The organism is Shewanella donghaensis (assembly GCF_007567505.1).
Taxonomy (GTDB): domain Bacteria; phylum Pseudomonadota; class Gammaproteobacteria; order Enterobacterales; family Shewanellaceae; genus Shewanella; species Shewanella donghaensis.
Genome location: NZ_CP041783.1, coordinates 1960831 through 2018501, shown reverse-complemented (window position 1 = coordinate 2018501; position 57671 = coordinate 1960831). Strand labels below are relative to the sequence as shown.

Sequence of the window (57671 nt, the reverse complement as noted above, 5' to 3'; positions counted from 1 at the left end):
AATCAGTTAGTTTAGTCGCCTCGAACCAGTATTAAGCCCACTTCAAGTGGGCTTTTTTGCAGCCGATACAAAATTTACAAAACTAATTTAAGTTAACATCTACAGACATTATTGGGACCTATGTCACCTTGGTATAATTGGTGCTATAGCTAGAGGCGTGATTCTATTAGGAAATCTCCCCGTGACTTTAAAGCTAAGCTAGATAATAACCTAAGTTATAATGATAATGGTTATCAATACTAAGCTTATGATATTAAAGGGAATTTGTTTTTAGGCTCTACATGTACTATTCTATTGGAAATTGATCCAGATCAATCTAGCATCTTAAGGACAAAATCATGAAAGGCCATCCAAAAGTTATTAGTCAGCTTAATCGCGTACTGACATGTGAGCTCACTGCCATTAACCAATATTTCTTGCACGCGCGTATGTTTAAGCATTGGGGTTTAGAAAATCTTAATGAAAAAGAATACAAAAAATCTATTCAAGATATGAAGCATGCTGACAAGTTAATTGAACGCGTTTTATTTTTGGAAGGTTTACCTAACCTTCAGCAACTCGACAAGCTACGTATTGGTGAGCATTGTGAGGAAATGCTGGATTGTGATGAGCAAGCCGTCGTTGAGCAATTAGCTATTTTACGTGATTCAATCAAGCTATGTGAAGCTGAGCGTGACTATGTGACTCGTGATTTATTAGAAGACTTACTCGAAGATGAAGAAGAGCATCTTGATTGGATCGAATCTCAAAAAGAACTGATTAACCAAACCGGTATTCAGAACTACCTTCAATCACAAATTAAAGATTAATAGGAAGCCAAAATGAAAGGTAATCCAGAAGTTATTGCAGCTTTAAATGCATTATTAACCGGTGAGTTGTCAGCAATGGATCAATACTTTGTGCATGCACACATGTACGAAGATTGGGGATTTGATGAGCTTTATACGCGTATCTTACATGAGTCAGATGACGAGAAAGCCCACGCAGCCAAATTAGTACAACGTATTTTATTTTTAGAAGGTACACCTGACGTAGCAAGCCGTGAAGCACTTAACATCGGTAAAGATGTTGAAGAAATGCTGAAAAACGATTTGAACTACGAATATCAGGTAGCTGATCATTTACGTGAAGTCATTGCCTTGTGTGAAGCAAAAGGTGATTTCCAATCCCGTGAAATTTTAGAAGTATTGCTAGATGATACCGAGTCAGATCATATGTACTGGCTAGAAAAACAAATTCGATTAATTGATCGCGTTGGTTTACAGAATTACCTACAGACTAAAATGTAAAAGTCTGTAGTGTGATTATAAAGCCCAGCTCATGCTGGGCTTTTTTGTATCATTTTTAAGCGCTGTCGGCTGCTAGTGATTACTTTTGTAGCATTAACCACAACTTTCATACCACACTGTTTATTTATACAGTGTTAAGTGTACAGTCCATTATTAATTCGCTATTATTGACTTTATTATGTTCTTACTTTGGTCTGGTATAACTACTCACTATGGCAAACACACTTCGTAAAATCATTCACATTGATATGGACTGCTATTTTGCAGCAGTCGAGATGCGTGATTTTCCTGAATTACGGGGCAAACCCATTGCTGTGGGTGGTAGAAGTGACCGTCGAGGGGTGATCAGTACCTGCAGTTACGAAGCGCGGCAATTTGGTGTTCGCTCTGCCATGTCGAGTTATCATGCCTTAAAGCTCTGTCCTGATTTAATTTTAGTCCCAGGACGAATGGATGTTTATAAGTCTGTATCAGTGCAAATTCGTGAGATTTTCCACCGCTATACTGATTTGGTTGAGCCTTTATCACTGGACGAAGCTTACCTTGATGTTACTGATTGCGATGAATGTAAGGGTAGCGCCACTCTGATAGCGGAAGCTATTCGTGCTGAAATTTTCCAAGTGACTGGATTGACCGCTTCAGCAGGCGTTGCACCGATAAAGTTTCTCGCCAAAATCGCCTCCGATTTAAATAAACCTAATGGCCAATATGTGATTACACCCGATGAGATCACAGCATTCGTTAATCCATTGGCATTAAAAAAAATACCTGGGGTGGGTAAAGTCACCTCTGCTAAGTTATCAGCGCTTGGACTTGAAACTTGTGATGATGTTCAGCGGTATCCTAGTGATAAATTGATTGCAGCGTTCGGCAAGTTTGGCCGAGTATTAATTGAGCGTTCACAGGGCATTGACCCTCGGCAAATCAGTCCAAACAGAGTAAGGAAATCAGTGGGCGTTGAAACCACATTGGCGCAGGATATTTATAGCTTAGAGCAATGTAATAATGTTATGCCGCAACTCATTCAAGAGCTGATTACTCGGGTACACCGAAGTGCGAAAGACCGACAAATACATAAACAAGTGGTCAAGCTTAAGTTTAATGATTTTAAGCAAACAACGATTGAACATCGCAGTGATGAAATTTCGATTAACTTGTTTCAGACATTGTTAACTCAAGCATTAGAGCGAGCCAACGAGCGAGGGATTAGGTTAATTGGTGTCAGTGTTGGTTTGGCTGATAATAGTCTGTCTGAAGTGTTACCAGATGATAATAATGAGCAGTTAGATTTACAGTTTTAATTAGAAACTTATATATACAAAAAGGCTGCCTTATCTTATATCAAGAATAGGGCAGCCTTTTTATTAAACTCGCTTAGTACTAGCAAAGTAAAACTTAACTTTGAAGATTAACCTTTTGCTGGAATACGCTCTAATACCGCAAGCAGTAGTTCCCAGTATTGACCAACAGTGGTGATATTAACCTTCTCATCAGGGCTATGTGGGTAACGAATGGTTGGACCAATTGAAACCATATCCATTGTTGGGTAAGGCTCTTTGAATAAACCACACTCAAGACCTGCATGAATGACCATGATGGTTGGGTCTTTCTTGTATATGTCATTGTAAGTATCACGAACAATTGCCATTACTGGTGAACTGTTATCAGGCTTCCAACCAGGGTATGCACCTGATAAGTCGATACTCGCGCCAGAAAGGTTTGCCAATGCCGTTAATTGAGTCTCAATTTGAACACGGCCAGAATCAATCAACGAACGAATAAGACATAGCACTTCAACTGATTCGTTTTCAGTATTGATAACACCCAGATTAAGTGAGGTTTCAGTCACGCCTTCAACTTCATCGCTCATACGAATGACACCGTTAGGGCAGACATGCAATAAATCAACTAAGGTATTTTGCGCCTCTTCATCCATCACTTTTTCTGGCGTATCAATTGCCGCAAGTGTGAGTAACATATCAGGATCTGCAATCGCTAGCTCTTCACGAACGGTAGCTTGATATTCAGCAATCGCTAGTTCAAGCTTGGCTTTATTTTCGCTCGGTAGCATGAAGCTGATATTGGCTTCACGAGGAATCGCGTTACGTAGTGAACCACCAGTAAAGCTGACTAACTCTAGTGCTAGTTCATCTGCGTAACTGAAAAGGAAGCGAGCTAACAATTTGTTGGCATTACCGCGACCTAAGTGGATATTTACGCCTGAGTGGCCGCCTTTTAATCCCGCAAGGGTCAAACTAAAGCTGGCATTACTTTGTTCTGGAGCCTGCCAAGACATAGGGACGCTAAGCTGTGCATCAACACCGCCAGCACAACCCATGTAAATTTCACCTTCTTGTTCTGAATCTGTATTGATCAGAATCTCAGCTTCTAGCATGCCTGCTTCTAAGCCAAATGCGCCAGTCATACCAGCTTCTTCATCAATAGTCAGCAATACTTCCAAAGGGCCATGTTTGATATCATCAGAAGCAAGTACGGCTAATGCTGATGCCATGCCTATACCGTTATCTGAACCTAGCGTAGTGCCATTAGCTTTAACCCAGTCGCCATCGACATAAGCTTCGATAGGGTCTTTTTCAAAATCATGCACTTTGTCGGCATTTTTTTGGGGAACCATATCGATGTGTGCTTGTAATACTACTGTTTTAAGGTGTTCTTTACCTGGGAAAGCAGGTTTTTTGATGATCAGGTTACCGACTTTATCTTCGACGACCTGTAGGTTTTTTGATTTAGCCCATTGCTGAATGTGTTCGCTAAGTGCCTGCTCAAATTTTGATGGATGCGGAATAGCACAAATTTGTTCGAACCATTGCCATAATGGCTGAGGGTATAATGTATTAATAGCTGTCACGAAGACTCCCTGAGTTATTTTTGAGGTGGGAATAGATGTATACAGTTTACCATACTGCAGTTAATAGAGAGTGAATTGCTCATGGTTGAATGTGTGCTCTGAATCAATTTTATGTAAATAAATATTAACTGTCTGGTTAACGTAAATTTATATACTTTCAGGGTGATTAATGTCTATTATTTATCTTCTAACGCCTGAACATCACTGATAAAAACTAAAATAACGATAAGGAAGACGCATGTTCCAAGTGAATGTAATAGATGTACAAAATGACCAAGCTATTTTTGAAGGCAACGGCTGGGATGCTGTGGTTGTGGTGACAACGGATCTAGCCGCAATAGCGCAAGACGAAATTAAACTTCTCGCAAATCATGCGAAACAAATAGATCAGCGCATTGGTAAAACTGCCACCTTATTATTGGCACCTGGTTTATCCGGCGGGCGATTAATTATTGCTCCGGTTGTTAACGCTGAAAACGAATATAGCGATGTCAGTGTCTTTGCAAAAGCGGCAAGGGAAGGGATTGTCATTGCAAAGGCCGCTGGCGCAGTTAAACCATTACTAGTTGTTGATACCAGTAAAGATAAGCGTTATCAGTTTGCTCAACAGGTTGCCGCTTTAGCTTGCGGGCAAGAATTATGGCAATCACTCGAATTACGTGAAGCAACAGATATCTCTCCGGCCTTCAGGGCTATTGGTTTATTAGGTTCAGATAAATGCAGTGAGCTGCTTAATGCAGTTGAAACGGGCAAAGTACTTGCTAGAGATTTATGTGGAACAGAACCTGAAAGAATGGCGGCGCCAGCTTTTGCTGATTATTGTGTCGATGCTTTTGAAGGTAGTGGTTTAGCCGTTAGTGTCGTTGAAGAACGAGAAGAATTAGAAAGAGACTATCCACTATTATGTGCAGTTGGCCGCGCTTCGTTCGAGGTGACAAGACATCAGCCTAGAGTGGTTAAGCTTGAATATGCCGCTAAAGGCACTATTGAGAAAACATTCTTCTTTGCGGGTAAAGGCGTTATTTACGATACCGGTGGTGCTGATATTAAAGTTGCCGGTGGTATGGCTGGCATGAGTCGTGATAAAGGTGGTGCAGCAGCCGTTGCAGGATTAATGAAAACCTTATCTATTTTAAAACCTAAAGGTATCAGAGTCGTCGCGGAGTTGGGATTAGTACGAAACAGTATCGGCAGTGATGCTTTTGTTCCTGATGAAATTATTACTAGTCACGCAGGCGTGCGAGTCAGAATTGGTAATACCGATGCTGAAGGGCGCTTAGTCTTAGCTGATTTATTGTCACATTTACGTATTCAGGCGAAAACAGCCATTAAACCGCAGTTATTTTCAGTGGCGACCTTAACGGGTCATGTGGTGCGATGTTATGGCGGATATACCGCAGTAGTTGAAAACAAAGTTGCCCGTGATGTTGGCGTAGGGGTGAAGTTAGCTGCTATTGCCGATCAATGGGGAGAAGCGATTGAATTGTCGACGTTACGAAAAGATGACTTTGCTAAGGTTGAGAATGTTTCTGGTCAGGGCGAGTTATTATCATCAAATAATGGACCGTCAGCTATTACAGCTAGAGGACATCAATACCCTGCAGCATTCTTGATCAATGCAGCAGGCTTAGATCAGCACGGATCAAACGCGCAGACACCATTACCGTTTGCACATATCGATATTGCAGGAAGTGCCGTTGAAGGTCATCCTTTATACGGTAAACCTACAGCATCTCCATTGGTAACTTTATTACATAACTTGATTAATGGGTAAATGGTAGGTTAAAAAACAATCTAACACTATATGTAGTGGCTTTATCCTTTATTGGGTAAAGCTACTTGTTTTATTAAGTCATAAAAATGTAATAATGTTTCTTTATTAGGCTGATTTTGAAAAAGATCAAATAAATACTTGTAATAAACTTACAGTTTGGTATTATCTATCTCGTTGAAGAGCAACACTGCTTTTCAATTCTAGTTCATCCAGGATGGATACCGTCTCCAAGGAATCGAGTGATAAGTTGTCTCAATGGATTGAGTAAAAGTTAGTTCCAAGGAACCGAGCCCAGCAAGACTAGGTTTATTAACAACTTAATTTGGAGCAATACTATGTCTTACACAGGTTATTACACAATTTACGGACAGAACACTTGGTTAAACCCTGAAGTTTTGTCTAATGGCTTTTATGCCATGTCGTTTAAGGGCTAACCCTCCTTAAACTTTGCTTTACCGTATCAACCCTTTTTTCTGTCGCCCTTGGGCGTCTTTAGACAATCAGTAAATTAGTTCTCTATTGCTAGTTTACTTTTAAGTTTTTCACTTAATTGTGAAGCAGTTTTCCTCTCCCCATACTGGAAAACTTTTTAACTTGTCTGCCTACTCTTTTGAGTAGGCATTTTTTTTGCCTAAAATTCATGAAATAGTTTGTTATCATTACTTTAAATTGTCTTGCTAGCGAATATGAGTGTTTATCGTTGGAATATGGCTAAAAGCCATATATATACCTATAATCCCATTCACTTAAAAGTCATCTTAATTAGCTTTATTGCCTAATGTAGATGAATAAATTTTATTCCATTCCCTTTTTCAAGGATTTAGGTTTCATGTTAGAGAAACTGTTCAAACTCAAAGAAAATCAATCAAGTTTAAAACAAGAAGTTGTCGCAGGTCTCACCACCTTTCTAACTATGGCTTATATCATTTTTGTAAACCCAATGATGTTAGCCGATGCTGGAATGGACCCAGGTGCAGTGTTTGTTGCAACGTGTTTGGCTGCCGCTATTGGGTGTTTAGTCATGGGTTTTGTTGCTAACTATCCGATTGCACTTGCACCAGGTATGGGGCTCAATGCGTTTTTTACTTACACGGTTGTGGGTGAAATGGGTTATAGCTGGGAAACGGCGCTAGGTGCTGTGTTCATGTCCGGTGTTTGTTTCTTAATTTTGTCATTAATTAAAATTAGAGAATGGATAGTTAATAGTATTCCCATGAGCTTACGACTGGGTATTGCTGCGGGTATCGGTTTATTTCTCGCATTTATTGGCCTGAAAAGTGCGGGTATTGTAGTTGCTAGCCCAGCAACATTAGTCACCATGGGTGATATTACTTCATTTTCAGCAGTGATGGCTGCAGTTGGCTTTTTTCTGATAATTGCCATGGTGCAACGTGGGCTTAAAGCTGCTGTTATGTTGAGTATTTTTATTGTCACTGGCATCGCGTTGTTATTTGGTGAAGTGAGCTATAACGGTATTATGTCGATGCCACCTTCTATAGCACCTACCTTCATGAAAATGGATTTATCGGGTGTGCTTGAAATAAGTATGATTTCGGTTATTTTTGCTTTCTTATTTGTTGATTTGTTCGATACATCTGGGACATTAGTTGCAGTGGCTCAGCGCGGTGGATTCTTAGATGAAGAAGGTAAGCTTCCTCGTGTTAAGCGTGCATTAAGTGCAGACAGTTTGGCGACCATTGCAGGGGCTACTTTAGGCACCTCAACTACAACTAGTTATATTGAAAGTACGGCAGGTGTGAGTGCGGGGGGACGAACTGGTTTAACGGCTGTAGTCGTCGGTTTATTGTTTATAGCCGCGTTATTTTTTGCGCCACTTGCTGGTATGGTACCCGCTTATGCTACCAGCGGCGCATTATTTTATGTGGCCATATTAATGATGTCAGGTTTAGTGAATGTTGAGTGGGAGGACTTAACTGAAGCTGCACCGGTTGTGATTGTTTGTTTACTCATGCCTCTGACTTTTTCAATCGCAAATGCTATTGGTTTTGGCTTTATCTCATATGCGGTTATTAAACTGTTAACGGGGCGATTTAAAGATTTAAACCTCGGTATATTATTTATTGCGGCGCTCTTTTTAGCTAAGTTTATTTACGGTTAACCGTAAGAATTATAAGGTTATAATCTGGTGTTTTTTTATTAATGAAGAAAAATAAGAAAACGCTAGGTTTGTTAATTTTGTTAAGGATTGTGCATTGCTCAGTCCTTTTTAATGCGATTTAACAAGTGAATTTAGATTAATTCTGCTTAATTATTGCCATAACTATGACATAACTATGAATTATTCTCTGAATTAGGTATAAAATATTTTTTAAATATTCAGGGTTGATAAAAGTAGTCATGACTTACCAGCGGGTAGTAATAAAATTAGGGACCAGTGTATTGACATCGGGCAGCAATAAACTCGATAAAGCACACATGGTAGAACTGGCAAGGCAAATGTCTCAGTTAGTTCGTTCAGGAATTGAAGTTGTTTTATGTACATCTGGCGCTATCGCCGCAGGTCGTGAGCACCTGCAATATCCAGGACTTCCCGATACAGTTCCCAATAAACAGTTATTAGCCGCAGTTGGTCAAAGTCAGTTAATCCTCGCATGGACAGAAATATTCAGTATTTATGGTTTGCATGTTGGTCAATTATTATTAACCGGTGCCGATTTACATGATCATGAACGTTATTTGAATGCACGAGATACACTTAATGCATTGTTAGATAATAATATTATTCCAATTATTAATGAAAATGACGCTGTCGCCACTAATGAAATCAAAGTGGGTGATAATGATAATTTATCGGCGAGAGCTGCGTTATTATGTGAAGCTGATTTATTAGTCTTATTAACCGATCAAATCGGACTGTTTGATGCCGACCCTCGCAGTAATCCTGATGCAAAGTTAATCTCTTCAGTAGTAAAAATTGATGACAAGTTACGATTACTTGCTGGTGGCGCAGGCTCTGGCCTTGGTACCGGCGGTATGGCGACGAAATTAGAAGCTGCAGATGTAGCTCGTCGTTCAGGTATTGAAGTCGTCATTGCGTCAGGTCACTTCCCTAATGTGGTGTCTAAAATCGTCAATAAAGAATCAATTGGAACCCATTTTAGTGCAATCAAAAATCCGTTGGGAAATCGAAAACAATGGATTTTAGCTGGCCCTGCAACTGAAGGTTGTTTGGTTTTAGATAATGGCGCATGCAGTGCGTTAGCTGAAGATGGTGCCAGTTTATTATCTAAAGGCATTCTGGAAGTTGAAGGCCAATTTGAACGCGGGGCGATATTACTTATTGCCGATGAATCAGGCCATGTTTTTGCCAAGGGGATCAGCCGATATTGTTCTCGCGCATTAGCCATTATCGCTGGTAAGCATTCAAATGAAATAGAAACATTACTTGGCTATGATTACGGTGTAGAAACGATACATCGTGATGACATGGTGGTACTTGATGGTGAACACAACAAAGGAAAACAGCATGTCACACGAGCAATATCTAACATCGCTAGGCAAACAAGCTAAAGCAGCCAGTTTCGTCCTGGCTAACTTATCTAGCCCAAAAAAGACGGCTTTACTTCGTTGTATTAGCGAACAATTAACATTAAATGCCGATGCAATTTTATCAGCAAATGGTAAAGATGTTGCAGCAGCAAAAGATAATGGCTTAACAGATGCCATGATTGACAGACTCTTGCTTGATGCTGATCGCTTAGCAGGCATTATCGCCGATATCGACAATGTCATTAACCTTGCCGATCCGGTTGGAACAGAATCTGCGAGTCAGTTGTTGGATAACGGCTTACGTTTAACGCAACGGAAAGTGCCACTCGGTGTCGTCGGTGTTATATATGAAGCACGTCCTAATGTGACTGTTGATATTGCTGTACTCGCATTGAAAACAGGTAATGCAGTTATTCTTCGCGGTGGCAAAGAAACACTGACTTCGAATAAGGTGTTGAGTGAAGTGATCCGTGGTGCCTTAACATTGCAGGGTTTACCTGAAGATTCAGTGCAGTTGATTGACTCAACAGATCGCGCGCTCGTTGCAGGCTTATTGCGCCTTGACCAATACGTCGACATGATTATTCCCCGCGGTGGCCAAACCTTACAACGTTTATGTGCTGAGACTGCAAGCATTCCAGTTATTTTGGGTGGCATTGGTATTTGTCATTTATATCTTGATAAATCAGCTGATTTATCTCGCAGTGCTGAAGTGATTATTAATGCCAAAGTTCAGCGTCCAACAGTATGTAATGCTCTGGATACCTTATTGGTTCATGAATCTGTTGCTGCAGAATTCTTACCGCAATTATTTAATCAAATGTCTGCTTTAGGTGTGAGTTTTTATACTTGTGATAAAACAAAACAGTTATTTGCAGGAAGTCAGTTTGATATCCATCCCGCAACAGATGAAACCTATAGCACTGAGTGGTTGTCATTAACACTTGGGGTTAAGGTTGTGACTGATATTGATGAAGCAATCAGCCATATTCGTCAGCATTCTAGTGGGCATTCTGAAGCGATTTTATCTGATGATATTAACGCAACGACTCACTTTATGAATCAAGTCGACTCAGCAGCTGTATATGTTAATGCAAGCACTCGCTTTACTGATGGTTCACAATTTGGTTTAGGTGCTGAAGTAGCTGTTAGTACTCAAAAGCTACACGCTCGCGGTCCAATGGCATTGGATGCTTTAACGACTTATAAGTGGTTAGCGACAGGTGACTACACTGCACGTAGCTAAAGTGGTCAATGTCCATTGTTAACCATTTTGGTATGCAGTAGGTTTAATATGAAAAGCACTTCGGTGCTTTTTTGTTTTTAGTGGATGGTGAATGCTATTGATACTTAAAACGTTTTGATTAGGCTGGTACAAACACTGAGCGCTGAATATAGTAAAATTAATTATTGAGTATAAATCAGATGGCTTGGCATCGCAGGGACCGATAAACGTACATAGGTGGTATAACACCAAATAGCGAAACAACTTAACGTCATTATGATGCTCATTATTCTAGTGGCCTGAACATATTCCATAATTAACGGAAAGTATTTTTTCTGGATTCGATTAGTAAAATATACCGCGGGAAAAACAAATATACAGATGTACATGGCAGGAAACTGTGTTGAAGTGTCACCGTATAGATATTCATAAAACATAATAAGCGCGGTGATAGTTAGACTATAAACACGAATTTTTTGTTCAGTCGTATCAGCAAAATTCCATCTAGGCATTCCCATTGCCATACCCCTCCATACTAACCTTTCTCACTATTAAATATTATGATTAACATATTATTAACAATAAATAGGGTCGCTGACAACTAACTTCATCTGCTCATATTAAGTTTACAGTTGTTCGCTAGGTGTATTATTGCTGAATTCTAGCCAATTTCGCTTTTCAAACAGCAAATACTTACACCCTTTGCTCATATATTTGGACTGATTAGCAACCCGCGTTTAGTTCACTAGCTAGAGGGCTGAGATGATTTTTTGCCAAGTATAAAGGGGGCTAATGTCTTTGCAATTTTTGGCAATAATTTTTGAATAATTAATCCGGTTAAAATAAAACACAGTCCTATATAAGTGGCACTAGTTATGTGTTCTTTTAAAATAATAGCAATAAAGCCAACCGACATGACAGGCGTTAAAAATACCAAGGTCGTTATATTAGATGTTTTTTGGGTGGTTTTAAGTGCCATAAGCCACAACACAAACGTCACTCCCATTTCAAATAATCCTACGTACATTCCAGCAGCAATCGCTTGCCAGCTGACAGTATCAATTGGCTGGTCAATAAGCATTGCGATAGTGACAAAAGGCAAACCAATTAAAAAACTCAACAATAAGCTGACAATAGGGTCGCCAGTATCCTTGGTATTAATGACCCAATATAAGCACCAAATAACAGTGCTACTTAAAATGAAAGTTATTCCTTTAGGGCTATCGAAGTTAAATGCCGTTAAATTGCCCCCTGTCGCAATGATATAAACCCCGCTATAGGCAATAAGGGCTGCCACTACATCGACTTTTGTAAGCTTATGCCCTAGTAGTGGCACCGCAAGAATGGGTAACAAAATCGCCCAGGTGTAATTAAGTGATAAAGCTTGCTGAGCCGGAAGCAGATCATAAGCTTCAAATAGCACGAAATAATATAAAAAAGGATTGAGTATGCCTGTCAAAAGGTAAAAGCCTGGACGGGCTTTGAATTGCTCTATGATCAATGAATGCTTGTTATTAAATATCACAATTATTGATAACGCCAGAATTGAGGTAGTTACCGCAACAAATACTAATTGTAGAGGGGTGAAATAACTTAGCGCTATCTTAAAAGCGGTGGCGACAGTTGACCAAAGTAACACGGCAAATAAACCGTATAGATAGGCGAGGGTATTTTTAGACAATGTCGTTCCTATTAATCTCAAGTAAGCGCTAAAATTGGCATTTGATGCGTATTACGCGAGATTGTATACAGTATGCAAATTGACTGCACTTACTTTTTCACTTAAAGATGTTTTTAATACTTAAGATATTTTTAATAATTTTTTTGATCTCCCCTTGTATTTTTGATCGCTGTCCCAATATATGCAGTAAGGCTGATATGAGAGGCAAAAAATTAGGACTTGAAAAATCAAATCCTGACCCCATATCAACAAACATAAACAATTTAAGTTACATTAAAATTATATTTTTCGGAGATCCTCATGGGCAAAATTATTGGTATTGACTTAGGCACAACTAACTCTTGTGTGGCTGTCCTTGATGGCGGTACAGCTCGCGTAATCGAGAATGCTGAAGGCGAACGTACAACTGCATCTATTATCGCTTATACAGATGATGAAACATTAGTAGGTTCACCTGCTAAACGCCAAGCTGTTACAAACCCAACAAATACATTTTTCGCTATTAAGCGTTTAATCGGTCGTCGCTTTAAAGATGACGAAGTTCAACGTGATGTTGACATCATGCCTTTTAAAATCATTGGTACTGACAATGGTGATGCATGGGTTGAAGCTCATGGTAAGAAAATGGCACCACCACAAGTATCTGCTGAAATCTTGAAAAAGATGAAGAAAACAGCTGAAGATTTCTTGGGTGAAGAAGTGACTGAAGCGGTTATTACTGTTCCTGCTTACTTTAATGATTCACAACGTCAAGCAACTAAAGATGCTGGTCGTATTGCTGGTCTTGATGTTAAACGTATCATCAACGAACCAACTGCTGCTGCACTTGCTTACGGTATCGATAAGAAACAAGGCGACAACGTTGTTGCTGTATACGATTTAGGTGGTGGTACTTTCGATATCTCTATCATTGAAATCGATAGCAACGATGGTGACCAAACTTTCGAAGTATTGGCAACTAACGGTGATACTCATTTAGGTGGTGAAGATTTTGATAACCGTCTAATCAACTATTTAGCTGATGAGTTCAAAAAAGATCAAGGTCTAGACTTACGTAAAGACCCGCTAGCAATGCAACGTGTTAAAGAAGCTGCAGAAAAAGCGAAAATTGAACTTTCAAGCACAACACAAACTGAAGTTAACCTTCCTTACATCACTGCTGATGCAACAGGTCCTAAGCATTTAGTGGTTAAAATTACTCGTGCTAAGTTAGAGTCTTTAGTTGACGACTTAATCCAACGTACTTTAGAGCCGCTAAAAGTTGCTCTAGCAGATGCTGATTTATCAGTTTCTGATATTAACGAAGTGATTTTAGTCGGCGGTCAAACGCGTATGCCTAAAGTACAGGCTGCAGTAACTGATTTCTTCGGTAAAGAACCACGTAAAGACGTTAACCCTGATGAAGCAGTAGCCGTTGGCGCAGCAATTCAAGCGGGCGTACTTTCTGGTGATGTTAAAGACGTATTGCTACTAGACGTTACACCACTATCATTTGGTATTGAAACCATGGGTAGCGTAATGACTAAGCTTATCGAGAAGAACACCACTATCCCGACTAAAGCGAGCCAAACGTTCTCAACTGCTGAAGATAACCAAAGTGCAGTAACTATTCATGTACTTCAAGGTGAGCGTAAGCAAGCTACTTACAATAAGTCTCTAGGTCAATTCAACCTTGAAGGGATTGAGCCTGCTCCACGTGGTCAACCGCAAGTTGAAGTATCTTTCGACATCGATGCTGATGGTATTTTGAAAGTATCAGCGACTGATAAGAAAACCGGTAAAGCACAAAACATTACTATTAAAGCTAACTCTGGTCTAAGTGACGAAGAAGTAGAGCAAATGGTACGTGATGCTGAAGCTCATGCTGAAGAAGATGCTAAATTCGAAGAGCTAGTGACTGCGCGTAACCAAGCTGATGGCATGGTTCACGCAACTAAGAAGCAAATCGAAGAAGCGGGCGAAGACTTACCAGCTGAAGATAAAGAGAAAATTGAAGCAGCAATGGCTGAAGTTGATACCGCGAGTAAAGGTAACGACAAAGAAGCTATTGATACAGCGACTCAAGCATTAATGGAAGCATCTGCTAAGTTAATGGAAATCGCTCAAGCGAAAGCACAAGCGCAGCAAGGTGAAGCTCCAGCACAAGATGCTCAAGAAGCTAAGCCTGAAGATGACGTTGTTGATGCTGAGTTTGAAGAAGTAAAAGACGACAAAAAGTAAGCTAAATTAATTAGTTAACTTTCAGGCGGGCGTTGAGAGAAATCTCTAACGCCCGTTCGTACAATACCTGCTTGAGAAAACTGAGATTATGTCAAAGCGAGATTATTACGAAGTTCTAAGTGTCGGACGCGATGCCAGTGAACGAGAAATCAAAAAAGCCTATAAACGTCTAGCGATGAAGTTTCATCCGGATCGTAACCCTGGCGATAAAGAAGCTGAAGTTAACTTTAAAGAAGCTAAAGAAGCTTACGAAATCCTAACTGACGCGAATAAGAAAGCAGCCTATGACCAATTTGGTCATGCTGGTGTTGATCCTAATCGTGGCGGCGGTCAAGGTGGCGGCGGTGATTTCGGTGATATTTTTGGCGACGTGTTTGGTGATATCTTTGGCGGCGGTCGTCGTGGCGGCGGACAACGTCAAGCCGCTCGTGGTAGTGACTTACGTTATAACCTTGAGCTATCACTTGAAGAAGCGGTTCGTGGTCTTACAAAAGAATTACGTATTCCTACGCTAGCATCATGTGATAGTTGTGATGGTAGTGGTGCTAATAAAGGTTCTTCAGCAACCACTTGTGGCACTTGTCATGGCCAAGGCCAAGTACAAATGCGCCAAGGATTCTTTGCTGTTCAACAAGCTTGTCCAACATGTCATGGCCGCGGCAAGATCATTAAAGATCCTTGTAAGAAGTGTCATGGTGAAGGTCGTGTTGAAAAGAGTAAAACCTTATCAGTTAAAATACCTGCTGGTGTTGATACTGGCGATCGCGTTCGCTTATCGGGTGAAGGTGAAGCGGGTGAGTTTGGTGCACCTCCAGGTGATTTATATGTACAAGTCAGTGTTCGGGAACATAATATTTTTGTTCGTGACGGCAACAACTTGTACTGCGAAGTGCCAATTTCATTCAGTAAAGCTGCTTTAGGTGGCGAGATTGAAGTACCAACACTTGATGGTAAAGTGAATTTAAAAATACCTGCAGAAAGCCAAACTGGTCGTATGTTCCGCTTGCGCGGTAAAGGTGTTAAATCTGTTCGCAGTCATGCCGTTGGTGACTTACTCTGTAAGGTAGTCATGGAAACGCCTGTTAAACTTAACGAGAAGCAAAAAGAGCTACTGCGTGAGTTTGAAGCGACATTAACGGGTGAATCAAAGAAGCACAGCCCTAAAGCTGAAGGATTTTTTGATGGCGTAAAAAAGTTTTTTCACGATTTAAATAGCTAAACTTAGTCATTAAAATCTTGTAGAACGAGGAGGCTGATTACTGAAAAGTAATTAGCCTTTTTTATTGGTGCAGTATGTTGAGCAAGTAAAGCTTCAATTAAATAACAATGTAATCTAACTAATCGATCTGCGTTTAAGACAATCGTAATAGTCTAAGGTAGACTGCTTCTATTGCTTATTTGGATAACTATTTGATGTCTTTTTTGAACCTGAACCTCAATAAAACTATATTATCGGTATTACCTGATCACCTAAAAACGGCAACCAAAATTCAAACTTTGGCTATTCCTGCTATTTTGTCCGGTAAAGATGTCTTAGCTCTAGCGCAAACCGGTAGTGGTAAAACATACGCCTTTGGCTTACCTCTGTTGCAATCTATTGACGGTAAAAAAACCTCTGATGTTCAAGCATTAATTATTACCCCGACAAGAGAACTTGCCAAGCAGGTTTTTCAAACCCTAAATGAACTCGCAAAGCCATTAGCGATTAGAATGCAGCTGCTATCTGGTGGGATTGACGTTGATGAACAAATCAATGAATTAACAGCGCAACCTCAAGTGATTGTTGCAACCCCCGCAAGATTGGTTGAGTTTCTTAAACAGGGACATGTCACACTAGCAGCATTAAAGCTATTAGTGCTTGATGAAGCAGACAGATTATTAGATACGGGCTTTTGGGCTGATATAGACAGAATAGCGCAGCAAACTCCGAGCAATAAACAGACGTTATTATTCTCTGCCACATTCGATGACACGATTACGAAACGGGTTGAAAGCATTTTAAAAGCTGACTTGGTAACGGTTGAGGCCGATAAAGGCAATTCGGTTGTTGAAAAGGTTGAAGAGCAGCTTTATTTAGTCAATAAAGGCAGTAAAGCCCAAGCACTGATTACACTAATAAAGCAGCATAATTGGCAGCAAGTGTTGATCTTTACCAATACAAAAGATAGCGCCGATGCGGTCACTAAGAAGCTGGTTAAGGCTGGAGTTAATGCTGCTGCACTGCATGGTGACAAAGAGCAGGTCATTCGCACTAAAACCTTAAGCGAGTTCAAAACTAAGTCGCTAACGGTATTAGTGGCAACCGATGTGTTAGCCCGCGGCATAGATATTGATGCGTTACCGGTGATTATTAATGTGGATTTACCCGCAAGCGCTGCCGTTTATGTTCACCGTATTGGTCGTACGGCAAGAGCCGGTGCTAATGGGTTAGCGTTATCGTTAGTTTGTCATGGCGAATCTGATGACTTACAAGCGATAAGAATGTTAACAGAGCGAGACTTGCCTTTGTTAGCTTTAGAAGGCTTCCCTGTAACGGATAAACCGAGCTCAGGGAGTAGCAGTCGTCCTGCTAAAGATAAACAAGCCAATAGGCGTAGTCAGAAAAAACGCAGTATTAAGGACTTTAAGGGCAAGTCTCCTAGAGCTTAATTGAGAACATAACTTAGAAAATGCCGCAGAAATGGTTAATTACTGATTTACGACAAAGCTTGAATATTTGCTCAATATAAAAATAATAAAAGGATAGTTATTATGAAAAATGTTTTTCTTGGAATGCTTGTGGCTTTACTGATGACAGGTTGTGCAACCCATAAATCCCCTACGGGTCGTAGCCAAATTTTGTTGTTTGATGAGTCTGAAATGTCACAAATGGGACAGCAATCTTTTGAAGCCATGAAAAAGTCAGAAAAAATCAGCAAAGATAAAAAACTAACCGCCTATGTTAATTGCGTGGCTAATCGAATTACAGCAGTGTTACCTGATAAAAAGTTAACATGGGAAGTTGTATTGTTTGATTCCAACCAGGTTAATGCTTTTGCGCTTCCAGGGGGCCATATTGGCGTATATACGGGCTTATTGAAAGTAGCCAGTGACCAAGACCAGTTAGCGACAGTTATCGGCCATGAAGTCGCACATGTACTCGCAAGACATGGCAATGAGCAAGTTACGCGTGCACAAATGACCAATACAGGTATGCAAGTTGCTGATATTGCACTTGGCGCAGGCGGCGTCGCCAATAAAGATATGTACATGGCAGGTTTAGGGTTAGGCGCACAAGTTGGCATTCTATTACCTTTTGGCCGAGATCAAGAAAGTGAGTCAGACGAACTAGGTTTAGAATTAATGGCAAAAGCGGGTTTTAACCCTGCCAAGAGTGTCATTCTTTGGCAAAACATGGCGAAAGCTGGAGGAGAACAAGGGCCTGAAATGTTCTCTACACATCCATCTCATTCTACCCGAATTGCTGATTTAGAAGCCTTGCAAGCTAAAGTTACTCCACTGTATAAAGCTGCTCAAAAGCAGTCACTGCAACAATGCGGCTAATGCTGTTGAAAAATAGTCATATTCAGCTCAGATTAGCGCCCATCACTAACTAAAGTGTGCTAAACTGCCCCGCAAATTTTAACTGATGAATTGAGAGTAAATACGTATGTCAGAGTTCAACACAATGGAACAGCAAGCAAGTTACGGTGTAGGTCGTCAAATGGGTGAGCAACTAGCTGCTAACTCTTTCGAAGGTATCGATATCCCTGCTGTACAAGCTGGTCTTGCTGATGCATTTGCTGGTAAAGAAAGTGCTGTAGCAATGGAAGACTTACAAGTTGCTTTCACTGAAATCAGCCGTCGTTTACAAGCTGCACAAGAAGAAGCTTCTGAAGCAGCTTCTGCTGAAGGCGAAACATTCCTAGCTGAAAATGCTAAGCGTGAAGACGTAACAGTGACTGAATCTGGTCTTCAATACGAAGTTATCACTCAAGGTGAAGGCGACAAGCCAACTCTTGAATCAACTATTCGTGCACATTACCACGGTACATTCATCAATGGTGAAGTATTCGATAGCTCTGTAACTCGCGGCGAGCCAGCTGAATTTCCAGTTTCTGGCGTTATCGCTGGTTGGACTGAAGCGCTTCAGTTAATGCCTGTAGGTACTAAGCTTAAATTATTCGTTCCACAACACTTAGCTTACGGCGAACGTGGTGCTGGTGCTTCTATCCCGCCATTCTCGGCGTTGGTATTTGAAGTCGAATTATTAGAAATTGTCTAATTCAAAACGCCTAAGTTAACTTAGGCGTTTTTGTATCACTGGGAGAAAGTAAATGACTGCAAAAGTAAGAGTCGCCGTTGTTGGTGCCAGTGGCCGTATGGGTCGCACACTGATTGAAGCTGCAAAGCAACATGACGTAATATATTTGGGTGCTGCTGTTGAGCGAACTGGTTCTACACTAATAGGTGTTGATGCTGGTGAACTTGCTGGTGTTGGTACTATGAATGTTGCGATTACAGATTCATTAGATAAAGCATCAGAACATTTTGATGTATTAATTGATTTTACCTCTCCTGAGTCGTCGCTTGTTCACCTTGAGTGGTGTTCTAAGAATAATAAGGCGATTGTGATTGGTACTACTGGTTTCAATCATGCTCAAAAAGAGATCATTGGCGCATTTGCTGAGCAAACACCGGTTGTGTTTGCACCTAATATGTCTGTAGGCGTTAACTTAACGCTAAAACTATTAGAGTTAACGGCAAAAGTGATGGGTGATTATACTGATATCGAAATCACCGAAGGGCATCATCGTTTTAAGAAAGATGCACCTTCAGGTACAGCATTAAAGATGGGTGAAGTTATCGCAGATACTTTAGGCCGTGATCTTGAAGAATGTGCTGTATATGGTCGTGAAGGTATGACAGGCGAACGTGATAGAAAGACCATTGGTTTTTCTACTATTCGTGCTGGTGATATTGTTGGCGATCATACGGTGATGTTTGCTGATATTGGTGAAAGAGTAGAAATTACCCATAAAGCCACCAGTCGCATGACTTTTGCAAACGGCGCAATGCGCGCCGCATATTGGCTATCTGACCAAGATGATGGACTCTATGATATGCAGCAGGTGTTGGGACTCAATTAATATTTTAAAAAAACCACCGTTGGTGGTTTTTTTTTGGGAAATATATTTCCCAAAATAAAATAACCAAGCATAGACGCTTAAACTTAATTCATATAAAATCGCTGGAATTTGCCAAATTTTCGTAATTTAGTAAATCTGTAGAAATTAAATTGTAATAATTTCAGTGATTTAGCTCTTTTTGGAGGTCGTGTTGACACAGTCTGCCTTACTCGTACTCGAAGATGGAACCGTATTCTCTGGCACAGCAATTGGTGCCGATGGACTTACTGTTGGTGAAGTTGTTTTTAATACTTCAATGACAGGTTATCAAGAGATTTTAACGGATCCGTCATATTCTCGCCAGATCGTAACTCTGACTTACCCTCATATTGGTAATACCGGCACAAACGATGAAGATACAGAATCTGATTCAGTTCATGCTTGTGGTCTTATTATTCGAGATTTACCTTTATTAGCGAGTAACTTCCGTAACCAACAATCATTAAGCGATTATTTAAAAGCGAATAATGTTGTTGGTATCGCAGATATTGATACACGCAAATTAACACGTATTTTACGTGAAAAAGGCGCGCAAGCTGGCTGTATTATGGTTGGTGATATCGATGAAGCTAAAGCGTTAGCCGCTGCCAAGGCATTCCCTGGTTTGAAGGGCATGGACTTAGCTAAAGAAGTGACGACAGAGTCTACTTACCAATGGCGCAAGGGAACATGGCGCTTAGTGGGTGGCTTACCTGACGAAACTCCAGCATCAGAACTTAAATATAAAATCGTTGCTTACGATTATGGCATCAAACGTAATATTTTACGTATGTTGGTTGATCGTGGTTGTGATGTCACAGTTGTACCTGCGCAAACGACAGCTGCTGAAGTATTAGCAATGAATCCTGATGGGATTTTCTTGTCTAATGGTCCTGGGGATCCAGAGCCATGTGATTATGCGATTACAGCAATCCAAGAAATTTTAAAAACTGAAACACCCGTTTTTGGTATTTGTCTTGGTCACCAGTTACTTGCATTAGCTTCAGGTGCTAAAACTTCTAAAATGAAGTTTGGTCATCATGGCGCAAATCACCCAGTAAGTAATATTGAACAAGGTAATGTGATGATTACCAGCCAAAACCACGGTTTTGCTGCTGATGAATCGACCTTGCCTGCGAACATCAAGGTGACTCACAAGTCATTATTTGATGGTTCTTTGCAAGGTATTCACCTTACTGACAAGCCAGCGTTTAGTTTCCAAGGTCACCCAGAAGCAAGTCCTGGACCGACCGATGCGTCACCACTGTTTGATCACTTTATTGAGTTGATGGAACAATTTCGTCAAAACGCTAAATAGTTCGGTTACTCGGAGAAGATAGAAGCAATGCCAAAACGTACTGATATTAAAAGTATTCTAATCCTAGGCGCAGGCCCAATTGTTATTGGTCAGGCGTGTGAATTTGACTATTCAGGTGCACAAGCGTGTAAAGCGCTTCGTGAAGAGGGTTATCGAGTTATTTTAGTTAACTCTAACCCCGCGACGATCATGACCGATCCTGAAATGGCTGATGCAACATACATCGAGCCTATTCATTGGGAAGTTGTTCGCAACATTATCGCAAAAGAAAAACCTGATGCGATCCTACCTACTATGGGTGGCCAAACAGCGCTTAACTGTGCACTTCAGCTTGAAGCTAAAGGTGTACTAAAAGAGTTTAACGTTGAAATGATTGGTGCTACAGCTGATGCGATTGATAAAGCTGAAGACCGTAGTCGTTTTGACAAAGCAATGAAATCAATCGGACTAGATTGTCCACGCGCTGGTATTGCTCATAACATGGCAGAAGCGCATGGCGTTTTAGACATGGTTGGTTTCCCTTGTATTATTCGTCCTTCTTTCACCATGGGTGGCAGTGGCGGTGGTATTGCATATAACAAAGAAGAATTTGAAGACATTTGTTCTCAAGGTCTTGAGTTATCGCCTACCAGTGAGCTACTAATCGATGAATCATTAATCGGTTGGAAAGAGTACGAAATGGAAGTGGTTCGTGACCGCAATGATAACTGTATCATTGTGTGTGCCATTGAAAACTTCGATGCTATGGGCGTTCATACGGGTGACTCTATCACCGTTGCTCCTGCTCAGACATTAACAGATAAAGAATATCAATTAATGCGTAATGCTTCTTTAGCAGTATTACGTGAAATTGGTGTTGAAACCGGTGGTTCTAACGTTCAGTTTGGTATTTGTCCAGATACTGGTCGTATGGTCATTATTGAAATGAACCCACGTGTTTCTCGCTCTTCGGCGCTAGCCTCTAAAGCTACGGGTTTCCCGATTGCTAAAATCGCCGCGAAATTGGCTGTTGGTTTTACCTTAGATGAGCTAATGAATGATATTACTGGCGGTCGAACTCCAGCATCATTCGAACCTGCTATAGATTATGTTGTGACTAAAGTGCCACGCTTTAACTTTGAAAAGTTTGCCGGTGCTAATGACCGTTTGACGACTCAAATGAAGTCAGTGGGTGAAGTAATGGCCATTGGTCGTACTTTCCAAGAGTCACTACAAAAAGCATTACGTGGCTTAGAAGTTAGCCGTGATGGTTTTGATTCAGTTGTCGATATTACGTCACCAGATGCAATGCAAACAATTCGTCACGAATTAAAAGAACCTGGCTGTGACCGTATTTGGTACATTGCCGACGCATTCCGTGCAGGTCTTAGCCGTGATGATATTTTCAAGTTAACCAATGTTGATCCTTGGTTCTTGGTACAAATAGAAGATCTTATCGCTCAAGAAGCTAAAGTATCTGAAGTCGGTATGTCAGGTCTTAACGAAGCTTTCTTACTGCAACTTAAGCGTAAAGGTTTCTCTGATGCGCGCTTGGCTACAATATTAGGCGTAAGTGAAAGCGAAGTACGTAAAATACGTGACCGTTTTGACATGCACCCAGTTTATAAGCGTGTTGATACTTGTGCTGCTGAGTTTGCTACTGATACGGCTTACATGTACTCAACCTACGAAGACGAATGTGAAGCAGCACCGTCAGATCGTGACAAAATCATGATTCTTGGTGGTGGCCCTAACCGTATCGGTCAAGGTATTGAGTTTGATTACTGTTGTGTTCATGCTGCATTAGCATTACGCGAAGACGGTTATGAAACCATCATGGTTAACTGTAACCCTGAAACTGTTTCAACCGATTACGACACTTCAGATCGCTTGTATTTTGAGCCGGTGACATTTGAAGATGTGCTTGAAATCGTACGTATCGAAAAGCCTAAAGGCGTTATCGTACAGTACGGTGGTCAAACACCACTTAAACTTGCTCGCGCTTTAGAAGCTGCTGGAGTGCCAATTATTGGTACAAGCCCAGATGCTATTGACCGTGCAGAAGACCGTGAGCGTTTCCAGAAAGCGATTCAACGTCTTGAAATGAAGCAACCTGAAAATGATACAGTAACTACTGTTGAAGGTGCGGTACTTTCAGCTGCACGTATCGGTTATCCGTTAGTGGTTCGTCCATCATATGTATTGGGTGGCCGCGCAATGGAAATCGTTTATGACGAGCAAGATTTACGTCGCTATTTCAATGAAGCAGTAAGTGTTTCTAACGCTTCTCCAGTATTGTTAGACCGATTCTTAGATAACGCAATTGAAATCGATATCGATGCTATTTGTGATGGCGAGCTAGTCGTTATTGGTTCAATCATGGAGCATATTGAACAAGCAGGAGTTCACTCTGGTGACTCGGGTTGTTCATTACCGCCATACAGCTTAAGTGAAGATGTTCAAAATCGTATGCGTGAGCAAGTTGCTAAATTAGCAATGGAGCTAGGCGTGGTTGGTTTAATGAATGTCCAATTTGCAGTTAAAGATGACGAAATCTATATGATTGAAGTTAATCCACGTGCTGCACGTACTGTCCCGTTTGTGTCTAAAGCAACCGGTGTTCCACTGGCTAAGATTGCTGCGCGGGTTATGGCAGGTCAGAGCTTAACTTCACAGAACTTCACTAAAGAAGTGATTCCACCATACTTCTCTGTAAAAGAAGTGGTATTGCCATTTAACAAGTTCCCAGGTGTTGACCCAATGCTTGGCCCTGAAATGCGCTCTACTGGCGAAGTGATGGGCGTTGGTGAAACTTTTGCCGAAGCTTATGCTAAAGCGCAGTTAGGTGCGACTTCTGAAGTGCCTAAATCTGGCCGTGCACTAATCTCTGTTCGTGATAGCGATAAAGCGCGTGTTGCAGAGCTTGCGGCTAACTTGATTGAATTGGGTTATGACATTGACGCGACTCATGGCACTGCAGTGATACTGGGCGAAGCGGGTATTAACCCTCGCCTTGTGAATAAAGTACATGAAGGTCGTCCACATATTCTTGACCGTATTAAGAATGATGAATACACCTACATCATTAACACGACTGAAGGTCGCCAAGCGATTGAGGATTCACGTCAAATCCGTCGTGGTGCACTTCGCTATAAAGTGAACTACACCACAACGTTAAACGCAGTATTCGCAACCTGTCTTGCGCATTCTGCCGATGACCGCGGTAACGTTAATTCTGTGCAAGAATTACATCAAAGAATCGGCAAAAATTAATTTTATTTAATTAAAAGTCGATTTGATTAAAAAGGCTGCAATTGTGCAGCCTTTTTTATTACTATTTTTTGACTGTCACTAGTATCTAAACTCAAGCTTATGTAAGCTTAGGTGCATCATCATTAGATGCACCCTCAACGCAAGACACTCGCATCATTAAAACAATTTTTTGTAGTAACGATCGTGCGGTATGCGAATTAATCGAGATTTAACTGTGTTGGCTACAGGTCGACACGGTGTGCTTTTGTTTTTAAAGGAGACATAAGACATTATGAATACCGTCCCTATGACGATTATTGGAGCTGAGCAGCTTCGTAAAGAATTAGATGAGCTAAAATTTGAACGTCGTCCGTACATTACTGCAGAAATTGCTTCTGCGCGTGAATTGGGCGATTTAAAAGAAAACGCTGAATATCATGCTGCTCGAGAAGAGCAGGGTATTTGTGAAGCACGTATTCGTGATATCGAAGGTAAACTGTCTAACGCTCAAGTTATTGATGTCACTTCTATTGCAAATAATGGTCGCGTGATATTTGGTACCACTGTAACAATCGTCAATGTTGATACTGATGTAGAATCGACCTACCGGATTGTGGGTGATGACGAGGCCAACATTAAAGAGAACCTTATCTCTGTGAATTCACCCATCGCCCGCGGGTTAATTGGTAAGAATCTTGATGATGAAGTGGCTATCACCACACCAGGTGGCACCGCGGAATATGAAATTATTGCTGTAAAATATATCTAACTTTAGATTAAGTCTAAAGATTGATATTTTACAGTTATAAAAAAACCACTGCTAGGCAGTGGTTTTTTTAGGTCAAAATGAGTATTAGCGTCGTATTAAAGACAAGGCACTCAACTTAACCCAGTTGTTTGACGAAATTATTTTGCTTTTGGAACGGCAATTTTCATTTCGGCAGACTGACGGAAAATAACTAAGGTGTGTCCGATAAGCTGTACTTTGGTAGATTGTGTTTCACGAATTATCGCGTCCACAACAGCATTTTTAAGCTCTCTATCTGCAGAGCCTACTTTCACTTTTATTAGTTCATGATGAGTGAGTGCACTATCAATTTCAGCCAGAACACCTTCGGTCAAACCATTAGCACCAAGCAGCACTACTGGCTTTAAGTTATGCGCCAGGCCTTTTAAATGCTGTTTTTGTTTGGTTGTTAAGTTCATTTGTACCAACTTTTTGAATGTTACTGTTGAAAAACGGCTATTCTACCCTTATATATGCATTATGTAACTCCAAATCGTTACGGAATTTTTAAATGGCAACGAAAAAACGTTCGGCTAGTTCAAGTCGATGGATGCAAGAACATTTTGATGATCACTATGTCAAACTGTCTCAAAAGCGCGGTTTACGATCTCGTGCAGCATTCAAGTTGGAAGAAATCCAACAAAAAGACAAACTTATTAAACCTGGAATGACAGTAGTAGACTTAGGTGCAGCGCCTGGCGGCTGGTCTCAAATTGCAGTTAAGTTAGTCGGTGAAAAAGGTAAATTGGTCGCCTGTGACATTTTACCAATGGATCCAATCGTGGGAGTCGACTTTTTACAAGGCGATTTCCGTGAAGAGAAAGTACTTGCAGCTTTACTTGATCGTGTTGGTGAAGATAAAGTTGATGTAGTACTATCTGATATGGCGCCTAACATGAGTGGTTCAGATGGTGTGGATCAACCTAGGGCAATGTATCTTGTAGAATTAGCATTAGACATGTGTCATCAGGTTTTAGCGTCTAATGGTTGTTTTGCAGTCAAGGTTTTTCAGGGGGAGGGCTTTGACGAATATATGAAAGCAGTTCGACAAGCTTTTACTACAGTTAAAACACGAAAACCAGATTCATCGCGACCACGTTCACGTGAAGTGTATATAGTGGCGACTGGTTACAAGTTATAGTAGTCTAACGATAATTTATCGTAGGTCTTCAAGAGGTCTAACAATTTGAGTGACATGGCAAAAAATTTAATTCTCTGGGTTGTCATCGCCGTCGTGTTGATGTCAGTTTTTCAGGGTTATTCCCCCTCTTCTTCGTCATCGCAGAAGATGGATTACTCGGTATTCTTAGATAGTGTCCGAAATAGTAATATTAGTTCGGTCGAAATTAAGAGTGATCAACGAACAATCGAAGGAATTAAACGTTCTGGAGAGAAGTTCACCACCATCATGCCAATGTATGACCAAGATTTGATTAATGATCTTGATCGTCAAGGGATTTCAATGAAGGGCCAAGAAGCTGAAGAATCTAGCTTCCTAACCCAAATATTTATCTCTTGGTTCCCAATGCTGCTATTGATTGGTGTATGGATATTCTTCATGCGTCAAATGCAAGGTGGCGGTGGTAAAGGCGCGATGTCGTTTGGCAAAAGTAAAGCCAAGTTGATGAGCGAAGACCAAATTAAAACGACTTTTGGTGACGTTGCAGGTTGTGACGAAGCGAAAGAAGACGTTAAAGAATTAGTTGATTACCTTAAAGAGCCAACCCGTTTTCAGAAATTAGGTGGCCGTATTCCTACAGGTGTTCTTTTAGTCGGCCCACCAGGTACTGGTAAAACGCTAATCGCTAAAGCGATTGCGGGCGAAGCTAAGGTGCCATTCTTTACTATTTCAGGTTCTGATTTCGTTGAAATGTTTGTTGGTGTCGGTGCATCTCGCGTACGTGACATGTTCGAACAAGCTAAAAAGTCAGCGCCTTGTATCATCTTTATCGATGAAATCGATGCTGTAGGTCGCCAACGTGGCGCAGGTGTTGGTGGTGGTCATGATGAACGTGAGCAGACATTGAACCAGATGCTGGTTGAAATGGATGGTTTTGAAGGTAACGAAGGCGTTATCGTCATCGCTGCGACAAACAGACCTGACGTATTAGATGCAGCGCTACTTCGTCCAGGTCGTTTTGACCGTCAGGTTGTTGTTGGCTTACCAGATGTTCGTGGCCGTGAGCAAATTCTTAAAGTACATATGCGTAAAGTACCGTTAGGTGATGGTGTTAAAGCCAGTGTTATCGCTCGTGGTACTCCTGGTTTCTCAGGTGCTGATTTAGCTAACTTAGTGAATGAAGCTGCACTATTCGCTGCACGTGGTAATCGCCGCGTTGTGGGAATGGAAGAGTTTGAAAGTGCTAAAGATAAAATCATGATGGGCGCAGAGCGCCGCACCATGGTGATGTCTGAAGAAGAAAAAGAAATGACTGCATACCATGAAGCTGGCCATGCAATTGTGGGTTGTTTAGTTCCTGAGCATGATCCTGTGCATAAAGTGACTATCATTCCACGCGGTCGTGCATTAGGTGTGACCTTCTTCTTGCCTGAAGCTGATGCTATTAGTCAAAGTCGTCGTAAGCTAGAAAGTCAGATTTCAGTGGCTTATGGTGGACGTTTAGCAGAAGAAATCATTTACGGAACAGAAAAAGTATCAACTGGTGCTTCGCAAGACATTAAGTATGCGACATCAATTGCACGTAACATGGTTACTCAATGGGGCTTCTCTGAAAAATTAGGCCCTGTACTTTATGCTGAAGATGAAAATGAAGTATTCCTTGGACGTAGCATGGGTAAAACTCAGCATATGTCTGACGAAACTGCTCGTACCATTGATGCTGAAGTTAAACATCTTATTGATTCGAACTACGATCGTGCTGAAACATACTTGAAAGACAACATGGATATTCTTCATTCAATGAAAGATGCCTTGATGAAGTTTGAAACCATTGATGCAGATCAGATTGATGACTTAATGAATCGTCGTGAAGTCCGTCGACCTGCTGATTGGGATAAAGATGACGTAATGGACGATCAGGATAAAGGTACGCCAGTTAAGTCTGAAGCTACAGAGTCAGAAGAAACGAAAACTGATGATGTTGAAGACAAGACTGATGCAACACCAGATGCTGATACGCCAGCTAAATAAGCTTTGCTAAATTAGTTTAAAAAACCCCGAAAGGGGTTTTTTTATGTTTACAGATTTATTCCATTAATAAATTATTTTTTTTCGATTAAAATTAAAACTCATTAAATTGAGTGTAACTGAGGTTATATGTTTGAACTTAAATCGGGAGAGAAAACTCTCTCTTTAGCCAGTCCTATTGTTATGGCTATCATTAACGTTACTCCCGATTCATTTTCTGATGGCGGTCAACATGCCACGTTTGAAAGTGCCTGTCGGCAAGTTGATAAAGTCGTCAGTCAAGGGGCTAAAATAGTTGATATTGGCGGCGAGTCAACAAGACCAGGTGCTACAGCAGTTACTTTAGAAGAAGAGCTCGCTAGAGTTATTCCAGTCATCGAATATACAGCTGACAAATATGATGTGTGGATTTCTATTGATAGCAGTAAACCAGAAGTTATGGAGCAAGCAGTCAATGCTGGTGCACATTTAATTAATGATGTACGAGCTTTGCAAGAACCTGGGGCGTTAGCAATGGCTGCAAGCTTGGATGTACCAGTGTGCTTAATGCATATGCAAGGACAACCACAGAATATGCAAGATGCGCCTGAATATGACAATGTAATCCAACAAGTTAATGACTTTTTGTCATTAAGGGTAGATTATTGTTTAGCTGCAGGCATGTCGAGAGAAAACATAATATTAGATCCTGGCTTTGGTTTTGGAAAAACACTAGAACACAATTACGAATTGCTAGCAAAATTACCAGAGCTGCATAGTTTGCACTTTCCTTTGCTCATAGGCCTATCACGAAAAAGCATGATTGGTGATTTATTGCAAAGAGACACAGATCAAAGACTCGCTGGCAGTTTAGCTGGGGCGATGATTGCGGCTCAACAAGGGGCACAAATATTACGTGTTCATGATGTTGAAGAAACTGTTGATGTCATTACAGTGATGTCAGCGACGATGGCAAGTTTACATAACTAACCTTTTCAATCATTTTTAAATGTATTTTTTGCCTAGGTTACGTTATCAAGAGTGATTTTTTCACTTTGTGAGGGTTACGTGCAAGAAAGACAATTTTTTGGAACTGATGGCATTCGAGGTAAAGTGGGTGCCGGTGTCATGACACCGGAATTAGCGCTGAAACTTGGCTGGGCTGCGGGAAGGGTACTTTCTCGTAGTGGAACTAAGAAAGTTATTATTGGTAAAGATACACGAATATCGGGTTATTTATTTGAATCAGTGCTCGAAGCAGGTTTATCTGCTGCGGGTATCAATGTGTTGTTAGTTGGGCCTATGCCTACACCAGCCATAGCCTATTTAACCCGCACTTTTCGAGCGGAAGCTGGCATTGTTATCAGTGCATCTCATAACCCCTATTACGATAATGGCATAAAATTTTTCACTGCGAATGGTAGTAAGTTAGATGATCAACTTGAGCTAGAAATTGAACAGGAATTATCAAAGCCATTGGTCTGTGTCGAATCGCACTTATTAGGCAAAGCATCTCGGATTGAGGATGCTGCTGGCCGTTATATCGAATACTGTAAAGGTCACTTTCCTGCTGCATTATCACTTTCTGGTTTAAAGGTGGTTGTTGATTGCGCCCATGGTGCCACTTATCATATTGCCCCTAATGTATTTAAAGAGCTCGGAGCCGAAGTCATTACCATTGGTGACAAACCCAACGGCCTGAACATCAATGATAATGTGGGTGCAACCTCCATGAGGGCCATTTCTGAAAAGGTAGTACTTGAAAAAGCGGATGTAGGGATTGCTTTAGATGGTGATGGCGACCGTATTATGATGGTAGATCATCTTGGCAATGTTATTGACGGTGATCAAATTCTGTATATCTTAGCCTGTGATGCTTTAAAAAATGGTACCTTAAAAGGTGGCGTGGTTGGTACATTGATGTCCAACCTTGGTTTAGAGTTGGCGCTTGAAAAATTAAACGTTCCATTTGTCCGTTCTAACGTCGGTGACCGAAACGTGATGGAATTAATGCGTCAGCATGATTGGCATATTGGTGGTGAAAATTCAGGTCATATACTGGATCTCGATCATGGGACCACTGGTGATGGCATAGTTGCTGGTATTTTAGTATTGGCAGCGATGCAAAATCAGCTTTCCTCATTAGCGGCTTTAGTCAAACCAGTAAAAATGTTGCCGCAAATACTGATCAATATAGCTTTTGATGGTGAGTCAAATCCTTTACTCTCTGAAGCCGTACTAGCTGAAAAACTAAACGTTGAGCAACTATTAGGTCAAAAAGGTAGAGTGTTACTTAGAAAATCCGGAACTGAACCACTAATAAGGGTGATGGTAGAAGGTGAAGATGAGGCCAATGTCACATCTTTTGCAAAACAGATTGCCGATGTCGTTAAGCGAGTGGGTCAATCTTAAGGTTAATATTAATTGTTTATTTATTAATACCTAATGCTAGCGAGTAAAAAAACATCACTCTGTCGAGTAATGGTAAATATTCCTGACTTAGGTATTGTAACTTGATTGGCGGTTCGTTATTATTCACGCCGCTTTCAAAGGAGACAGTAATGGCACTTAGACGTCCTATGGTAGCTGGCAACTGGAAAATGAATGGCAGCTCGGCATTAGCCCAAGAGTTATTCAGCAAGTTTGCTACAAAGCTCCAAAATGATTCGGCTGAAGTAGTTTTATGTCCACCTTCAATTTATCTTGAAAGTGTTAGACAACTGCTTGAAGCTAATAAGCAAACCTTAGATGGTGCGCTTGTAAGAATGGGCGCACAGAACCTGAGTCAACATGACTTTGGTGCCTATACTGGTGAAGTTTCCGGTAAAATGCTAAAAGATTCAGGATGTCGGTATGTTATTATCGGCCATTCCGAACGCCGTCGTATGTATGGCGAAACAAGTAATATCGTTGCAGAGAAGTTTGCTGCAGCACAAAAACATGGATTGACGCCTATTCTTTGTGTTGGTGAATCAGGTCCAGCTCGTGAAGCAAGACGCACTTTTGAAGTGATTGCTGAAGAGCTCGATATTGTGATTGAAAAGAATGGCACCATGGCTTTTGATAATGCCATTATCGCTTACGAACCATTATGGGCCGTAGGTACTGGTAAAAGTGCTACTCCAGAGCAAGCTCAGGAAGTTCATGCGTTTATACGTCAGAGACTTTCAGAAGTGTCGCCATTTATTGGAGAGAATATTCGAATTTTGTACGGTGGTAGTGTTACCCCTTCAAATGCCGCGGATATTTTTGCACAACCAGATGTTGATGGTGGACTGATTGGCGGAGCTAGCTTAAACTCTAGCGAGTTTTTAAGTTTATGTTCCATAGCGATGAGCGCTTAATATTATGTATGAAGTTTTAATTGTAGTTTACTTGGTTGTAGCGATTGGTCTTGTTGGCTTAATCCTTATTCAACAGGGTAAAGGGGCTGACATGGGTTCTTCTTTTGGTGCTGGCGCATCAGGAACTTTATTCGGTTCAGGCGGTTCAGGTAATTTCCTGACTCGTAGTACAGCTGTTTTAGCGATTGGTTTTTTCACTTTAAGTCTAGTTTTAGGCAACTTAAGTGCTAATCATACTAAACAAGATGATGCTTGGAATGATTTAGGTTCTGCAGTAGAGCAAGTTGAACAAGCTCCTACTCAAACAGAACCTACAGAAGTAAAGATTCCAGATTAAACAAAAATGACAACAATGGTTTCATTGTTTAGTGAATGTTTTATCTAAGTTGGATTAATTAAGTCCCTCTCTACTTAATTAAATTTTTTTCCAACAGTAAAGTGTAAGAAATGCGGATGTGGCGGAATTGGTAGACGCGCCACCTTGAGGGGGTGGTGAGCTATGCTCGTGTGGGTTCAAGTCCCACCATCCGCACCAAATTTAGTTAATCAAGTCTAAAGTAAATTTGATTAATTATTGCAAGCAAAGACGTAAGTTAATATAATTACGCAAGTTGACGCGGGGTGGAGCAGTTTGGTAGCTCGTCGGGCTCATAACCCGAAGGTCGTCGGTTCAAATCCGGCCCCCGCAACCAGCTTATTGTTGATATCTTTTATTGAAACTCAATAAATATTATCTTCAATTAAAAGGTTCTATATTAAGACCTCGTCATTACGGGGTTTTTTGTTATATGGAGCTTAGTAATTCCGTGTTTTTACGGACTTTTTTGGGGCTATTTGCCCTTTTTTTCGTTTTTGGGGGTCATTTTTGGCAACATTAGAAACTAAACTGACAGAAATGCTGACAGTACCTGTTGAAGCTATCGGTTTTCAACTCTGGGGTATTGAGTTTGTCCATGCAGGGCGTCATTCAATATTACGTGTATTTATTGATGGTGAAAGCGGTATTAATATTGAAGATTGTGCCGAAGCCAGCCGCCAAGTTAGTGCTGTTCTAGATGTTGAAGACCCAATTTCGACAGAATACACATTAGAAGTTTCTTCGCCTGGTGTAGATAGACCACTATTTAATGCTGCACATTACGCAGCATATATCGGCGAAGAAGCAAAAGTACAATTGACGATGCCTGTCGCGGGTAGTCGTAATTTAAAAGGTGTCATCACGTCAATCGAAGGGCAAATGCTAACGATTAACGTAGGTGGTGAAGATTTGATAGTGGCTTTAGATAATGTTCGTAAAGGCAACATTATTGCGAAGTTTTGATAGTTTCAAGGTGAACGAGGCAAGACAAATGAATAAAGAGATTCTGCTAGTCGCAGAGGCGGTATCAAATGAAAAAGCCGTCCCGCGTGAAAAAATATTCGAAGCGCTAGAAATTGCTCTAGCCACTGCAACTAAGAAAAAATATGAAGGCGAAATCGAAGTTCGCGTTGCTATCGATCGTAAAACTGGCCACTACGACACTTTCCGTCGTTGGATGGTTGTCGATGATAAAGGCGAAGCTTTAGAAAACCCTTATAGCGAAATTACGCTTGAAGCTGCACGTTATGAAAACCCAGAAATAGAACCTGGTGAATTCATCGAAGATGACATTCCTTCAGTTGTTTTTGACCGTATTACGACTCAAACAGCTAAGCAAGTGATTGTACAAAAAGTTCGTGAAGCTGAACGTGCACAAATTGTTGAGCAGTTCATTGAACGTGAAGGCGAGATTGTTACTGGTGTGGTTAAGAAAAGCACTCGTGAAAGCATTATCGTTGATCTCGGTAATAATGCTGATGGTGTTATTTACAAAGAAGACTTAATCAGTCGTGAATCTTTCCGTCCAGGTGACCGCGTACGTGCTTTATTATACGCAGTTCGTCCAGAAGCGCGTGGTGCACAGTTATTCTTAACTCGCAGCAAGCCTGAAATGATCATCGAGTTATTCAGAGTAGAAGTACCTGAAATCTTAGATGAAATGATTGAAATTATGGGTGCTGCACGTGATCCAGGCGCTCGCGCTAAAATCGCCGTGAAAACTAATGACAAGCGTATCGATCCTATCGGTGCTTGTGTTGGTATGCGTGGCGCACGTGTACAAGCGGTTTCAAACGAATTAGCTGGCGAGCGTGTTGATATCGTGTTGTGGGATGATAATCCAGCGCAATACGTAATCAATGCAATGGCACCTGCAGATGTTGCTTCAATCATCGTTGATGAAGACAACAACTCAATGGATATTGCTGTTGAAGCAGACAGCTTAGCACAAGCGATTGGTCGCAATGGTCAAAACGTACGTTTAGCAACTCAGTTAACAGGCTGGGAATTAAACGTAATGACGGTTGAAGACCTTAACAAGAAGCATCAAGCTGAAAGCGCTAAAATTGTAGATTTATTTGTTGAAACTCTTGAAGTTGACGAAAATTTTGCAACTGTTCTTGCTGAAGAAGGTTTCACTTCTTTAGAAGAAATTGTGTATGTACCAGAAGCAGAACTATTAGAAATTGATGGTTTTGACGAAGATATCGTTGCTTCATTGCGCGAACGTGCAAAAGCGGCGATCTCTACTAGAGCATTGGCAACAGAAGAAGCACTTGATGGTGCGGAACCTGCAGCAGATTTATTAGCGTTAGATGGTTTAGAAAAGCATTTAGCATATGTTCTTGCAAGTAAAGGTGTAATTACCTTAGAAGACTTAGCGGAACAAGGCATTGACGATTTAATCGATATTGAAGAATTGACAGAAGAAAAATCAGGTGAGCTCATCATGGCTGCCCGTAATATCTGTTGGTTTGGCGAAGAAGCATAAGTCGATCAACAGGGGGATTTAATTGATGGCAGATACAAGTATAGATAAGTTGGCCGCGGAAGTGGGCAAGAATGTTGACAGACTGATTGAACAGTTTGCTGACGCAGGAATTAAGAAAAATAAAGCTGATTCAGTTTCAGAAACTGAAAAGCAAACTTTGCTTGATCATTTGAAGAAGCAACATGGCGGCGATCAAGCTCCACAGAAAATGACTTTGCAACGCAAAACTGTATCAACACTGAGTGTTAATGCAGGCGGCGGTCAATCTAAAGACGTTAAAGTGGAAGTACGTAAGAAACGTACTTTTGTTAAACGTGACGATAGCGACCTAGCAAAAGAAGCGGAACTTGAAGCTCAAAAGCAACAAGAAGCAGAAGTTGCTGCACAAGCTAAAGCGGCAGAAGACAAAGCTAAAGCAGAAGCGAAAGCGAAAGCTGATGCCGAAGCTAAAGCAAAGAAAGAAGCTGAAGCCGAAGCGAAAGCGAAAGCAGCTAAAATTGCTAAAGCTGATGACCCAGCAGCAGCAGCTGCAGAAGCAGAAGCTGAGCGTTTAAAAACGGTTCAAGCTGAAGCATTAAAGAAAAAGCAAGAAGAAGAAGCGGCATTAGCTGCTGAAACTGCTCGCCAATTAGCTGCTGAAAACTCAAAGCGTTGGGCTGAAGAAGAGCGTCAACGTATTGAAGCTGAGAAGAACGGTGATCATCACGTTACGACTTCAAAAGCGGCTCGTGCTGCAGAAGATACTTCTGATGCAAACGATGAAAAACGTGGTCGTCGCGCTCGTAACAAGAACGCGAACAAAAAACGTGGTGGAAAAGGCGGTCGTGATAATCGTTCTAACCATGCACGTAACAAGAGTACTGCTCCTGAGTCAATGGCACACGGTTTCAATAAACCAGTTGCTATTGTTAAAGGCGAAGTACGTATCGGCGAAACTGTATCAGTAGCTGAACTTGCATCACGTATGTCTCTTAAAGCCACTGAAATCATCAAACAGATGATGAAAATGGGCTCTATGGTTACGATTAATCAAATCTTAGACCAAGAAACAGCACAAATGATTGCTGAAGAAATGGGTCATAAGGTTATTCTTCTTCGTGAAAACGAACTAGAGCATCAAGTACTTGGTGATCGTGATGAAGAAAACATCGTACTAGAGAATCGTGCTCCTGTTGTTACCATCATGGGTCACGTTGACCACGGTAAAACATCACTACTTGATTACATTCGTCGTGCAAAAGTTGCTGACGGTGAAGCCGGTGGTATTACACAACACATCGGTGCATACCATGTAGAAACTGAGAATGGCATGATTACATTCTTAGATACTCCTGGTCACGCGGCGTTTACGTCAATGCGTGCACGTGGTGCTAAAGCAACGGATATCGTTATTTTGGTTGTTGCTGCTGATGATGGTGCTATGCCTCAGACTATCGAAGCGATTCAGCATGCTAAAGCGGGTAACGTACCGTTAATCGTAGCTGTGAACAAAATGGATAAGCCTGATGCTGATCCTGAGCGCGTTAAGAGTGAATTAGCTCAACACGGTGTTATGTCTGAAGATTGGGGCGGCGAGCATATGTTCGTAAACGTTTCAGCTAAAGAAGGCACCGGTATTGACGAATTGCTTGAAGGCATCTTGTTACAGTCTGAAGTACTAGAGCTTAAAGCTGATCGTTCAGGTATGGCTGCTGGTGTTGTTATTGAATCTAAATTGGACAAAGGTCGTGGCCCAGTTGCTACTGTACTTGTTCAAGAAGGTACTTTACGCCAAGGCGACATCGTTCTTTGTGGTCTTGAGTACGGTAAAATCCGTGCAATGAAAGATGAGAACGGTCATGCAATTACTGAAGCGGGTCCATCAATTCCTGTTGAGATTTTAGGTCTTTCAGGTGTACCTTCTGCTGGTGACGAAGCAACTGTTGTACGTGATGAACGTAAAGCACGTGAAGTAGCACTTTATCGTCAAGGTAAATTCCGTGATGTTAAATTAGCTCGTCAGCAAAAATCTAAGCTTGAAAACATGTTCGCGAACATGACTGAAGGCGAAGTACAAGAACTTAACATCGTTCTTAAAGCAGACGTTCAAGGTTCACTTGAAGCAATTTGTGAATCATTAGCTAAACTGTCTACTGACGAAGTTAAAGTTAACATCATCGCTCGTGGCGTTGGTGCATTAACTGAAACTGATGCTACGTTAGCTGCAGCTTCAAATGCAATCATGGTTGGTTTCAACGTTCGTGCTGATGCACAAGCGCGTAAGACTATTGATTCTGAAAGTGTTGATTTACGCTACTACAGCGTAATTTACGACCTTATTGATGAAGTTAGAGCTGCAATGACTGGCATGTTAGCACCTGAGTTCAGACAGCAAATCATTGGACTTGCAGAAGTTCGTGATGTATTTAAATCGCCTAAGATTGGTGCAATTGCGGGTTGTATGGTTACCGAAGGTACCATCAAGCGTAGCGCTCCTATCCGTGTACTACGTGAAAACGTGGTTATCTATGAAGGTGAGCTTGAATCATTACGTCGCTTCAAAGATGACGTTGCTGATGTACGTAACGGCATGGAATGTGGTATCGGTGTGAAGAACTACAATGACGTCAGAGTTGGCGATCAGATTGAAGTCTTCGAAACGGTCGAAGTGGCCCGAACGCTGTAACACACAGAAAGGCGGCGTTAGCCGCCTTTTTTATTTATATAAGGCTATGGTAACAATATTATGGCAAAAGAATTTAGTCGTACTCGTCGTATTGCGCAGCAGCTCCAACAAGAGCTCGCTATGGTGATACAACGTGATATGAAAGATCCTCGTATCGGCTTTGTCACTGTTAATGATGTCGAAGTCTCTCGTGATTTAAGCTACGCAAAAGTGTTTGTGACCTTTTTTGAAGAAGATCAAGAATTAGTCAACGAAAAAGTTGAGGCTCTCACTACCGCTGCACCTTACATCAGAACACTGATTGCTGGTCGTATGAAGCTACGCGTAATGCCTGAACTGCGTTTTGTTTACGATAGTTCATTAGTTGAAGGTATGCGCATGTCTAACTTGGTAAGCCAAGTAATTACCAATGACAAAGCGAAGCAAGAACAGTTTGGTACTGAAGAAGAACCAACTGATACTGATGAAAATACAGAAGGAAAAGACTAATGGCTCGTCGTCGCAAAGGGCGTTTTATTAATGGCATAGTGCTATTAGATAAGGGAACTGGCATCAGTTCAAACCATGCTTTGCAACGTGTCAAACGTCTTTACCAAGCTAATAAAGCGGGTCACACCGGCGCTTTAGATCCATTAGCTACTGGCATGCTACCTATTTGTTTAGGTGAAGCAACCAAGTTTTCTCAGCATCTGCTTGAAGCAGATAAGCGTTATTTGGTTACTGCTAAGCTCGGTGAGAGAACTGATACAAGTGATTCAGATGGTGAAGTTGTGCAGATAAGACCTGTCCAATTTACCCAAGAAAAACTTGAAGAGTCTCTTGAGCATTTTCGTGGACATACCATGCAAGTGCCATCAATGTATTCAGCATTAAAGCATCAAGGGCAACCTTTATACAAATATGCACGTGAAGGCATTGAAGTACCGCGTGAAGCTCGTCCTATTAATGTGTTTGAACTTTTATATGTTGGCTTAGAAGGCGATGAATTAACGTTAGATATTCATTGTTCAAAAGGCACATATATACGCACAATCGTTGACGACTTAGGCGAAATGCTTGGCTGTGGCGCTCACGTTATCATGCTTAGACGTACTCAAGTTGCTGATTATCCTTATGAGAAAATGGTGACTCTAGAACAATTGATGGAAATGGTTGAAGAAGCTGAAAAGTCTGAAACACCATCAAGTGACGTTTTAGATCCATTGTTATTACCAATGGATACTGCTGTAGCTAATTTTGCTGAAGTGAATTTACCTGAGACAAGTGCTCAGTTTATTTTACAAGGCCAACCCGTTAAGGTTGAAAACTTATTAGAAGATCAACTTCTCAGAATCACCTTAGGTGAATCTAGGAAGTTTATCGGCATAGGTTTTAAAAATGATGATGGTTTATTAGCACCTAAAAGATTGGTGGTCGAGCATACTGAAGAGGTTTAAAACTTTTTAGTCTCTATGTTTATTGCCTAAAGTTAGGTATTAAATGCGCCAGCTTTACGCTTACTTAATCTGTGTATTTTACTTGATGGTTATTATTCAAGTACAGTATGCAGATTTTTTATTGCTAGAAATTCCATTTGCGGTTAAAATATCGCGCCCCTAGGCTGAGTTAGTGATCGGCTTGGGATAATTTAATTTTTTCTGGAGATATATATGTCACTAAGTAATGAACAGAAAGCTAAAATTGTAGCTGAATTTGCACGTTGTGAAAACGACACTGGTTCAACTGAAGTACAAGTAGCTTTATTGACTGCACAGATTAACCATCTACAAGGTCATTTCAAAGAGCACATCCATGATCACCATTCACGTCGTGGTCTACTACGTATGGTTAGCGCTCGTCGTAAGCTTACAGCTTACCTTAAGCGTACTGACGTAGTTCGTTATACAGCTCTTATCCAGAAGCTTGGTTTACGTCGTTAATAGCGATGTTTAATTTGCTTGTTGTTTACAGTAAGTAAATTTAAACCGTAAAAAAGGAGGCTTATGCCTCCTTTTTTATGTTTGTAATTTGAGAAATCTAGCTGAAGGGCTTATCTATTTTCGATTTCTAATGGCGCTTCAGAAAGATAAAGTGCCTCAAACTCTTCCAATGGCAGTGGTTTACTAAAGAAAAATCCTTGGCCAATTTGGCAATTATGTCGTTGTAGCCAAGCGAGCTGTTCTTGGTTTTCGATACCTTCGGCTACAATATCAAGTTTTAGCTGCTGTCCTAACATCAAAATGGTCGATGCTATTGCGCCATCGTGGGGGAGGTCTGAGACAAACCCGCGATCAATTTTCATTGTGGTAATTGGCAAATGGCGTAAATAGGATAGTGATGAGTAGCCGGTACCAAAATCATCAACAGCAATACCAAAACCCGCACTTTTGAGCTGTTCAAGTTTGTTTATCGCCTGATCTATGTCGTTCATTAATGATGTTTCAGTAATTTCAATTTCTAATAGCTCTGGACGTATCTGATAGCGTAATGCGAGCTGTTTAATATCAGAGACTAAACTAGCGTCTGCAAACTGCTGTGAGGCAACATTTACGGCAATAGGGATTGCGTAGTTATATTTCTTCTCCCATTCACGAATAACTTTACAGCTTTGTTCAATGACCCATCTTCCTATAGGGATAATGATGCCAGTTTCTTCCGCTATGGGAATAAATTCCATTGGCGGAATCAATTCACCATTTTTCTTCCAACGAATTAACGCTTCACAACCGATGACTTTATTGGTTTTGAGATCTAATTTAGGCTGAAAATAGAGCAGGAATTCATTTCGTTTAAGCGCATCATGTAGTGAAGCTTCTGTTTTGAGTCGGTTGGCCGCATGTTCAGTCATTTGTTGTTTAAAGAATGACCATTGATTAGAACCTGCCGCTTTTGCGCTATACATAGCAATGTCAGCATGGCGGATAAGATCTTCAGCACCAGGGCCATCTTCTGGATAAATAGAGATGCCTATTGATGCGGCAGGATGTATTGCATGCTCATTTAACTGAATCGGTGCATTAAGTTGCTTCAATAGCTTTCCGACAAAGTCAGCTGCTTGTTCAGGCGTTTCAATATCATCAGCAACAATCACAAACTCATCGCCACCTAGGCGGGCTACGCTACCTTTATCACCCACCGCTTTTTCTAAAATTCTCGCGACACGAGCAAGAAATTGGTCACCAATGGCATGGCCCAATGAATCATTAACGTTTTTGAACCTATCTAAGTCAATAAATAATAGAGCAAAATGCCGCTTATGTACTCGAGCGCGTTGAATTGTCACATTTAATGTTTCGAGTAATAATGTTCTATTTGGGAGGCTTGTAAGGGGATCCCTAGTGGCCATCTTACGAAGTTTATTTTGGGTCTGACTGAATTGTAATAAAATCTGATTAAATTTAGTCGTCACGAGTCCTAACTCATCATCTTTGTGAGCTTTAGACATAGGTAATAAGTTTTCATCAGGTAAATCGGGATCAATTTTATCAATAGCTTCACTGATCCTTGCTATTGGCTGCGTAAGGAAGCGGTGAAAAACGATTGTTAAAACCAGTGTTAATAAAAGGGCTCTAGCTAAGGTCGCAATAAAGCCAAGTTGCAACTGGTTAAATAAGTTATTAGTCATTTTTTGTGTATCGTAATAGATAGACAAGGTGCCAATAAGTTGCTGCTTTTTATTACCTTCGAAATAATGAGGGCGAAATAAGGGTCTGGAGATTTCATGTAAGTCATTAAATAAAAAATGGCTTAAAGAGTCATATTTGTCGGAAAAAGGTTTTGGCTGGTTACTGGCACTCACATACAAAGAACCATCATCTAAATGAATAACCGATGAACGGATATTATCAATTTTGATAATACCTTCTAATGTTTGTTCGGTTTGTTTGTCATCAAGTGCCCAAACTGCATTTGATGCTGTTTGTTCAACTGAGTTTAGTAGTTCTTGTTGAGAGGCGGTAAGTTGCTGTTTAGTCGTTACTACAACAAGCGCAATCTCGACAACAAAAATGGCAATTGCAAAAAATAAGGCAGTAAAAACTACTAGATTAGTTTGTTTCCATGTCAGAGACTTAAACCTTTGAGTCATTTACACATTTCCATAACAGTATTAGAAAAAAACGTTGGTATTGCGAGGATTATTGTTTACTAACTGATTGAACTCAATGCGATTGTTATTACTACATTTTTTATCGCTATCTCACTTTAGACAAATTTCGTTATAAAGTCATTATTTATAGCGATTTGCATACGTTTTATCAGCTTTATCTCGCATTATTTTTGTTGCGGCTTTTTTTAATAAATAATTAATATAGCCGTTAGAACCCATGTATTGGGAAGATATCGGCACTAAATTGATAAAATTGAATTATTTTCGCCTGATATTGCTATGCGCTTTAACTATTACAAAAAATTGAAGTATACTTATGCGCGTAATTTAAAGGCAAATAATTAAGGAATGGGTCACGTGAATCCAATTGTAAAGAGTTTTGAGTATGGTCAACATACTGTCACCTTAGAAACAGGTGTTATTGCACGTCAAGCAGATGCTGCAGTACTAGCGAGCATGGGCGATACAACTGTCCTTGTTACTGTAGTTGGTAAAAAAGTTGCGGATTTAAGCCGTGATTTCTTCCCACTAACAGTTAACTACCAAGAGAAAACTTACGCTGCTGGTAAGATCCCTGGTGGTTTCTTTAAGCGTGAAGGTCGTCCAAATGAAGACGAAACGCTTATTGCTCGTTTAATCGACCGTCCAATTCGTCCTTTATTCCCTGACGGATTTAAAAACGAAGTACAAGTTATTATTACTGTTGTTTCAGTTGACCAACAAATCGAACCAGATATGGTTGCAATGATTGGTACTTCTGCTGCTCTTGCTATTTCTGGTATTCCATTCAATGGTCCACTAGGTGCTGCACGTGTTGGTTATATCAACGGTGAGTACTTACTTAACCCATCAGTTGATCAAATCGCTGAAAGCGACTTGAACCTAGTTGTTGCTGGTACTAAAAGTGCTGTATTAATGGTTGAATCAGAAGCTAAAGCGCTTGCTGAAGAAATCATGTTAGGTGCTGTGACTTATGGTCACGCTCAACAACAAGTTGTGGTTGATGCAATTGCTGAATTCAAAGCTGAAGCTGGTAAGCCTACTTGGGATTGGTCTGCACCTGTCGAAGATCAAGACTTAGTTGCTAAAATTAAAGATCTTGCTGAAGAAGGCTTAACTGCTGCTTATCAAATCGAAGTTAAGCAAGACCGTTATGTTCAAGTTGGCGTAGTTAAAGCTGCAGCTAAAGCTGCTCTAGTTGCTGAAAACCCAGACGTTGATCAACGTGAAGTTGGCAACTTACTTGGTAGCCTTGAGAAGAAAGTTGTTCGTGGTCGTATTATCAGTGGCAAGCCACGTATCGACGGTCGTGAACCTGATATGATCCGCGCATTGAATGTTCTTGCTGGCGTACTTCCACGTACTCACGGTAGTTCATTATTTACACGTGGTGAAACTCAAGCACTTGTTACTTGTACTCTTGGTACAGAACGTGATGCACAGAAAATTGATAGCATCATGGGCGAACGTACTAATCGCTTTATGCTTCATTATAACTTCCCTCCATACTCAGTTGGTGAAACTGGCATGGTTGGTTCACCTAAGCGTCGCGAAATCGGTCACGGTAAGCTAGCTTGGCGCGGTATGAATGCAGTTATGCCTTCTGCTGAAGAATTCCCATACAGCATCCGTGTCGTTTCAGAAATTACTGAATCAAACGGTTCTAGCTCAATGGCTTCTGTTTGTGGTACTTCATTAGCATTAATGGATGCGGGTGTACCAATTAAAACTTCTGTTGCAGGTATTGCAATGGGTCTAGTTAAAGAAGGCGACGATTTTGTTGTTCTTTCTGACATCTTAGGTGATGAAGATCACTTAGGTGACATGGACTTTAAAGTAGCTGGTACTCGTGATGGTATTACTGCTCTTCAGATGGATATCAAGATTGAAGGTATCACTCAAGAGATCATGGATATCGCACTGCAACAAGCATACGGTGCACGTGTTCATATTCTTAACGTAATGGACCAAGCAATTGGTGGCGCACGTGACGATATCTCTGACCACGCTCCACGTATCACTACTATCAAGATTAATCCTGAAAAAATTCGTGATGTTATCGGTAAAGGTGGTGCAACTATTCGCGCACTTACTGAAGAAACTGGTACAACTATCGAATTGGATGACAACGGTACAGTTAAAATTGCTTCTTCAAATGGTGAAGCAACTAAAGAAGCTATCCGTCGCATCGAAGAGATTACTGCTGAAGTTGAAGTGGGTCGTATCTACAAAGGTAAAGTTATTCGTATCGTTGATTTCGGCGCATTCGTTAACATCTTACCTGGTAAAGATGGCTTAGTTCATATTTCACAAATCAGTGAAGAGCGTGTTGCTAACGTATCTGATCATCTTGAGATGAACCAAGACGTAGACGTTAAAGTGATGGAAGTTGACCGCCAAGGTCGTGTAAGACTTTCTATCAAAGAAGCTATTACTAAAGCAGAACCTACTGCAGAATAGTGTTTAGATTAGCCTTGCTAATCTAAACAAAAATAAAGGAGAGCCTAGGCTCTCCTTTTTTATTGCCTAAAATAAACAATTGAAAATTAATCTGTAACTGCGTAGCCCTTGGAGCTTTTGGTTGTTATGATGCAAAGTAATTATAGAACCTGATAAGGTATTTAAATGGAACACAAATTACGTACCACTGTTGTAGCATTATGTGTTGGTGCCAGTATGTTATTGTCAGGTTGCGCATCACTTTCTGGAAGCAGCGATAGTGCAGCATCAGGCAAAGTAATGGTTGCACCGAATGTACCTGATTACAAATTAGAAGTGACATTGGCTAAGCTCAATGAAATTTTAGGTTCAATGGAGCTAACTGCTGAACAGCGAGCACGTTTTCATTATGATCGTGGCGTTATTTATGACAGTGTCGGTTTACGACTTCTAGCGAGAATTGATTTTCACCAAGCTATCAAATTACAGCCCAATCTTGCCGATGCTTATAATTTCTTAGGGATTTATTACACCCAAGAAGGTGAGTTTGAACCAGCCTATGAATCTTTCGATGGTGTGCTAGAACTTTCTCCTCAATATGATTATGCCTATTTGAACCGCGGTATTGCTTTGTACTACGGTGAACGTTATGAATTAGCTACGCAAGATATGAAGTCGTTTTTAGCAAAAGACCCATCAGATGGGTACCGTGCTTTGTGGCTTTATCTTGTTCAAGAGCCAAATAACCAAGAAATGGCACAAACTGAACTGCTAAACAATCGCAAAGCGCTAAGTGATCAAGCATGGTCATCAGTATTAGTAGATTATTACTTAGGTACATTGACTAAAGAACAGGTTTTTGAGGCTGCAAAGGCAAACTTAAGCCAACCTAAAGAATATTCTGAACGTCTATGTGAAGCGTATTTTTACTTAGCTAAAAAAGCGGTTGAACAACAAGATTACCAGCTTGCGGTCGATTATTATCGATTAACACTGGCGACAAACATTTATGATTTTGTTGAACATCGTTATGCAAGAATCGAATTAGGCCAAGCTCAGCAGATGCTTGAGCAGTCTCAAGTGACAAAATAATTTATTAATAGTTTTACTATTAATTTCACTCATAATTGAGTAATTGTGATCAAAGGCTAATGAATATTCATTAGCCTTTTTTATTTCATTCTTCTATGAATGGTTCGGTGTTGATTAAAGTGAGTTTACCTAGCCAATGTAGGTGGGAAACGCTATAATTTGCGCCTTTTTATTATGCTAGGGCAAAGACAACCATGTCAGTTCAAACTGTAGAGGTCGATAAACGTCGAACCTTCGCGATTATTTCGCATCCTGATGCCGGTAAGACCACTATTACTGAGAAAGTACTTTTATTCGGACAAGCAATTCAAGTTGCGGGTACCGTTAAAGGTCGTGGCTCTAAACAGCATGCAAAATCTGACTGGATGGAGATGGAAAAAGATCGTGGTATTTCTATTACTACTTCGGTAATGCAGTTTCCGTATAGTGATTGCCTAGTTAACCTACTTGATACACCGGGTCACGAAGATTTCTCTGAAGATACTTACCGTACCTTAACCGCGGTTGATTCTTGCCTCATGGTCATTGATTCAGCTAAAGGTGTAGAAGATCGAACCCGTAAATTAATGGAAGTCACTCGTTTACGTGATACGCCTATTGTCACTTTTATGAACAAATGTGACCGTGATATTCGTGATCCTATGGAAGTGATGGACGAAGTTGAGACTGAGCTGAAAATTGCGTGTGCACCAATTACATGGCCTATTGGCTGTGGTAAATCATTTAAAGGTGTTTACCATATTCTTCGTGGTGAAGCGATTTTGTATCAATCAGGTCAAGGTCATAAAATCCAAGAAGTACGCACAGTTAAAGGTCTTGATAATCCAGAGCTTGATGAAGCCATTGGTACTGAGCTGGCCGAGTTATTACGTGAAGAATTAGAATTAGTTATCGGCGCATCACACGAATTCGAATTAGAAGCATTTTTAGCGGGTAAGTTATCGCCAGTTTACTTTGGTACTGCACTCGGTAACTTTGGTGTTGACCATGTGCTTGATGGATTGATTGAGTGGGCTCCTAAACCACAACCTCGCGGAACGGAAGTACGTGACATACAAGCTGAAGAGGAAAAGTTCTCCGGCTTCGTATTTAAAATTCAAGCAAACATGGATCCAAAACATCGAGATCGTGTTGCGTTTATGCGTATTGTCTCTGGCAAGTATGAGAAAGGCATGAAAATGCACCACGTACGTGTCGGTAAAGATGTGCGTATCTCGGATGCATTGACATTTGTTGCTGGCGACCGTGAACAGGTTGAAGAAGCCTACCCTGGTGACATCATTGGTTTGCATAACCATGGCACCATTCAAATTGGTGATACGTTTAGCCAAGGTGAAAAGCTTAAGTTTACTGGTATACCTAACTTCGCACCGGAAATGTTCCGTCGTATTCGCTTAAAAGATCCTTTAAAGCAAAAGCAGTTACTGAAAGGGTTAGTACAGCTGGCTGAAGAAGGGGCGGTTCAGGTCTTTAGACCGCTTGATACCAACGACTTAATAGTAGGTGCGGTTGGTGTACTCCAGTTTGAAGTGGTTGTTGGACGCCTTAAGAGTGAATATAACGTCGAAGCTATTTACGAAGGTATTAGCGTGTCGACCGCTCGTTGGGTTTACTGTAAAGACGAACGTAAACTTGAAGAGTTCCGTCGCAAATGCAGTAGCAATTTAGCCTTAGATGGCGGTAATAACTTAACTTATATTGCTCCCACTATGGTCAATCTCAATTTATCGATGGAACGATACCCTGATGTTGATTTTGCTAAAACCCGAGAAAATTAATCATTAAGTAATGTATTTTTACTATTTAAAAGGCGGTTATACCGCCTTTTTTATTGCCTTCTATTTAAAGTCATCGTAAGTTTTATCGTCAATATTCGGTAAAACGCTATTTCAAAGGAAGCCTTATGATAGATTCCCACGCCCATTTAGATTTAGCTGATTTTGATCATGATAGAGCGACTTTATTTCAACAAATGCATGTAAATGGAATCGAAACGGCGTTAATTCCAGGTATTAGAGAGTCAAATTGGTCAAAACAAATAGCAATTGCTAACGAGTTTAATTGTTATTTTGCCCTTGGTATTCACCCTTGGTACGTGCCTGATGATATTCCTAAATCTTTAGATGCTCTAAATCATCATATCGGTATACATAATGCTGATGATAACTTCGTTGCATTAGGTGAATGTGGGCTTGATAAGCTAAAAGGTTGGGGCCAACCACAGATTGAACTGCTAACAGGGCAATTAGGCATGGCGATTGATTGGAATTTGCCGGTTATTTTACATGCTGTAAAAGCGCATCCAGAGTTATTAGCAAGCTTAAAGACATATCAAAATCAAAAAGGTGGCGTTATTCATGGCTTTTATGGTGGACCAGAATTAGCTCAATCCTATATAAAGCTAGGTTACAAATTAGGAATTGGAGGTTTACTCATGAACCCTCATGCGAAAAAATTACATAAAACGGTAACAGAAGTCGATATTAAACACTTCATAATTGAAACAGACTCCCCTAGCATGACCCCCTATAATTCAGTTGAAAAACGGAATACTCCGCTTCAACTGTCAAATTTTGTTCAAAAGATCGCAAATTTACAAAAAAAAACAACTGTTTTTATTTTAGAACAATTAGATCGAAACGTCTCTCAACTGTTTGAGCTGTAGTTCTTTTTTTTTAAACACGCTTATTAACGAATGTTAATGTTGGATAAGATCCTGAAATTAAACTCTAAAAGTATGATCTAATCCACGATTTTACTCTGACGCTCGGTTATAATCATTAACGGAAATTAGGTGAGTTAACAACAAATAAACATATCGTTAACAAATTAAAAGGGTGATGATTAATGGATATACTAATGAGTCTAGTTGGGGTGGTTACCATACTAGCAATCGGTTATGCACTATCAAATAACAGAAAAGCAATTAGTGCTCGTACTGTTCTTGGTGCTTTAGCCATTCAAGCGTTTTTTGCGGGTTTCGTTTTATATGTGCCAGTTGGTCAGCAAATTCTTGGTGGTGTTTCACAAGGCGTTGCAGATGTAATTGGTTATTCTCAAGCTGGTATCAACTTCTTGTTTGGTGGTTTAGGTACTGATGCAATGTTTGCTAACGGTGTTGGTTTCGTATTCGCTATACGAGTGCTACCTGTTATCATTTTCTTCTCTTCATTAATCGCTGTTCTTTACTACCTAGGTGTTATGCAGGTAGTCATTAAGTTCATCGGTGGTGCTTTACAAAAAGCACTAGGTACAAGCCGTACTGAGTCTATGTCTGCTACAGCGAATATCTTCGTTGGTCAAACTGAAGCTCCACTTGTAGTGCGCCCTTTCATCCCTACTATGACGAACTCAGAATTGTTCGCTATCATGGTTGGTGGTCTTGCTTCTATTGCTGGTGCAGTATTAGCTGGCTATGCCGGTATGGGTGTGAAAATTGAGTACTTAGTTGCTGCATCATTCATGGCCGCTCCTGGTGGTTTGATGATGGCTAAACTAATGCATCCTGAAACTGAAGTTGCTAAAAATGACATGTCAGATCTTCCAGAAGATACTGATAAGCCTGCTAACGTAATTGATGCAGCAGCATCAGGTGCGGCTTCAGGTTTGCATTTAGCATTGAACGTAGGTGCTATGTTACTTGCATTCGTTGGTCTTATTGCAATGATCAATGGCATGCTAGGTGGTATCGGTGGATGGTTCGGTATTGAAGCTTTATCACTAGAGTTAATCCTAGGTTACATCTTTATGCCTTTAGCATTCTTAATCGGTGTACCTTGGAACGAAGCAATGGTTGCAGGTTCTTTCATCGGTCAAAAGATTGTTGTAAACGAATTCGTTGCATACCTTAACTTTGCTCCATACTTACTTGACTCTTCAGCTGAAGGTTTCAAGGTAGTAGCAGAAACTGGCATGATGATGTCTGATAGAACTAAAGCTATCATTTCATTCGCATTATGTGGATTCGCTAACTTATCGTCTATTGCGATTCTGTTAGGTGGTTTAGGCGCTATGGCTCCTAGTCGTCGCCATGACCTTGCTAAGCTTGGTTTACGTGCTGTAATTGCTGCATCATTAGCTAACTTAATGAGTGCAACACTTGCTGGTCTATTCTTAGCGATTTAATCATCAGTTAAGTTATACAAGTCAGCAAATGAAATGACCGTTATTACCTGATAATAACGGTCTTTTTTTAATTTTTTTAAATGTCATGTCATTCGTTAACTAAACATAATGGAATAATTAAGTTTCTGGTGTGTTAATTGCCAGTAGTTTTATTATGATGTAATGGTAGGTTAATGCAGTTTTTTAGATTGTTTAATTATAAATTGTTAGTTAAAAGTAGAGATATTGTTCACATTTTGGGATTAAGTATTCGTATTTTTGCTATTTTGTATTGAGCTTTTATTCATTAGATGTACAATGCAAACGTTTATAAAAAACGCCACCCACGTAGGTGGTAATAAATAAATCAATGGGGTTGATAAAATGAAAAATGTTAAAACTTTAGCTTTAGCTGCAACGACTATCGCTGCAATGGCCGCACCAGCAATGGCTGCTGACCGTGGCGAAGACATCCGTTCTGGTGATTACAGTTGGATGCAGTTCAATGCAATGTACGCTTTTGATGAATTACCAAGTGGTGGTGAAAGTGGTCACGATTACTTAGAAATGGAATTTGGCGGCCGTGCTGGTGTTGTTGATTTATACGGTTACGTTGATGTTTTCAACTTATTCACTCAAGATTCTGGTGATAAAGGTTACGGTGAAAACCGTATGTTCATGAAGTTTGCACCTCGTTTTTCTCTTGATGCAATTACTGGTTTAGACCTTTCAGTTGGTCCTATTCAAGAAGTTTACTTCTCTACTTTATTTAACTGGGGTGGCGGACCAATCGCAGAAGACGTGAATGCATCTTTCTGGGGTTTAGGTGCTGACGTTATGGTTCCATGGTTAGGTAAAACTGGCATGAACATATACGCTCATTACGACATGAATGGTAAAGATTGGAATGGTTACCAATTCTCTATGAACTGGTTCAAGCCGGTAATGAACTTTGATAACGGAACTTTCGTTTCTTTCCAGGGTTACGTTGATTACCAATTTGGTGCTGACGATGATTACGGCAATGAGTTTGTACCTATGTCTAGCAACGGTGGCGCAGCATACTTCGGTTTACATTGGCATTCAGACAACTACGCTCTAGGTTATGGCTTAAAAGCGTATAAAGACGTTTACCTTCTTGAAGATGGTGCTGGTATCGTAGGTTTAGAAACTACTGGTTTCGCTCACTACCTAACAGCTACTTACAAGTTCTAAATTGACTTGAAAGTGATTAGAGCCGTACTTGTACGGCTCTAAATTTTTACAAGAATATGTTAGCCTTTACTTAAATACATCGTATAATTTATAAAAGTGTATTTAGCTAAAAATTAACAGCCAAACAATAAAACCATGTTCTTTATTAGTTTGGATTGTTTTGCGCGCTAAAAGGGATTTTTCGCGGAATGGATGGAATAACACATCGTTGTTTCACCTCTTCCGGTCTTCAAGGATTCAAGTCGTGGTACTCGTTATCAGATTGAATACTTAGTTCAGTAATTTAAGAATTAATTTACTGGCAATGCTCGAAGGCCCGGCCTCACCAATATACAAATGCCAGCTTTATGCATTGCCTTAACAATTTTTTATTTAGTTTTTGTTTCGGAGAGCACACATGAGTGATTTAAAAAAAGCAGCACAACTTGGCATCTCATTAATGGATTTAACCACATTAAATGACGATGACACTGACCAAAAAGTCATTGATTTATGTCATAAAGCAAATTCAGCAGCAGGTCATACTGCAGCGATTTGTATTTATCCTCGTTTCATTCCAATCGCTCGTAAAACGTTAAACGAACTTGATTGTGAAGACATTAAAATTGCCACAGTGACTAACTTCCCACACGGTAACGACGATATTGCGATTGCAGTACTAGAAACTCGTGCAGCAGTGGCTTACGGCGCTGATGAAGTTGATGTTGTATTCCCTTACCGTTCATTAATGGCAGGCAATGAGTCTTTAGGTTTTGAGCTGGTTAAAGCGTGTAAAGAAGCTTGCGGCGAAGAAGCTATCTTAAAAGTGATCATCGAATCGGGTGAGTTAAAAGATCCGGCTCTAATTCGTAAAGCCTCTGAGCTTTCAATTGATGCTGGTGCAGATTTCATTAAAACATCAACCGGTAAAGTGCCTGTTAATGCCACGCTTGAAGCGGCTGAAATCATGTTGACTGTCATCAGTGAAAAGAACCCTAAAGTTGGTTTTAAACCTGCTGGCGGCGTACGTGATGCAGCGGCAACGGCTGAGTTTTTAGGTTTGGCTGAACGTATTTTAGGTGCTGACTGGGTTTCTCCTGCTCACTTTAGATTTGGCGCTTCAAGCTTACTAACAAGCTTGCTTCATACACTTGAACTAACTGATGCACCAGCTGGCGCACAAGGTTACTAATTAAGGTTAATAACCAAGTTTACTATTCAAGTTTATATAGTACGGTTTTGAAATAACGATTTCGATTGCACCGAATGAGTAATTTTTATGATATTCGGTGCCTTATTGTTGTAGCAAGATGGTTTAATTATTCATCTTGCTGGAGGAAGTAGCATGTTTCTCGCTCAAGAAATTATTCGTAAAAAACGTAATGGTGATGCATTAACTTCAGCTGAAATTCAATTTTTTGTTGATGGGATCACTAACAATACTGTATCAGAAGGGCAGATCGCTGCTTTTGGTATGGCGGTTTATTTTCAAGATATGAACATGGATGAACGTATAGCCTTAACTACAGGTATGCGTGATTCTGGTACTGTACTCAATTGGGACTCACTATCTCTTGATGGCCCAATCATCGATAAACACAGCACTGGTGGTGTTGGTGATGTCATTAGCCTTATGCTTGGCCCTATGGCTGCAGCTTGTGGTGGTTATGTTCCGATGATTTCAGGTCGTGGACTTGGTCATACCGGTGGCACATTAGATAAGTTCGATGCCATTCCTGGTTATCAAACTGAGCCATCAAGCGAACTGTTTCGTAAAGTCGTTAAAGAAGCGGGTGTGGCCATCATTGGCCAAACTGGCGATTTAGTTCCTGCCGATAAGCGTTTCTATTCTATTCGCGATAATACCGCCACCGTTGAATCTATCTCTCTAATCACAGCTTCTATTCTTTCTAAAAAGCTTGCTGCAGGTCTCGATGCATTAGCAATGGATGTCAAAGTCGGTAGTGGCGCATTTATGCCAACTTATGAAGCATCAGAAGAACTTGCTCGTAGTATTACTGCTGTGGCAAACGGTGCAGGCACCAAAACAACGGCTTTATTAACCGACATGAACCAAGTGCTAGCTTCGTGCGCAGGTAATGCGGTTGAAGTTCGTGAAGCGATCAACTTCCTTACTGGGACTTATCGTAATCCAAGGCTTTACGAAGTCACAATGGGTTTATGTGCTGAAATGCTTGTTTTAGGTGGCATTGCCCAAAATGATGCTGAAGCGCGTACAAAACTCAATACGGTATTAAATAACGGTAAAGCGGCTGAGATATTTGGTCGTATGGTATCAGGGCTTGGCGGACCAACTGATTTTGTTGAGTCATATGACAAGTACCTACCGCATGCACAAATTATTCGCCCTGTTTATGCTTTACAGCAAGGCTATGCTCATAGCATGGATACACGTGAACTAGGATTAGCCGTTGTTACCCTTGGTGGTGGCCGCAGAAAACCTGGTGATGCACTAGATTACAGTGTCGGATTAACTGAGATGTGTGCTTTAGGGGACTTTGTTTCAAACGATAAACCTATTGCAATGGTACATGCTCAATCTGAAGCCGCATTTGAAGAAGCGTCAGCCGCAGTTCAACAAGCGATTCATATAGCTGATTCGGCGCCAGAAAAGACGCCTGAAATCTATCGTTATATCCGCGCTTCAGATTTATAAGGAAATATGATTATGAAACGTACATTTATTTTAATGCTAGATTCTTTTGGTGTTGGTGCTGCTACTGATGCTGACAAATTTGGTGACGTAGGCTCTGACACTTTTGGACATATTGCGCAAGCATGTGCTGAAGGGCTAGCTGATATTGGGCGTAAAGGGATTTTGAAGCTACCTAACTTAGCCAAATTGGGCTTAGGGCATGCTGGGTTTGAAAGCACCGGTAAATTTGCTGAAGGGTTCGCAGATAATGTCGATGTCATTGGTTCATATGGTTATGCTGATGAGTTAAGTACGGGTAAAGATACCCCCAGTGGTCATTGGGAAATGGCAGGTGTACCTGTTTTATATGAATGGGGCTACTTTTCAGATTTAAAGAACTCATTTCCAAAAGAGTTAACAGATAAAATTTTGAAACGTGCAGGTTTAACTGATTTCTTAGGTAACTGTCACGCTTCTGGAACCGCGATTTTAGAAGAGCTTGGTGAAGAACATATGCGTTCTGGCATGCCTATTTTCTATACTTCGGCAGATTCAGTGTTTCAAATTGCCTGTCATGAAGAATCATTTGGTTTAGAAAACCTTTACCGTTTATGTGAAATTACCCGTGAAGAGCTAGAGCCTTACAATATTGGCCGTGTTATTGCGCGTCCTTTTGTTGGTAAAGGACCTGAGGACTTTGCCCGTACTGGTAATCGTCATGATTATGCGGTTCTACCGCCAGCACCAACCGTGCTAGATAAGCTTAAAGAAGCCGGTGGTGAAGTGGTCAGTATTGGTAAAATAGCCGATATTTATGCCCATAGTGGTATTACCCAAAAATTCAAAGCCACAGGGCTTGAAGAGCTATTTGATGCAACGCTTGAACAAATTAAACGTGCTGAAGATAACACCATTGTATTTACAAATTTTGTTGATTTTGACTCCCATTATGGACATCGACGCGATATTGCGGGTTATGCCAAAGCATTAGAGTATTTCGATCAACGTTTACCGGAATTATTAGCGATACTTAATCCTGATGATTTGTTATTACTGACAGCCGATCATGGCTGTGATCCAAGCTGGGTTGGCACTGAGCATACACGTGAACGTGTTCCTGTACTGGCTTTAGGTGCGGGTTTAGATGCGGGTTCTTTAGGTCTGCGAAATAGTTTTGCTGATATTGGGCAATCTATTGCAACTTATTTCCAACTTGAACCTATGGACTACGGCGAATCATTTATTCGTTAATTGTTCATTTGTCATCTACTTGGGTTAATTTGTTAATAAGTATAGTAGAATTACGTCTGGTAGCTAAGGGGATGACTTAGTTACCAATATTACAGATATAAGATAAAAAAATAGGGGTTTTACATGGCTACACCACATATTAATGCTGCTGACGGTGCATTTGCTGAAACAGTTTTATTTCCAGGCGATCCATTACGTGCAAAGTACATTGCTGAAACATTTTTAGAAAATGTAGAGCAAGTAACAGATGTACGTAACATGTTCGGTTTCACTGGAACTTATAAAGGCACTCGTATTTCAGTTATGGGTTCTGGCATGGGTATTCCATCATGTTCAATTTATGCTCACGAATTAATTTCTGATTACGGTGTTAAAAACCTAATCCGTGTTGGTTCTTGTGGCGCAATCAGTACTGATGTAAAAGTACGTGATGTGATTATCGGAATGGGCGCTTGTACTGACTCGCAAGCAAACCGTTTACGCTTTAAAGGTCAAGATTTTGCCGCTATCGCAGATTATGGCTTAATGAATGCAGTAATCGAATCAGCTAAAGCTCACGGCACTGAAGTACGTGTTGGTAACGTTTTCTCTGCTGATTTGTTCTATACGCCTGATCCATCAATGTTTGATACGATGGAAAAAATGGGTGTTCTTGGTGTCGAAATGGAAGCTGCTGGCCTGTACGGCGTAGCTCACGAACTTGGCGCTAAAGCGTTATGTGTTGTGACTGTTTCAGACCATATCAGAACTGGCGAAAAAACCACTTCTGATGAACGTCAAAATACCTTTAATGACATGATCATTATGACGCTTGATGCTGCTATCACTCTTTAATCGAGTGTAGTTAAGCGAGCATATAAAAGGCGTAACCGATTTCGGTTACGCCTTTTTTGTTATGTTTATTTCGTCCTGAAATAGGTATTCTTCTAAATTACCGTTATTCGTTCTTTTTAACGGGTTTAGCTTTCTTTGCTTTAATCGTTTTATTTTGTTTATCTTTAGCGTCTCGTTTATCAACTTCGTTGGCTTCTAAATCATCTACTGAATCTTCATCGAGGTCCAAGTTCTCGGAGTCCAAGTTCTCGATGTCTAATTCATCACTTTCAAGATCCTCAGTGTCATAATCATCAATGTAGTTATGCTGTTCTTCTGCTAGGTTCTTTTGAGCTAGAATACTATTTTTTCGGCCTTGTTTCGCGCGGGTTTTACGGCGGTCAAAGTCAGCACGTTTAAAAGATAAAGCTCGTGAAAGCAACAAACCAATGAGGCCAGCAATAATCAGCATGGTTTGTTGTTGTTTCATATTTTCTTGATAAAGGCTTTTTAATTCATCAAAGAAAATATGTAAATTTAAGCGCACTTCTATATAACCCAGGTTATTGTCACCTTGAAGTACATTTTCAACTAAGGGCTTATATGGCGATAGCAGCGCGAGCAGCTCTTCATCATCTGCATCAAACTCATCATCAGATACACTTTGTGCAAACGCTAATCGTACACCTTGTGAGTTATACATATTTACTGACATGACCTTAGGGTCGTTAATCAGGGCATTTGCTAACCATTGAAGTTGCTCATCATTTTGCAAATGCATTGCTGGTGCAGCACCATTGGCGGCTTGTTTTGCTAATAATCGTGCCATGATCTGTGTTTGAGAATTAAGTAGTTTCTGACCATTATTGAGACTAGACTTCCATAAGTGAACTACGCCAAATATGAGTATCACGGCAATGAATATTTGAATTAATCTGCTGATTTTTTGGCTTTTCTTGAGACCTTTAACAAAAATCACTTTAATCCTTAGTGTTTTTTCTATTTAATCAATACTAATCGAAATAAATCATAGTAGATAGTCGCAATCATTGGGGAAATGCAGTCCATGGAAAGTCAAAATATTATTCAGCCATTAACGTGGTTATTCTCAACACTTGATGCGTCTTTAATTCATAAAAATATTAATTTAACTCGTCACTTTGAAGACGAGTATTCAAATAATATCCAAGTCAAACACCCTCATCGTTGCCGAGTCGTATTTGAGCAAACTGAATTTGAACTGATTAATGCTTGGTTCGAAAATATTGCCCAAGATTGTTCGCTTGCCACTCTGATGCGACATAACGAATTGAAAGGGTTTGAAATTGCCTCAAGCGCGCCATTAGATGAGATTATTAACCAATTCCCACAAGGTATTAAAGCAGATATATTAGATATTACTCAACCACTGGCTAGCTTGTTTAAACCCGGTTTACTTGTCATGGATATGGATTCAACCGCTATTCAAATTGAGTGTATTGATGAGCTTGCTGCAATGGCAGGAGTCGGAGAGGCGGTATCTGAAGTCACTGAGCGAGCAATGCAAGGGGAGCTCGATTTTGAAGAGAGTTTGCGTTTAAGAGTCAGTAAGCTTGCAGGGGCAAGTGAAACGATTATTACTACGTTATGTGAGCAATTACCTCTAATGCCAGGTCTTAAAGCTTTAGTGGCTGAATTAAAGCCTAATGACTGGAAGCTTGTGCTCGCATCTGGGGGCTTTACCCCATTTGTAGGGTATTTGAAGGATTTACTTGGATTGGATGCTGCTTATGCCAACGAGCTTGTGATCAAAGACGGTAAGCTCACTGGTGAAGTGATTGGTGAGGTTGTTGATGCACAATATAAAGCCGATGTGATTGATAAAAGCAGTGCTAGTTGGCAAATACCAGCAGGTCAGAGAGTGGCTATTGGGGATGGGGCGAATGATATCCCAATGGTTAAGGCTGCAGATTTTGGCATCGCTTTTCATGCGAAACCTAAGTTATTAGCCGCAGCAGATGCCAGTATCAGTAATCTTGATTTACGTTGCTTGGTGTTTTATCTTCAAGCATAAGGCCTGAGAAAGGTATTTAGGCTTTAATTATTCTTGATAAAAATGGTTCACTCTAGGTGAGCCATTTTTAGTTAATTAGCTTTATTACTCTAATTAACTTGTAATTAACATTTGCTATGATTACCGTAGTTAACATTCTTACTTCCAGATAGTTCTTATTCCCACTATGCAGTATTCGCACTTTCTTCCTTATCGAGATGGCCAACTTCACATCCGCCATATCAAAGCTAAACCTGAATCAGCGAACAATACTGCCATTTTGATGTTGCATGGTGCCATGTCAAATGGCCGCGTATTTTACAGCTCTTCAGGCAAAGGGTTGGGCTGTTATCTTGCGGAGCAAGGTTTCGATGTTTATGTACTTGATACCGCAGGAAGAGGCTTAAGCGAACCTAAAATTAGCTCTGCATATTCATTGGGCCAAACCGAAGTTATTCTTGAGCAAATCCCTTTAGCACATGAGTTTGTCCTTAGTCACTCTAAGGCATCTAAGGTGCACTGGTGCGCCCATTCTTGGGGCGGAGTACTCATGGCTAGCACGTATGTCCGTATTGAAAAACTACGCGCTCAAGTGGCTTCTTTTGTGACTTTCGGTACTAAAAGAACGATCAAGGTTAAATCTTTTCGTAAAACCATGATGGTGGATTTATTTTGGAATCGTGTCGCGCCTTTATTAACGCGAGTCGATGGCTATTTAGCTGCTGAAAAATATCGCATGGGTATGGATAATGAAAGCAGAAAGTCATTATTGGAAACTATTGACTGGGTTCGGGGCGATTGGATTGATTTACACGATAATTTTGATTATGCCCAGGCTGTGAAAAATATTACTTGGCCACCGAGTTGGTTTATAGCGGCTAAAAATGATTGGGTGTTAGGGAATCCATCAGATGTGAAAGATATGATGGGTGAGTGCTTGATGCATGATGCTGAATTTACGTTATTG

Annotated in this window: 46 protein-coding genes and 2 tRNA genes (1 of these 48 running past the window's edge); 42 read left to right on the top strand and 6 right to left on the bottom strand. The window is 40.6% G+C overall.

From position 1 onward, the window contains the following. Positions 1 to 338 precede the first annotated feature (338 nt). From bfr (FPK91_RS08635) to dinB, 3 genes are all read left to right on the top strand, one after another. Complete coding sequence (gene bfr / locus FPK91_RS08635; RefSeq protein WP_144210490.1) at positions 339 to 809, top strand: bacterioferritin; 471 nt, start codon at positions 339 to 341, stop codon at positions 807 to 809. 12 nt (positions 810 to 821) lie between these two features. Beyond that, positions 822 to 1289, top strand: a complete 468-nt coding sequence (bfr, locus tag FPK91_RS08630) for a bacterioferritin (RefSeq protein ID WP_144210488.1) — start codon at positions 822 to 824, stop codon at positions 1287 to 1289. 212 nt (positions 1290 to 1501) lie between these two features. Beyond that, positions 1502 to 2590: a DNA polymerase IV gene (gene dinB, locus FPK91_RS08625; protein ID WP_144210486.1), complete on the top strand. Its 1089-nt coding sequence runs from the start codon at positions 1502 to 1504 to the stop codon at positions 2588 to 2590. A gap of 107 nt (positions 2591 to 2697) precedes the next feature. Here the strand turns inward: dinB and FPK91_RS08620 are convergent, their stop codons facing one another. After that, positions 2698 to 4158 carry an aminoacyl-histidine dipeptidase gene (locus FPK91_RS08620; protein ID WP_144210484.1) on the bottom strand — a complete coding sequence of 487 codons (1461 nt, stop codon included), beginning with the start codon at positions 4156 to 4158 and terminating at the stop codon, positions 2698 to 2700. Between the two features lie 238 nt (positions 4159 to 4396). Between FPK91_RS08620 and FPK91_RS08615 the strand changes: the two genes are divergently transcribed. The 4 genes from FPK91_RS08615 to FPK91_RS08600 all read left to right on the top strand — a co-directional run bounded on the left by FPK91_RS08615 (position 4397) and on the right by FPK91_RS08600 (position 10688). Further along, positions 4397 to 5932 (top strand): M17 family metallopeptidase, encoded by a 1536-nt coding sequence (locus FPK91_RS08615; RefSeq protein ID WP_144210482.1) that lies wholly within the window; start codon positions 4397 to 4399, stop codon positions 5930 to 5932. Between the two features lie 829 nt (positions 5933 to 6761). After that, positions 6762 to 8051 (top strand): NCS2 family permease, encoded by a 1290-nt coding sequence (locus FPK91_RS08610; RefSeq protein WP_144210480.1) that lies wholly within the window; start codon positions 6762 to 6764, stop codon positions 8049 to 8051. Between the two features lie 239 nt (positions 8052 to 8290). Beyond that, complete coding sequence (gene proB / locus FPK91_RS08605; RefSeq protein WP_144214273.1) at positions 8291 to 9463, top strand: glutamate 5-kinase; 1173 nt, start codon at positions 8291 to 8293, stop codon at positions 9461 to 9463. Continuing rightward, entirely contained in the window at positions 9420 to 10688 is a 1269-nt protein-coding gene (locus FPK91_RS08600) for a glutamate-5-semialdehyde dehydrogenase (protein ID WP_144210478.1), read from the top strand. The genes proB and FPK91_RS08600 overlap by 44 nt, the downstream gene beginning before the upstream one ends. 161 nt (positions 10689 to 10849) lie before the next feature. On the opposite strand, the gene FPK91_RS08595 is transcribed toward FPK91_RS08600, so the two are convergent. Beyond that, positions 10850 to 11179: a hypothetical protein gene (locus FPK91_RS08595; RefSeq protein WP_227006719.1), complete on the bottom strand. Its 330-nt coding sequence runs from the start codon at positions 11177 to 11179 to the stop codon at positions 10850 to 10852. A 233-nt stretch (positions 11180 to 11412) separates the two neighbouring features. After that, positions 11413 to 12348, bottom strand: a complete 936-nt coding sequence (locus FPK91_RS08590) for a DMT family transporter (RefSeq protein WP_144210476.1) — start codon at positions 12346 to 12348, stop codon at positions 11413 to 11415. Between the two features lie 300 nt (positions 12349 to 12648). Here FPK91_RS08590 and dnaK point away from each other — a divergent pair, with 300 nt between their 5' ends. The 9 genes from dnaK to greA all read left to right on the top strand — a co-directional run bounded on the left by dnaK (position 12649) and on the right by greA (position 25033). Next, a complete protein-coding gene (dnaK, locus tag FPK91_RS08585; RefSeq protein ID WP_144210474.1) occupies positions 12649 to 14568 on the top strand; it encodes a molecular chaperone DnaK in 1920 nt (639 codons plus the stop codon). Between the two features lie 88 nt (positions 14569 to 14656). Continuing rightward, a complete protein-coding gene (dnaJ, locus tag FPK91_RS08580; RefSeq protein WP_076542822.1) occupies positions 14657 to 15787 on the top strand; it encodes a molecular chaperone DnaJ in 1131 nt (376 codons plus the stop codon). A gap of 194 nt (positions 15788 to 15981) precedes the next feature. Further along, entirely contained in the window at positions 15982 to 17217 is a 1236-nt protein-coding gene (locus FPK91_RS08575; protein WP_144210472.1) for a DEAD/DEAH box helicase, read from the top strand. Positions 17218 to 17319: 102 nt separating this feature from the next. Continuing rightward, positions 17320 to 18111 carry a M48 family metallopeptidase gene (locus FPK91_RS08570; protein ID WP_144210470.1) on the top strand — a complete coding sequence of 264 codons (792 nt, stop codon included), beginning with the start codon at positions 17320 to 17322 and terminating at the stop codon, positions 18109 to 18111. Positions 18112 to 18217: 106 nt separating this feature from the next. Then, positions 18218 to 18832, top strand: a complete 615-nt coding sequence (locus tag FPK91_RS08565; RefSeq protein ID WP_144210468.1) for an FKBP-type peptidyl-prolyl cis-trans isomerase — start codon at positions 18218 to 18220, stop codon at positions 18830 to 18832. Positions 18833 to 18884: 52 nt separating this feature from the next. Beyond that, positions 18885 to 19697, top strand: coding sequence for a 4-hydroxy-tetrahydrodipicolinate reductase (gene dapB / locus FPK91_RS08560; RefSeq protein ID WP_144210466.1), 813 nt, complete (start codon positions 18885 to 18887; stop codon positions 19695 to 19697). A 178-nt stretch (positions 19698 to 19875) separates the two neighbouring features. After that, the gene (carA, locus tag FPK91_RS08555) at positions 19876 to 21033 is read left to right on the top strand and encodes a glutamine-hydrolyzing carbamoyl-phosphate synthase small subunit (protein ID WP_144210463.1); all 1158 of its coding nucleotides are present in this window, start codon (positions 19876 to 19878) and stop codon (positions 21031 to 21033) included. Positions 21034 to 21060: 27 nt separating this feature from the next. Then, positions 21061 to 24285, top strand: a complete 3225-nt coding sequence (gene carB / locus FPK91_RS08550; protein WP_144210462.1) for a carbamoyl-phosphate synthase large subunit — start codon at positions 21061 to 21063, stop codon at positions 24283 to 24285. A gap of 271 nt (positions 24286 to 24556) precedes the next feature. Next, positions 24557 to 25033, top strand: coding sequence for a transcription elongation factor GreA (greA, locus tag FPK91_RS08545; protein ID WP_144210460.1), 477 nt, complete (start codon positions 24557 to 24559; stop codon positions 25031 to 25033). Positions 25034 to 25170: 137 nt separating this feature from the next. Here greA and yhbY read toward each other — a convergent pair whose 3' ends face one another. Next, entirely contained in the window at positions 25171 to 25470 is a 300-nt protein-coding gene (yhbY, locus tag FPK91_RS08540) for a ribosome assembly RNA-binding protein YhbY (RefSeq protein ID WP_144210458.1), read from the bottom strand. 92 nt (positions 25471 to 25562) lie between these two features. Between yhbY and rlmE the strand changes: the two genes are divergently transcribed. The 14 genes from rlmE (at position 25563) to rpsO (ending at position 38955) form a co-directional block, all read left to right on the top strand. Next, entirely contained in the window at positions 25563 to 26192 is a 630-nt protein-coding gene (rlmE, locus tag FPK91_RS08535; RefSeq protein ID WP_144210456.1) for a 23S rRNA (uridine(2552)-2'-O)-methyltransferase RlmE, read from the top strand. A 54-nt stretch (positions 26193 to 26246) separates the two neighbouring features. Beyond that, positions 26247 to 28202, top strand: a complete 1956-nt coding sequence (gene ftsH, locus FPK91_RS08530; protein ID WP_168926914.1) for an ATP-dependent zinc metalloprotease FtsH — start codon at positions 26247 to 26249, stop codon at positions 28200 to 28202. Positions 28203 to 28328: 126 nt separating this feature from the next. Next, positions 28329 to 29168 carry a dihydropteroate synthase gene (gene folP / locus FPK91_RS08525; RefSeq protein ID WP_144210452.1) on the top strand — a complete coding sequence of 280 codons (840 nt, stop codon included), beginning with the start codon at positions 28329 to 28331 and terminating at the stop codon, positions 29166 to 29168. A gap of 78 nt (positions 29169 to 29246) precedes the next feature. Further along, positions 29247 to 30590 (top strand): phosphoglucosamine mutase, encoded by a 1344-nt coding sequence (glmM, locus tag FPK91_RS08520; protein WP_144210450.1) that lies wholly within the window; start codon positions 29247 to 29249, stop codon positions 30588 to 30590. 149 nt (positions 30591 to 30739) lie between these two features. Beyond that, positions 30740 to 31522: a triose-phosphate isomerase gene (gene tpiA, locus FPK91_RS08515; RefSeq protein ID WP_076542857.1), complete on the top strand. Its 783-nt coding sequence runs from the start codon at positions 30740 to 30742 to the stop codon at positions 31520 to 31522. 4 nt (positions 31523 to 31526) lie between these two features. Next, a complete protein-coding gene (secG, locus tag FPK91_RS08510) occupies positions 31527 to 31859 on the top strand; it encodes a preprotein translocase subunit SecG (RefSeq protein ID WP_144210447.1) in 333 nt (110 codons plus the stop codon). 112 nt (positions 31860 to 31971) lie between these two features. Further along, positions 31972 to 32057: transfer RNA gene (locus FPK91_RS08505), tRNA-Leu, on the top strand. 80 nt (positions 32058 to 32137) lie between these two features. Beyond that, a tRNA-Met gene (locus FPK91_RS08500) sits at positions 32138 to 32214 on the top strand. A 173-nt stretch (positions 32215 to 32387) separates the two neighbouring features. Then, on the top strand, positions 32388 to 32843 hold the full coding sequence (rimP, locus tag FPK91_RS08495; protein WP_144210445.1) for a ribosome maturation factor RimP: 456 nt from the start codon (positions 32388 to 32390) through the stop codon (positions 32841 to 32843). 28 nt (positions 32844 to 32871) lie between these two features. Next, complete coding sequence (nusA, locus tag FPK91_RS08490; RefSeq protein WP_144210443.1) at positions 32872 to 34371, top strand: transcription termination factor NusA; 1500 nt, start codon at positions 32872 to 32874, stop codon at positions 34369 to 34371. Between the two features lie 25 nt (positions 34372 to 34396). After that, positions 34397 to 37036 carry a translation initiation factor IF-2 gene (gene infB, locus FPK91_RS08485; protein WP_144210441.1) on the top strand — a complete coding sequence of 880 codons (2640 nt, stop codon included), beginning with the start codon at positions 34397 to 34399 and terminating at the stop codon, positions 37034 to 37036. Positions 37037 to 37096: 60 nt separating this feature from the next. Further along, positions 37097 to 37525 (top strand): 30S ribosome-binding factor RbfA, encoded by a 429-nt coding sequence (gene rbfA / locus FPK91_RS08480; RefSeq protein WP_144210439.1) that lies wholly within the window; start codon positions 37097 to 37099, stop codon positions 37523 to 37525. Then, on the top strand, positions 37525 to 38472 hold the full coding sequence (truB, locus tag FPK91_RS08475) for a tRNA pseudouridine(55) synthase TruB (protein ID WP_144210437.1): 948 nt from the start codon (positions 37525 to 37527) through the stop codon (positions 38470 to 38472). Before rbfA ends, truB begins: the two co-directional genes overlap by 1 nt. A gap of 213 nt (positions 38473 to 38685) precedes the next feature. Next, entirely contained in the window at positions 38686 to 38955 is a 270-nt protein-coding gene (gene rpsO, locus FPK91_RS08470; protein ID WP_144210436.1) for a 30S ribosomal protein S15, read from the top strand. A 110-nt stretch (positions 38956 to 39065) separates the two neighbouring features. Here rpsO and FPK91_RS08465 read toward each other — a convergent pair whose 3' ends face one another. Beyond that, positions 39066 to 41102, bottom strand: coding sequence for a putative bifunctional diguanylate cyclase/phosphodiesterase (locus FPK91_RS08465; RefSeq protein WP_144210434.1), 2037 nt, complete (start codon positions 41100 to 41102; stop codon positions 39066 to 39068). A 378-nt stretch (positions 41103 to 41480) separates the two neighbouring features. Here FPK91_RS08465 and pnp point away from each other — a divergent pair, with 378 nt between their 5' ends. The 10 genes from pnp (at position 41481) to deoD (ending at position 54693) form a co-directional block, all read left to right on the top strand. After that, positions 41481 to 43583, top strand: a complete 2103-nt coding sequence (pnp, locus tag FPK91_RS08460; RefSeq protein WP_144210432.1) for a polyribonucleotide nucleotidyltransferase — start codon at positions 41481 to 41483, stop codon at positions 43581 to 43583. A 165-nt stretch (positions 43584 to 43748) separates the two neighbouring features. Further along, positions 43749 to 44654: a lipoprotein NlpI gene (gene nlpI / locus FPK91_RS08455; RefSeq protein ID WP_144210430.1), complete on the top strand. Its 906-nt coding sequence runs from the start codon at positions 43749 to 43751 to the stop codon at positions 44652 to 44654. A gap of 194 nt (positions 44655 to 44848) precedes the next feature. After that, positions 44849 to 46432 (top strand): peptide chain release factor 3, encoded by a 1584-nt coding sequence (gene prfC, locus FPK91_RS08450; protein ID WP_144210428.1) that lies wholly within the window; start codon positions 44849 to 44851, stop codon positions 46430 to 46432. A gap of 125 nt (positions 46433 to 46557) precedes the next feature. Further along, positions 46558 to 47319 (top strand): TatD family hydrolase, encoded by a 762-nt coding sequence (locus FPK91_RS08445; protein WP_144210426.1) that lies wholly within the window; start codon positions 46558 to 46560, stop codon positions 47317 to 47319. A gap of 182 nt (positions 47320 to 47501) precedes the next feature. Continuing rightward, positions 47502 to 48779 (top strand): NupC/NupG family nucleoside CNT transporter, encoded by a 1278-nt coding sequence (locus FPK91_RS08440; RefSeq protein WP_144210424.1) that lies wholly within the window; start codon positions 47502 to 47504, stop codon positions 48777 to 48779. A gap of 363 nt (positions 48780 to 49142) precedes the next feature. Then, complete coding sequence (locus FPK91_RS08435; RefSeq protein ID WP_144210422.1) at positions 49143 to 49973, top strand: nucleoside-specific channel-forming Tsx family protein; 831 nt, start codon at positions 49143 to 49145, stop codon at positions 49971 to 49973. Between the two features lie 397 nt (positions 49974 to 50370). Beyond that, positions 50371 to 51144: a deoxyribose-phosphate aldolase gene (deoC, locus tag FPK91_RS08430; protein WP_144210420.1), complete on the top strand. Its 774-nt coding sequence runs from the start codon at positions 50371 to 50373 to the stop codon at positions 51142 to 51144. A 153-nt stretch (positions 51145 to 51297) separates the two neighbouring features. Further along, the gene (gene deoA, locus FPK91_RS08425) at positions 51298 to 52629 is read left to right on the top strand and encodes a thymidine phosphorylase (protein WP_144210418.1); all 1332 of its coding nucleotides are present in this window, start codon (positions 51298 to 51300) and stop codon (positions 52627 to 52629) included. A gap of 12 nt (positions 52630 to 52641) precedes the next feature. Further along, positions 52642 to 53859, top strand: a complete 1218-nt coding sequence (locus FPK91_RS08420; RefSeq protein WP_144210416.1) for a phosphopentomutase — start codon at positions 52642 to 52644, stop codon at positions 53857 to 53859. 123 nt (positions 53860 to 53982) lie between these two features. Next, positions 53983 to 54693, top strand: a complete 711-nt coding sequence (deoD, locus tag FPK91_RS08415; RefSeq protein WP_144210414.1) for a purine-nucleoside phosphorylase — start codon at positions 53983 to 53985, stop codon at positions 54691 to 54693. 103 nt (positions 54694 to 54796) lie between these two features. Here the strand turns inward: deoD and FPK91_RS08410 are convergent, their stop codons facing one another. After that, positions 54797 to 55651, bottom strand: coding sequence for an AhpA/YtjB family protein (locus FPK91_RS08410; RefSeq protein WP_144210412.1), 855 nt, complete (start codon positions 55649 to 55651; stop codon positions 54797 to 54799). Positions 55652 to 55738: 87 nt separating this feature from the next. Between FPK91_RS08410 and serB the strand changes: the two genes are divergently transcribed. Both serB and FPK91_RS08400 read left to right on the top strand, forming a co-directional pair. Next, positions 55739 to 56725, top strand: coding sequence for a phosphoserine phosphatase SerB (serB, locus tag FPK91_RS08405; RefSeq protein WP_144210410.1), 987 nt, complete (start codon positions 55739 to 55741; stop codon positions 56723 to 56725). Positions 56726 to 56891: 166 nt separating this feature from the next. Continuing rightward, positions 56892 to 57671: the 5' portion of an alpha/beta fold hydrolase gene (locus FPK91_RS08400; RefSeq protein ID WP_144210408.1), read on the top strand. Its footprint extends 141 nt past the window's final position; only the first 780 of its 921 coding nucleotides appear in the window; its start codon is at positions 56892 to 56894; its stop codon lies beyond the right edge, outside the window.

Bases quoted from the DNA above. Each gene is read 5' to 3' on its own strand.
- bfr (WP_144210490.1), top strand. From the start codon at position 339: ATGAAAGGCCATCCAAAAGTTATTAGTCAGCTTAATCGCGTACTGACA.
- bfr (WP_144210488.1), top strand. From the start codon at position 822: ATGAAAGGTAATCCAGAAGTTATTGCAGCTTTAAATGCATTATTAACC.
- dinB (WP_144210486.1), top strand. From the start codon at position 1,502: ATGGCAAACACACTTCGTAAAATCATTCACATTGATATGGACTGCTAT.
- FPK91_RS08615 (WP_144210482.1), top strand. From the start codon at position 4,397: ATGTTCCAAGTGAATGTAATAGATGTACAAAATGACCAAGCTATTTTT.
- FPK91_RS08610 (WP_144210480.1), top strand. From the start codon at position 6,762: ATGTTAGAGAAACTGTTCAAACTCAAAGAAAATCAATCAAGTTTAAAA.
- proB (WP_144214273.1), top strand. From the start codon at position 8,291: ATGACTTACCAGCGGGTAGTAATAAAATTAGGGACCAGTGTATTGACA.
- FPK91_RS08600 (WP_144210478.1), top strand. From the start codon at position 9,420: ATGTCACACGAGCAATATCTAACATCGCTAGGCAAACAAGCTAAAGCA.
- FPK91_RS08595 (WP_227006719.1), bottom strand. From the start codon at position 11,179: ATGCCTAGATGGAATTTTGCTGATACGACTGAACAAAAAATTCGTGTT.
- dnaK (WP_144210474.1), top strand. From the start codon at position 12,649: ATGGGCAAAATTATTGGTATTGACTTAGGCACAACTAACTCTTGTGTG.
- dnaJ (WP_076542822.1), top strand. From the start codon at position 14,657: ATGTCAAAGCGAGATTATTACGAAGTTCTAAGTGTCGGACGCGATGCC.
- FPK91_RS08575 (WP_144210472.1), top strand. From the start codon at position 15,982: ATGTCTTTTTTGAACCTGAACCTCAATAAAACTATATTATCGGTATTA.
- FPK91_RS08570 (WP_144210470.1), top strand. From the start codon at position 17,320: ATGAAAAATGTTTTTCTTGGAATGCTTGTGGCTTTACTGATGACAGGT.
- FPK91_RS08565 (WP_144210468.1), top strand. From the start codon at position 18,218: ATGTCAGAGTTCAACACAATGGAACAGCAAGCAAGTTACGGTGTAGGT.
- dapB (WP_144210466.1), top strand. From the start codon at position 18,885: ATGACTGCAAAAGTAAGAGTCGCCGTTGTTGGTGCCAGTGGCCGTATG.
- carB (WP_144210462.1), top strand. From the start codon at position 21,061: ATGCCAAAACGTACTGATATTAAAAGTATTCTAATCCTAGGCGCAGGC.
- greA (WP_144210460.1), top strand. From the start codon at position 24,557: ATGAATACCGTCCCTATGACGATTATTGGAGCTGAGCAGCTTCGTAAA.
- yhbY (WP_144210458.1), bottom strand. From the start codon at position 25,470: ATGAACTTAACAACCAAACAAAAACAGCATTTAAAAGGCCTGGCGCAT.
- rlmE (WP_144210456.1), top strand. From the start codon at position 25,563: ATGGCAACGAAAAAACGTTCGGCTAGTTCAAGTCGATGGATGCAAGAA.
- ftsH (WP_168926914.1), top strand. From the start codon at position 26,247: ATGGCAAAAAATTTAATTCTCTGGGTTGTCATCGCCGTCGTGTTGATG.
- folP (WP_144210452.1), top strand. From the start codon at position 28,329: ATGTTTGAACTTAAATCGGGAGAGAAAACTCTCTCTTTAGCCAGTCCT.
- tpiA (WP_076542857.1), top strand. From the start codon at position 30,740: ATGGCACTTAGACGTCCTATGGTAGCTGGCAACTGGAAAATGAATGGC.
- secG (WP_144210447.1), top strand. From the start codon at position 31,527: ATGTATGAAGTTTTAATTGTAGTTTACTTGGTTGTAGCGATTGGTCTT.
- nusA (WP_144210443.1), top strand. From the start codon at position 32,872: ATGAATAAAGAGATTCTGCTAGTCGCAGAGGCGGTATCAAATGAAAAA.
- infB (WP_144210441.1), top strand. From the start codon at position 34,397: ATGGCAGATACAAGTATAGATAAGTTGGCCGCGGAAGTGGGCAAGAAT.
- rbfA (WP_144210439.1), top strand. From the start codon at position 37,097: ATGGCAAAAGAATTTAGTCGTACTCGTCGTATTGCGCAGCAGCTCCAA.
- truB (WP_144210437.1), top strand. From the start codon at position 37,525: ATGGCTCGTCGTCGCAAAGGGCGTTTTATTAATGGCATAGTGCTATTA.
- rpsO (WP_144210436.1), top strand. From the start codon at position 38,686: ATGTCACTAAGTAATGAACAGAAAGCTAAAATTGTAGCTGAATTTGCA.
- FPK91_RS08465 (WP_144210434.1), bottom strand. From the start codon at position 41,102: ATGACTCAAAGGTTTAAGTCTCTGACATGGAAACAAACTAATCTAGTA.
- nlpI (WP_144210430.1), top strand. From the start codon at position 43,749: ATGGAACACAAATTACGTACCACTGTTGTAGCATTATGTGTTGGTGCC.
- prfC (WP_144210428.1), top strand. From the start codon at position 44,849: ATGTCAGTTCAAACTGTAGAGGTCGATAAACGTCGAACCTTCGCGATT.
- FPK91_RS08445 (WP_144210426.1), top strand. From the start codon at position 46,558: ATGATAGATTCCCACGCCCATTTAGATTTAGCTGATTTTGATCATGAT.
- FPK91_RS08440 (WP_144210424.1), top strand. From the start codon at position 47,502: ATGGATATACTAATGAGTCTAGTTGGGGTGGTTACCATACTAGCAATC.
- FPK91_RS08435 (WP_144210422.1), top strand. From the start codon at position 49,143: ATGAAAAATGTTAAAACTTTAGCTTTAGCTGCAACGACTATCGCTGCA.
- deoC (WP_144210420.1), top strand. From the start codon at position 50,371: ATGAGTGATTTAAAAAAAGCAGCACAACTTGGCATCTCATTAATGGAT.
- deoA (WP_144210418.1), top strand. From the start codon at position 51,298: ATGTTTCTCGCTCAAGAAATTATTCGTAAAAAACGTAATGGTGATGCA.
- FPK91_RS08420 (WP_144210416.1), top strand. From the start codon at position 52,642: ATGAAACGTACATTTATTTTAATGCTAGATTCTTTTGGTGTTGGTGCT.
- deoD (WP_144210414.1), top strand. From the start codon at position 53,983: ATGGCTACACCACATATTAATGCTGCTGACGGTGCATTTGCTGAAACA.
- serB (WP_144210410.1), top strand. From the start codon at position 55,739: ATGGAAAGTCAAAATATTATTCAGCCATTAACGTGGTTATTCTCAACA.